The 57671-nt window shown below is 29.9% G+C and carries 56 protein-coding genes (1 of these 56 running past the window's edge); 21 read left to right on the top strand and 35 right to left on the bottom strand.

The genetic code is table 11. The features are described from left to right. From N456_RS07275 to N456_RS07260, 4 genes are all read left to right on the top strand, one after another. A protein-coding gene (locus N456_RS07275; RefSeq protein WP_158447845.1) for a T9SS type B sorting domain-containing protein crosses the window boundary here: on the top strand, positions 1-8910 show its 3' portion. Its footprint begins 2649 nt before the window's first position; 8910 of the gene's 11559 nt are visible here — the last part of the coding sequence; the start codon falls outside the window, past its left edge; it ends in the stop codon at positions 8908-8910. Between the two features lie 63 nt (positions 8911-8973). Then, positions 8974-9888 carry a PorP/SprF family type IX secretion system membrane protein gene (locus N456_RS07270; protein ID WP_062055438.1) on the top strand — a complete coding sequence of 305 codons (915 nt, stop codon included), beginning with the start codon at positions 8974-8976 and terminating at the stop codon, positions 9886-9888. Between the two features lie 15 nt (positions 9889-9903). Next, the gene (locus N456_RS07265) at positions 9904-11853 is read left to right on the top strand and encodes an OmpA family protein (protein WP_062055436.1); all 1950 of its coding nucleotides are present in this window, start codon (positions 9904-9906) and stop codon (positions 11851-11853) included. A gap of 194 nt (positions 11854-12047) precedes the next feature. Next, positions 12048-12716 (top strand): TetR/AcrR family transcriptional regulator, encoded by a 669-nt coding sequence (locus N456_RS07260; RefSeq protein ID WP_062055434.1) that lies wholly within the window; start codon positions 12048-12050, stop codon positions 12714-12716. A 329-nt stretch (positions 12717-13045) separates the two neighbouring features. Here the strand turns inward: N456_RS07260 and N456_RS24045 are convergent, their stop codons facing one another. Beyond that, complete coding sequence (locus N456_RS24045) at positions 13046-13249, bottom strand: hypothetical protein (RefSeq protein ID WP_148639228.1); 204 nt, start codon at positions 13247-13249, stop codon at positions 13046-13048. A 6-nt stretch (positions 13250-13255) separates the two neighbouring features. Then, complete coding sequence (locus tag N456_RS07255) at positions 13256-13438, bottom strand: hypothetical protein (protein ID WP_062055432.1); 183 nt, start codon at positions 13436-13438, stop codon at positions 13256-13258. Positions 13439-13604: 166 nt separating this feature from the next. Between N456_RS07255 and N456_RS07250 the strand changes: the two genes are divergently transcribed. After that, positions 13605-14459 carry a mechanosensitive ion channel family protein gene (locus tag N456_RS07250; protein ID WP_062055430.1) on the top strand — a complete coding sequence of 285 codons (855 nt, stop codon included), beginning with the start codon at positions 13605-13607 and terminating at the stop codon, positions 14457-14459. 463 nt (positions 14460-14922) lie between these two features. On the opposite strand, the gene corA is transcribed toward N456_RS07250, so the two are convergent. The 10 genes from corA to N456_RS07200 all read right to left on the bottom strand — a co-directional run bounded on the left by corA (position 14923) and on the right by N456_RS07200 (position 25533). Continuing rightward, on the bottom strand, positions 14923-16011 hold the full coding sequence (corA, locus tag N456_RS07245) for a magnesium/cobalt transporter CorA (protein WP_062055428.1): 1089 nt from the start codon (positions 16009-16011) through the stop codon (positions 14923-14925). Between the two features lie 1041 nt (positions 16012-17052). Beyond that, positions 17053-17454, bottom strand: coding sequence for a response regulator (locus N456_RS07240; protein WP_062055425.1), 402 nt, complete (start codon positions 17452-17454; stop codon positions 17053-17055). Then, entirely contained in the window at positions 17441-20170 is a 2730-nt protein-coding gene (locus N456_RS07235) for a PAS domain S-box protein (protein WP_062055423.1), read from the bottom strand. Before N456_RS07235 ends, N456_RS07240 begins: the two co-directional genes overlap by 14 nt. A gap of 328 nt (positions 20171-20498) precedes the next feature. Beyond that, on the bottom strand, positions 20499-21023 hold the full coding sequence (locus N456_RS07230; protein WP_062055421.1) for a WG repeat-containing protein: 525 nt from the start codon (positions 21021-21023) through the stop codon (positions 20499-20501). A 153-nt stretch (positions 21024-21176) separates the two neighbouring features. After that, complete coding sequence (locus N456_RS07225; protein WP_082422468.1) at positions 21177-21896, bottom strand: VOC family protein; 720 nt, start codon at positions 21894-21896, stop codon at positions 21177-21179. Between the two features lie 6 nt (positions 21897-21902). Next, positions 21903-22808: a sterol desaturase family protein gene (locus N456_RS07220; protein WP_062055417.1), complete on the bottom strand. Its 906-nt coding sequence runs from the start codon at positions 22806-22808 to the stop codon at positions 21903-21905. Positions 22809-22810: 2 nt separating this feature from the next. Beyond that, positions 22811-23335 (bottom strand): hypothetical protein, encoded by a 525-nt coding sequence (locus N456_RS07215; protein ID WP_148639226.1) that lies wholly within the window; start codon positions 23333-23335, stop codon positions 22811-22813. 64 nt (positions 23336-23399) lie between these two features. Continuing rightward, positions 23400-23957, bottom strand: a complete 558-nt coding sequence (locus tag N456_RS07210; protein ID WP_062055413.1) for a Crp/Fnr family transcriptional regulator — start codon at positions 23955-23957, stop codon at positions 23400-23402. A 311-nt stretch (positions 23958-24268) separates the two neighbouring features. Continuing rightward, on the bottom strand, positions 24269-24610 hold the full coding sequence (locus N456_RS07205) for a class I SAM-dependent methyltransferase (protein ID WP_240315498.1): 342 nt from the start codon (positions 24608-24610) through the stop codon (positions 24269-24271). 17 nt (positions 24611-24627) lie between these two features. Further along, positions 24628-25533 (bottom strand): NAD(P)/FAD-dependent oxidoreductase, encoded by a 906-nt coding sequence (locus N456_RS07200; RefSeq protein WP_062055459.1) that lies wholly within the window; start codon positions 25531-25533, stop codon positions 24628-24630. A gap of 187 nt (positions 25534-25720) precedes the next feature. On the opposite strand from N456_RS07200, the gene N456_RS07195 reads away from it, so the two are divergent. After that, positions 25721-26098 (top strand): Fur family transcriptional regulator, encoded by a 378-nt coding sequence (locus N456_RS07195; RefSeq protein WP_062055410.1) that lies wholly within the window; start codon positions 25721-25723, stop codon positions 26096-26098. 185 nt (positions 26099-26283) lie between these two features. Here N456_RS07195 and N456_RS07190 read toward each other — a convergent pair whose 3' ends face one another. Next, a complete protein-coding gene (locus tag N456_RS07190) occupies positions 26284-26901 on the bottom strand; it encodes a hypothetical protein (protein WP_062055408.1) in 618 nt (205 codons plus the stop codon). 130 nt (positions 26902-27031) lie between these two features. Further along, complete coding sequence (locus tag N456_RS07185) at positions 27032-27952, bottom strand: SLATT domain-containing protein (RefSeq protein ID WP_062055406.1); 921 nt, start codon at positions 27950-27952, stop codon at positions 27032-27034. Between the two features lie 531 nt (positions 27953-28483). On the opposite strand from N456_RS07185, the gene N456_RS24040 reads away from it, so the two are divergent. Then, on the top strand, positions 28484-28678 hold the full coding sequence (locus N456_RS24040) for a hypothetical protein (RefSeq protein WP_148639225.1): 195 nt from the start codon (positions 28484-28486) through the stop codon (positions 28676-28678). Between the two features lie 505 nt (positions 28679-29183). On the opposite strand, the gene N456_RS07180 is transcribed toward N456_RS24040, so the two are convergent. The 5 genes from N456_RS07180 to N456_RS25360 form a co-directional block, all read right to left on the bottom strand. Beyond that, complete coding sequence (locus N456_RS07180) at positions 29184-29378, bottom strand: DUF3124 domain-containing protein (protein ID WP_062055405.1); 195 nt, start codon at positions 29376-29378, stop codon at positions 29184-29186. Then, positions 29371-29520, bottom strand: coding sequence for a DUF3124 domain-containing protein (locus N456_RS25365; protein ID WP_082422467.1), 150 nt, complete (start codon positions 29518-29520; stop codon positions 29371-29373). The genes N456_RS07180 and N456_RS25365 overlap by 8 nt, the downstream gene beginning before the upstream one ends. Before the next feature lie 788 nt (positions 29521-30308). Beyond that, positions 30309-30809 (bottom strand): Dps family protein, encoded by a 501-nt coding sequence (locus N456_RS07175; protein WP_062055403.1) that lies wholly within the window; start codon positions 30807-30809, stop codon positions 30309-30311. A gap of 372 nt (positions 30810-31181) precedes the next feature. Then, positions 31182-31373, bottom strand: coding sequence for a CorA family divalent cation transporter (locus N456_RS23670; protein WP_082422466.1), 192 nt, complete (start codon positions 31371-31373; stop codon positions 31182-31184). After that, on the bottom strand, positions 31337-31426 hold the full coding sequence (locus N456_RS25360) for a hypothetical protein (protein ID WP_420834724.1): 90 nt from the start codon (positions 31424-31426) through the stop codon (positions 31337-31339). The genes N456_RS23670 and N456_RS25360 overlap by 37 nt, the downstream gene beginning before the upstream one ends. Positions 31427-31830: 404 nt before the next feature. On the opposite strand from N456_RS25360, the gene N456_RS07170 reads away from it, so the two are divergent. From N456_RS07170 to N456_RS07160, 3 genes are read left to right on the top strand one after another with little or no spacing between them, the layout of a single operon-like run. Further along, on the top strand, positions 31831-32160 hold the full coding sequence (locus tag N456_RS07170) for a YtxH domain-containing protein (protein WP_062055401.1): 330 nt from the start codon (positions 31831-31833) through the stop codon (positions 32158-32160). Further along, positions 32160-32507 (top strand): hypothetical protein, encoded by a 348-nt coding sequence (locus N456_RS07165; RefSeq protein ID WP_062055399.1) that lies wholly within the window; start codon positions 32160-32162, stop codon positions 32505-32507. The genes N456_RS07170 and N456_RS07165 overlap by 1 nt, the downstream gene beginning before the upstream one ends. A gap of 4 nt (positions 32508-32511) precedes the next feature. Beyond that, complete coding sequence (locus N456_RS07160) at positions 32512-32715, top strand: DUF6327 family protein (RefSeq protein WP_062055397.1); 204 nt, start codon at positions 32512-32514, stop codon at positions 32713-32715. An 8-nt stretch (positions 32716-32723) separates the two neighbouring features. On the opposite strand, the gene N456_RS07155 is transcribed toward N456_RS07160, so the two are convergent. The 4 genes from N456_RS07155 to N456_RS25230 form a co-directional block, all read right to left on the bottom strand. Then, positions 32724-33788, bottom strand: a complete 1065-nt coding sequence (locus N456_RS07155; protein WP_062055395.1) for a helix-turn-helix domain-containing protein — start codon at positions 33786-33788, stop codon at positions 32724-32726. Between the two features lie 181 nt (positions 33789-33969). Further along, on the bottom strand, positions 33970-34437 hold the full coding sequence (locus N456_RS07150; protein WP_062055393.1) for a hypothetical protein: 468 nt from the start codon (positions 34435-34437) through the stop codon (positions 33970-33972). 41 nt (positions 34438-34478) lie between these two features. Then, positions 34479-34985, bottom strand: coding sequence for a Dps family protein (locus N456_RS07145; protein WP_062055391.1), 507 nt, complete (start codon positions 34983-34985; stop codon positions 34479-34481). A 246-nt stretch (positions 34986-35231) separates the two neighbouring features. Beyond that, the gene (locus tag N456_RS25230; protein ID WP_338021349.1) at positions 35232-35450 is read right to left on the bottom strand and encodes a hypothetical protein; all 219 of its coding nucleotides are present in this window, start codon (positions 35448-35450) and stop codon (positions 35232-35234) included. 756 nt (positions 35451-36206) lie between these two features. Here N456_RS25230 and N456_RS07140 point away from each other — a divergent pair. From N456_RS07140 to N456_RS07130, 3 genes are all read left to right on the top strand, one after another. Beyond that, on the top strand, positions 36207-36782 hold the full coding sequence (locus N456_RS07140; protein ID WP_062055389.1) for a hypothetical protein: 576 nt from the start codon (positions 36207-36209) through the stop codon (positions 36780-36782). Between the two features lie 162 nt (positions 36783-36944). Next, positions 36945-37832 (top strand): mechanosensitive ion channel family protein, encoded by an 888-nt coding sequence (locus tag N456_RS07135; RefSeq protein WP_062055386.1) that lies wholly within the window; start codon positions 36945-36947, stop codon positions 37830-37832. A gap of 233 nt (positions 37833-38065) precedes the next feature. After that, positions 38066-39091, top strand: coding sequence for an AI-2E family transporter (locus N456_RS07130; RefSeq protein ID WP_062055384.1), 1026 nt, complete (start codon positions 38066-38068; stop codon positions 39089-39091). 423 nt (positions 39092-39514) lie between these two features. On the opposite strand, the gene N456_RS07125 is transcribed toward N456_RS07130, so the two are convergent. Beyond that, positions 39515-39967 (bottom strand): hypothetical protein, encoded by a 453-nt coding sequence (locus tag N456_RS07125; RefSeq protein ID WP_062055382.1) that lies wholly within the window; start codon positions 39965-39967, stop codon positions 39515-39517. 589 nt (positions 39968-40556) lie between these two features. On the opposite strand from N456_RS07125, the gene N456_RS07120 reads away from it, so the two are divergent. After that, positions 40557-41006 (top strand): ferritin-like domain-containing protein, encoded by a 450-nt coding sequence (locus N456_RS07120; protein ID WP_062055380.1) that lies wholly within the window; start codon positions 40557-40559, stop codon positions 41004-41006. Between the two features lie 341 nt (positions 41007-41347). Here N456_RS07120 and N456_RS07115 read toward each other — a convergent pair whose 3' ends face one another. The 3 genes from N456_RS07115 to N456_RS07110 all read right to left on the bottom strand — a co-directional run bounded on the left by N456_RS07115 (position 41348) and on the right by N456_RS07110 (position 43020). After that, positions 41348-41572, bottom strand: a complete 225-nt coding sequence (locus N456_RS07115; protein WP_062055378.1) for a hypothetical protein — start codon at positions 41570-41572, stop codon at positions 41348-41350. Next, complete coding sequence (locus N456_RS23655; protein WP_338021350.1) at positions 41536-41778, bottom strand: DUF3332 family protein; 243 nt, start codon at positions 41776-41778, stop codon at positions 41536-41538. The genes N456_RS07115 and N456_RS23655 overlap by 37 nt, the downstream gene beginning before the upstream one ends. Positions 41779-42000: 222 nt before the next feature. Then, entirely contained in the window at positions 42001-43020 is a 1020-nt protein-coding gene (locus tag N456_RS07110; protein ID WP_062055376.1) for a helix-turn-helix transcriptional regulator, read from the bottom strand. A 240-nt stretch (positions 43021-43260) separates the two neighbouring features. Between N456_RS07110 and N456_RS07105 the strand changes: the two genes are divergently transcribed. Further along, positions 43261-43959 (top strand): SOS response-associated peptidase, encoded by a 699-nt coding sequence (locus tag N456_RS07105; RefSeq protein WP_062055374.1) that lies wholly within the window; start codon positions 43261-43263, stop codon positions 43957-43959. A 190-nt stretch (positions 43960-44149) separates the two neighbouring features. Here the strand turns inward: N456_RS07105 and N456_RS07100 are convergent, their stop codons facing one another. Continuing rightward, positions 44150-45169 carry a helix-turn-helix domain-containing protein gene (locus N456_RS07100; RefSeq protein WP_062055372.1) on the bottom strand — a complete coding sequence of 340 codons (1020 nt, stop codon included), beginning with the start codon at positions 45167-45169 and terminating at the stop codon, positions 44150-44152. A gap of 170 nt (positions 45170-45339) precedes the next feature. After that, positions 45340-46377, bottom strand: a complete 1038-nt coding sequence (locus N456_RS07095) for a helix-turn-helix domain-containing protein (RefSeq protein WP_062055370.1) — start codon at positions 46375-46377, stop codon at positions 45340-45342. A 211-nt stretch (positions 46378-46588) separates the two neighbouring features. On the opposite strand from N456_RS07095, the gene N456_RS23650 reads away from it, so the two are divergent. The 4 genes from N456_RS23650 to N456_RS07080 all read left to right on the top strand — a co-directional run bounded on the left by N456_RS23650 (position 46589) and on the right by N456_RS07080 (position 49482). Further along, positions 46589-46753: a DUF1328 domain-containing protein gene (locus N456_RS23650; RefSeq protein ID WP_082422464.1), complete on the top strand. Its 165-nt coding sequence runs from the start codon at positions 46589-46591 to the stop codon at positions 46751-46753. 22 nt (positions 46754-46775) lie between these two features. Beyond that, positions 46776-46958 (top strand): hypothetical protein, encoded by a 183-nt coding sequence (locus tag N456_RS07090; protein WP_062055368.1) that lies wholly within the window; start codon positions 46776-46778, stop codon positions 46956-46958. A gap of 364 nt (positions 46959-47322) precedes the next feature. Next, positions 47323-48744: a cardiolipin synthase gene (gene cls, locus N456_RS07085; protein ID WP_062055366.1), complete on the top strand. Its 1422-nt coding sequence runs from the start codon at positions 47323-47325 to the stop codon at positions 48742-48744. Positions 48745-48894: 150 nt separating this feature from the next. Beyond that, positions 48895-49482, top strand: coding sequence for a porin family protein (locus N456_RS07080; RefSeq protein ID WP_062055364.1), 588 nt, complete (start codon positions 48895-48897; stop codon positions 49480-49482). Positions 49483-49864: 382 nt separating this feature from the next. Here N456_RS07080 and N456_RS24305 read toward each other — a convergent pair whose 3' ends face one another. The 3 genes from N456_RS24305 to N456_RS07070 all read right to left on the bottom strand — a co-directional run bounded on the left by N456_RS24305 (position 49865) and on the right by N456_RS07070 (position 52423). After that, on the bottom strand, positions 49865-50041 hold the full coding sequence (locus N456_RS24305; protein ID WP_158447844.1) for a hypothetical protein: 177 nt from the start codon (positions 50039-50041) through the stop codon (positions 49865-49867). Positions 50042-50052: 11 nt separating this feature from the next. Further along, positions 50053-51582: a GH3 family acyl-acid amido synthetase gene (locus N456_RS07075; RefSeq protein ID WP_062055362.1), complete on the bottom strand. Its 1530-nt coding sequence runs from the start codon at positions 51580-51582 to the stop codon at positions 50053-50055. 100 nt (positions 51583-51682) lie between these two features. Continuing rightward, positions 51683-52423, bottom strand: coding sequence for a hypothetical protein (locus N456_RS07070; RefSeq protein WP_338021348.1), 741 nt, complete (start codon positions 52421-52423; stop codon positions 51683-51685). A gap of 287 nt (positions 52424-52710) precedes the next feature. Between N456_RS07070 and N456_RS07065 the strand changes: the two genes are divergently transcribed. Both N456_RS07065 and N456_RS07060 read left to right on the top strand, forming a co-directional pair. Continuing rightward, complete coding sequence (locus N456_RS07065) at positions 52711-53616, top strand: IS982 family transposase (RefSeq protein WP_148639224.1); 906 nt, start codon at positions 52711-52713, stop codon at positions 53614-53616. After that, positions 53610-53951 (top strand): hypothetical protein, encoded by a 342-nt coding sequence (locus N456_RS07060; RefSeq protein WP_062055356.1) that lies wholly within the window; start codon positions 53610-53612, stop codon positions 53949-53951. Before N456_RS07065 ends, N456_RS07060 begins: the two co-directional genes overlap by 7 nt. A 21-nt stretch (positions 53952-53972) precedes the next feature. On the opposite strand, the gene N456_RS07055 is transcribed toward N456_RS07060, so the two are convergent. From N456_RS07055 to N456_RS07045, 3 genes are all read right to left on the bottom strand, one after another. Continuing rightward, positions 53973-55031, bottom strand: a complete 1059-nt coding sequence (locus tag N456_RS07055) for a T9SS type A sorting domain-containing protein (RefSeq protein WP_082422463.1) — start codon at positions 55029-55031, stop codon at positions 53973-53975. 53 nt (positions 55032-55084) lie between these two features. After that, entirely contained in the window at positions 55085-56281 is a 1197-nt protein-coding gene (locus tag N456_RS07050) for an outer membrane protein assembly factor BamB family protein (RefSeq protein WP_062055352.1), read from the bottom strand. A gap of 302 nt (positions 56282-56583) precedes the next feature. Then, positions 56584-56904 (bottom strand): Arm DNA-binding domain-containing protein, encoded by a 321-nt coding sequence (locus N456_RS07045; RefSeq protein WP_062055350.1) that lies wholly within the window; start codon positions 56902-56904, stop codon positions 56584-56586. Positions 56905-57671 lie beyond the last annotated feature (767 nt).

Here is a 57671-nt window from a genome sequence, read left to right as displayed (position 1 = left end):
CAAAATGTTTGTGGACTAACTACAGTAACATTAAATGGGAATACTTTTAATCCAAATATAGAAACAGGATATTGGAGCGTACTTTCTGGAGCGCCAAGTACCCCCGTTTTTGCTAATGTTAATGACCCTAATACTTCAGTAAGTAATCTTGTTACAGGAACCTATGTTTTTAAATGGAGCATTATTGGTAGTCCTATTTGTCCTACTACTTCTGATGATGTACAGATACAAGTTGCAGCTCCAGCAGATGCAGGGCCTGATCAAGAATTTTGCGAAGCTTCTAGTGTATTATTACAAGGTACAAAGGGGTCTACAGGAACATGGACACAAGTATCAACGACTGCTCCAACAAATTCAGTAATTATGCAGTCTCCAGCTCCAAGCCCTACAGGAGGTAGTAATACAGCCAATGCAACAATAACACCAGGGCATACTTATGTTTTTCAGTATGAACCAGATGATGTAACGTTTCCTAGTGGTACACCTGTGAATTGTGATCCAGGAACAGATACAGTGACTATTACTACTGCAACAGCTCCTGCACCTCCAAATGCAGGACCTGATCAGGTTAAATGTACTCAAGATGCTCCTATAAGGCAAGTTACTTTGGCAGGTAATGCCCCAGAACCAGGAGTTAACGGACAATGGTCTGTTGTATTTCCGACAAGTGGAGGTGGTGCAGTATTTGCCGATAGTACAGATCCTACAACAACATTGAGTAACCTAAGTCAAGGATTATACATTTTAGAATGGACTTTTACCAAAGGCGCTTGTATTAAATTAACAGATGTAGTACGTATAGAAGTATTTAGAGAACCAAGTACTGCAGATGCAGGACCTGATCAAAATAATGCTTGCCAGTTAAATGCGCAACTTAATGCAGATCCGCCAAATCGAGGAATAGGAACATGGTCTTTTGCAAATCCATCAGATGACCCCTCAGGAGGGACAATTGTAATTGACAGTCCTAATTCTCCTACAAGTACACTTTCTAATATTCCCAATACTATTAATACACCTTATACATTAACTTGGACTGTAACGAATGGTAATGGTTTTCCTGTAAGCCCTTCTGCTTGTGATCCTTCTATAGATACTGTTCAGGTTACTTTTACAGGAGCTCCTCCTTCTGCCGCAGAAGCAGGACCAGATCAGAACATATGTGCTGATCAAACTACATTGGCAGCAACTGCAATAACAACAGGTGTAGGAACTTGGACTCAGAATTCAGGCCCTAATACAGCTACAATTTTATCCCCTAATCTAGAGGATACTGCCGTTACAGGTCTGATTGCAGGAACTTATGAACTTGATTGGACAGTAACTAGTGGAGGATGTACTTTAACAGACAGAGTAGAAATAGTAGTTACAGAAGAACCTACTAGTGCAAATGCAGGTCCAGATCAAACAATAGCACAATCAACCCCTGTAACATTGGGAGCAACTACTGCAATTGTTGGACAGGGAGTTTGGTCACAAATATCAGGACCAACTACCGTAAATTTTATAGATCCCAATCTAGGAAATACAGATGTTACAGGAACAACACTTGGAACTTACGAATTTGAATGGACAATTTCTAATGGTATTTGTAATACGGTTTCTGATCGAGTTACGATTCAGATTATTGGAATATCCGATTTAGAATTGACAAAAACAGTTACGCCATCTTCAGTAAATGCAGGAGATATTGTCACATTTTCTCTAAATGTGCGTAATAATGAAGATTTGATTAATTCTATTGAAGCAACAGGTGTTTCTGTACAAGATATTATTCCATCAGGATATACTTTAGTACCAGGATCAGTAAGTAATGGAGGGAATTTTGATGTAGGAAATAATTCAATTACTTGGTCAAATTTAACAATACCTAATGTGCCAGATGGGGACTCTACTATCCAAAACCCAGCAAGTAGTCTGATACTTTCTTATCAGGTAACTGTAAATTCAATAGGGAGTTATATAAATAATGCACAGATTATAGCAAGTAACCAAGCAGATCCCGATAGTAATCCTAGTGAAGATGCTACAATAGATGATCTGGCAGATGGTATTGCTGATGATGATGAAACTAATGCAACGATAACAATTCAATCAGCTGACCTTCAGGTAAACAAAAGTGTTTTGCCAACTACCGCAAGTGTAGGAGAAACTGTAGTATTTACAGTAGAATTGATTAACAATGGTTCTGATACCGCAACTAATGTAAGTATTATAGATAAGTTACCAGCGGGATATAGTTATGTCTCTGACAATGGAGGAGGAAATTATAATGAAACCACAGGAATATGGACTTTAAGTTCGATTCCAAGTACAGTGCCAGGGAATACAGTAACATTAAGTATTACAGCTACGGTAAATGCTCCTACAGGAAATACTACAGATTTTGTAAATACAGCACAAGTATTTGCTAGTGATCAAAATGACCCTAATTCTACTCCGAATAATAATAATCCATCCGAAAATGATCAAAGTAGTGCTAATATAACTTTTGAAGAATCGGATCTTCAGTTGACCAAATTAGTAGCACCAGTTTCTGGAAATATAGGAGATGAAGTTACTTTTACAATTCAGGTATTAAATGATAATACAGGTACCAGTACAGGAGATGCTACTGGTGTAAGAATTGAAGATGTACTCCCTAGTGGGTATACATTAGTTCCAGGATCAGTCGACAATGGAGGAAGTTTTGATATTGCAAGTGGAACACTTATTTGGAATAATTTGTCCATTACTAATGGAGATACCTTATCATTAACTTATAGGGCTATTGTAAAGGCAACAGGAAATTATACAAACTCAGTTCAGATTAAAGCCTCTGACCTGACCGATCCCGATAGTAATCCTAATGAAGATAATACGGTAGATGATTTAGGAGATGGGATTGCTGATGATGATGAAGCTACTGCAACTTTTACCATTCAATCTGCAGATTTAGAAATAAGTAAAGGCCTCCGTTTAGGTTCTAGTGCTACTCCTAATGTTGGAGCTACGATTACCTTTGAAGTTGTTTTAACAAATAATGGAGGAGATCCAGCTACAGGTATTGCTATTTCGGATGTTATTCCTTCAGGTTTTACAGTGACTAACAGTAGTATTTCTAATGGCGGAACTTTAATAGGTAATACGATTAGTTGGAGTGGTTTATCTGTTCCATCTACAGGATCTAATACATTGACATTATCGTATGATGTTGTTGTTAACGCTCCTACAGGTGCTGTTGATGAGTATAAGAATATTGTTCAGGTAACGGCTAGTGATCAGTTTGATCCTGATAGTAGTCCAAATAATGATGACGGGGATCAGAGTGAGGATGATGAGAGTAGTTTTATAGTCACTCCTCAGCAATCGGATTTAAGTATTGAGAAGTTAGTAAGTACAAGTACTCCTAACCCAGGAGAAGTAGTTACTTTTACGATCAACCTTAGTAATGCAGGTGCTGTTGCTGCCAGTGGAGTGAGTATAGCAGATGTTGTTCCTGTCGGTTATGGTAATATTACCAACATTAGTACAGGTGGAACTTTATCAAGTAATACTGTTAGTTGGAGTGGTTTATCTGTTCCATTAGGAGTTAATAGTTTAGTGATGAGTTTTGATGCTACGGTACAAACACCTACAGGTGCTGTTGATGAGTATAAGAATATTGTTCAGGTAACGGCTAGTGATCAGTTTGACCCAAATAGTAGTCCGAATAATGATGATGGAGATCAGAGTGAGAATGATGAGGATAGTGTTGTTGTTGTTCCTAAGGTTTCCGATTTGAGTATTGTTAAATCAGTAAGTGATATGACTCCTAATGTAGGAGCTACGGTTACGTTTAGTTTAGCATTGACTAATTCAGGGCCTGATGTTGCTACAGGGGTTTCGGTATCAGATATTTTACCGAATGGTTTTACATTAGTAACGGTTAATAATGGCGGTAGTGTTATGGGTAATACAGCTAGTTGGACAGGGTTAAGTATTCCTTCTAATAATGGAGTAGTTACAGTTACTTATACCGCAGAAGTGAATGCTCCAGGAGTAGGAGTAAGTTATACGAATCAAGCTCAGATTACGGCTAGTGATCAGTTTGATCCTGATAGTGATCCAAGTGTTGATAGTACAGGAGATGATTTAGGAGATGGTATTGCTGATGATGATGAGACTACCTTAACACTTATCCCAGAGCAGGCAGATTTAAGTATCACTAAAGGATTGCAGAGTGGTAGTGCCACACCTAATGTTGGAGATACGTTGGTTTTTGAATTAACGATTAGTAATGCAGGTCCTGATATTGCTACTGGAGTAGCTATAGCAGACGTATTACCAGTAGGATTAACATTGATAAGTGTAAACAATTCAGGAACCACTGGTGGAAACACTGCAACATGGTCAGGCATATCTGTTCCAGCCAATGGAAGTGTGACTGTAACCTATTCAGCAAGTGTTAATGCACCTAGTGGAGTAGCTAATGAATATGTAAATAGTGCCCAGATTACTGCTAGTGATCAATTTGATCCAAACAGTGATCCAAGTGTTGATAATACTGTAGATGATTTAGGAGATGGTATTGCGGATAATGATGAGACTACCTTTAGCATTACCCCCCAGGTTTCCGATCTTTCTTTATCTAAGAGTTTTTCGGATGATAATGGAGGAGTTGTAAATGTTGGTGATGTACTTACATTTACAATAGGATTATCTAATGGAGGTACTGCAATAGGTACTAATGTAGCGTTTGTTGATAAGATCCCAGTAGGATATAGTTTAGTGAATGGTAGTATTAGTAACGGCGGTATTTTTAACCCCGGTAATACTAGTATTTCATGGACTCTTTCTAGTGTTCCTTTAGCGGGAGTTACAGTTAGCTATAAGGTTATGGTTAATGCACCTACAGGTGTAGTTGATGAATATAAAAATACAGTACAAGTGGTTGCTAGTGATCAATTTGATCCTGATAGTAGCCCTAATAATGATGATGGAGATCAAAGCGAGGATGATGAAGCTGCAGTAACGATAGTTCCATCCAGTTCTGATTTAGAAATAAGTAAAGGCCTCCGTTTAGGTTCTAGTGCTACTCCTAATGTTGGAGCTACGATTACCTTTGAAGTTGTTTTAACAAATAATGGGGGGGATCCTGCTACAGGTATTGCTATTTCGGATGTTATTCCTTCAGGTTTTACAGTGACTAGTAGTAGTATTTCTAATGGCGGAACTTTAATAGGTAATACGATTAGTTGGAGTGGTTTATCTGTTCCATCTACAGGATCTAATACATTGACATTATCGTATGATGTTGTTGTTAACGCTCCTACAGGTGCTGTTGATGAGTATAAGAATATTGTTCAGGTAACGGCTAGTGATCAGTTTGATCCTGATAGTAGTCCAAATAATGATGACGGGGATCAGAGTGAGGATGATGAGAGTAGTTTTATAGTCACTCCTCAGCAATCGGATTTAAGTATTGAGAAGTTAGTAAGTACAAGTACTCCTAACCCAGGAGAAGTAGTTACTTTTACGATCAACCTTAGTAATGCAGGTGCTGTTGCTGCCAGTGGAGTGAGTATAGCAGATGTTGTTCCTGTCGGTTATGGTAATATTACCAACATTAGTACAGGCGGAACTTTATCAAGTAATACTGTTAGTTGGAGTGGTTTATCTGTTCCATTAGGAGTTAATAGTTTAGTGATGAGTTTTGATGCTACGGTACAAACACCTACAGGTGCTGTTGATGAGTATAAGAATATTGTTCAGGTAACGGCTAGTGATCAGTTTGATCCAAATAGTAGTCCGAATAATGATGATGGAGATCAGAGTGAGAATGATGAGGATAGTGTTGTTGTTGTTCCTAAGGTTTCCGATTTGAGTATTGTTAAATCAGTAAGTGATATGACTCCTAATGTAGGAGCTACGGTTACGTTTAGTTTAGCATTGACTAATTCAGGGCCTGATGTTGCTACAGGGGTTTCGGTATCAGATATTTTACCGAATGGTTTTACATTAGTAACGGTTAATAATGGCGGTAGTGTTATGGGTAATACAGCTAGTTGGACAGGGTTAAGTGTTCCTTCTAATAATGGAGTAGTTACAGTTACTTATACCGCAGAAGTGAATGCTCCAGGAGTAGGAGTAAGTTATACGAATCAAGCTCAGATTACGGCTAGTGATCAGTTTGATCCTGATAGTGATCCAAGTGTTGATAGTACAGGAGATGATTTAGGAGATGGTATTGCTGATGATGATGAGACTACCTTAACACTTATCCCAGAGCAGGCAGATTTATCATTAACAAAAACTGTTATCGATGGAGATACTACACCCTTAATAGGATCTGAAATAACTTTTGAAGTAAGAGTAATAAATAACGGACCTAATGATGCTACAGGTGTAGTTGTAACAGATATATTACCATCAGGATATGATTTTGTTTTATATAGTTCTTCTGCCGGTGTATATAACGAGAATACAGGAATATGGAATTTAAATACTATTCCTTCTGGAGGTTCACAAACATTATTGATAGATGTATTGGTAAATGCTACAGGAGATTATTTAAATATTGCTCAAGTTACTGCTTCTGATGTTTTTGATGTAGACTCTGCTCCTAATAACGATGATGGTGATCAAAGTGAAGATGATGAAGATAGTGTTTTTGTAACACCAGTGCAGTCAATTTCTGATATTTCATTAACTAAAATAGTAGTGGATGGTGATACAACTCCACTTATTGGATCTGAAATTACATTTCAAATTACAGTTACTAATGATGGACCTCAGGATGCTACAGGTGTAGCAGTAACAGATTTATTGCCATCAGGGTATGATTTTGTGTTATTTAGTTCTACATCAGGATCCTATAGTGAAAATACAGGGGTTTGGACCATTGGTAATATTGCCAATAATACTTCAGAAACATTATTAATAGATGTATTGGTAAATGCTACAGGGGATTATTTAAATATAGCTCAGATTACAGCTTCTGATATTCTGGATTCAGACTCTACGCCTAATAATGATGATGGCGATCAGAGCGAAGATGATGAAGATAGTGTTATGGTAACGCCAGTGCAATCAATTTCTGATATTTCGTTAGCTAAAACTGTCGTAGATGGCGATATAACTCCACTTGTTGGATCTGAAATCACATTTCAAATCACAGTTACTAATGATGGACCTGAAGATGCTACAGGGATAGAAATAACAGATTTACTACCATCAGGATATGATTTTGTACTGTTTAGTTCAACAGCAGGTGTTTATGATGAGAATACAGGGATTTGGAAAGTTGGTAATGTTGCTAGTAATACTTCAGAGACTTTGCTAATTGATGTTTTGGTAAATTCTACAGGAGATTATTTAAATATAGCTCAGGTCACAGCTTCAGATATTTTGGATTCAGACTCTGCACCTAATAATGATGATGGAGATCAAAGCGAAGATGATGAAGATAATGCTGTTGTAACACCTATACAGTTAGTTGCTGATCTGGCATTAAACAAAACAGTTGTAGATCCAGATGATATAAGAGCAGAAGTCGGAGATGAGATTACTTTTCAGATTACTATTGCTAATACGGGACCCGAGGCTGCAACAGGAGTGGAGGTTGTAGATATATTACCTCCTGGATTTGACTATGTTGTATTTAGTGCTACTTCAGGGATTTATAATGATGTTACAGGTGTCTGGACAGTAGGATCTATCCCAAGTGGATTTACACAAACATTATTAATTGATGTTATTGTTAATGCCCCAACAGGAACTCCTAATGAGTTTGTAAATGTAGCACAGATTACGGCTAGTGATCAGTTAGATCCGAATAGTACACCTAATAATGATGACGGAGATCAAAGCGAAAATGACGAAGATAATATCGTGATATTTGTAGAGACTGCTGATCTAAGTATTGATAAATCAGTTAGTGATACAAACGCTAATGTAGGAGATGAAATCACATTTACGATACAAATTACTAATGCAGGACCTAATAATGCTACCGGAGTAGCCGTACAGGATGTGCTTCCTATAGGGTATAGTGCTATTACAAATATTAGTAATGGAGGGATATTAAATGAAAATATTATTGATTGGACAAATCTTACTATCCCTACTACAGGGCTAACGATTACTTATAGTGCAACGGTTAATATGCCTACACTTCAGGAGGGGGAATATCTTAATGTAGTACAAATCACGGCAAGTAATCAGTTTGATCCGAATAGTACCCCTAATAATGATGATGGAGATCAAAGTGAAAACGATGAGGATAGTACTTTTATAACAACTCCTGGAGTCGATATAGGAGTATTAAAAGTAGTTGATGATCAAAACCCAGCAATTGGGGATATGGTTACATTTACGATTACAGTATCAAATAGTGGAAGCCTTGCAGCTACTTCTGTAGAAATATTAGATATATTACCTGCAGGATATCGTTTTGAGTCTTTCGAATCTTCTTCAGGAACGTATAATGAGGTCAATGGAATTTGGCTAATACCTATTGTAAATAATGGAGAGTCACACACGTTACGTGTATTGGTAGAAGTATTGGATGTAGATGATTATCTAAATACTGCTTCTCTGGGATCTTTGGATCAAATCGATTCAAATCCAACAAATGATGAGAGTACTGCAACTGTAGAAACTAAATGTCTTACCATTTTTAATGAATTTTCACCAAACGATGATGGTACTAATGATGTTTTTTATATTGATTGCATCACTCGATATCCAAATAATAAACTAATTGTATATAATCGTTGGGGAAATATTGTATTTGAAAGAAAAGGGTATGATAATACTTGGAATGGTACTTCTGAAGGAAGAGCTACTATTTATGTTCAGGATAAACTACCAGTTGGGACATATTATTATATACTAGATCTTGGAGAAGGTTCTAAACCTAAAGCAGGTTGGTTATATATTAATAGATAATATTATAAAAAAACAAAAGAAGCAGATATCAAATTTCTAAATAGAATAAAAAAATAGCCTTAAATGGACATATATTATAAAAGCGTAATCAAATGTATATTAATTTGTATGCCATTAATAACATTTGGTCAACAAGACCCCCAATTTACACAGTACATGTACAACACAATGAGTGTAAACTCTGCATATGCAGGATCAAGAGGGCATTTAGCAATTACCGGCATACATCGTTCGCAATGGGTAGGTATTGATGGAGCTCCTGTAACACAAACGTTAAGTATTGATTCTCCTTTAGGAAAGAATGTAGGACTAGGCTTTTCTGTTATTAATGATGAATTAGGTCCTTCTGAAGAGCTATATATGGATCTTAATTTTTCATATACAATTAAAGCTTCAGAAACCCAACGACTTTCTTTTGGAGTGAAGGGAGGAGGACGATTTTTTAACCTTGATTTTACTAAAGGTCAATCTCAAAACCCAGATGCTGTTTTTCAGAATATAAGTAATCGTTTTTTACCTACTGTCGGAGCAGGAGTGTATTTACATAGCGAAAAAAGTTATCTGGGAGTTTCTATTCCTAATTTTTTTACGGATGAGCATTATGATGATATACAACAGTCTACAGCTTCAGAAAGATTACATTTCTTTTTTATTGGAGGATTAGTGGTTGATTTAGGAGAGCATTTGAAGTTTAAACCTGCATTTCTTTTAAAACATGTAGTAGGAGCACCTTTGTCTGTTGATCTTTCTGCTAATTTTATGATACATGAGCGATTACGGCTTGGAGCGTCATATCGTTGGGATGATTCTGTTAGCGGTTTAGTAGGTCTTCAGGTTACTCCCGGATTATTAATAGGATATGCCTATGATTATACGACTACAGAATTACAAAAATTTACATCAGGTAGCCATGAGATAATGATTCGTTTTGAGCTAAAATCGGAAGCAAAAAAATTAAAATCCCCTAGATTCTTTTAAAAAAGCATACTGAAAATGAAAAACATACTAACACTTACCCTGATCTTATTCACTACATTTTTATATGCACAAAAGAGACATAAGATAGCAGATAAACTCTTTGAAAAAATGTGGTATGTGCAAGCCGCTAAAGCATATGAAGAAGTTATTGCTAAGGGAGATTATTCGATGAATGTATTGCAAAAAATTGGTGATGCATATTATTATAATACTGATATGGAAAATGCCTGTAAGTGGTATGAAAATTTGGTAGCTGAATATCCTGAAGAAATTGAAGCAGAATATATTTTTAAATATGCGAATACATTAGCAGGAATAGGAAATTATAAAAAAGCTAAAAAATGGATGCAACAGTTTACCAAAAAAGCTCATAAAGAAGATTCTCGGATAGAAAAATTTGATCAGAAAAACACACCAATAGAAACGATACTGAATCTAGAACCACAATTTGAAATTAAAAATTTATTAATTAATACTGCTTATTCAGATTTTGGACCTATGTACTTTGGAGATCAATTGGTATACGCTTCAGTACAAGACTCTTCTGCCTTTCATACCCGAAAATATCGTTGGAATGAGCAACCATACTTAGATCTATTTATAGGTGATATTAATGCATTAGAAACAGATGTAAGAAAAGTGAAAGAATTTTCAAGAAATATCAATACTAGATATCATGAAGCTACTGTAGCTTTTTCTCCTGATGAAAAAAAAATATATTTTACTCGTAATAATTATGATGGTTCTTTAGGGAAAGATGATGACGGTGTAAGCCATTTAAAATTATATAGTGCAATTCTAACTGAGGATAGTTATGAAAACCAAGAGTGGGTAGATATTAGAGAACTACCTTTTAACAGTGATCATTATTCTGTAGGACATCCTTCAGTTAGTAAAGATGGAAAAAAACTATATTTTACTTCTGATATGCCAGGGACTATAGGAGATACAGATATTTTTGTAGTAGATATTTTGGATGATAATAAGTATTCAGAACCTAAGAATCTAGGTCCAAAAATTAATACAATTGGAAGGGAAATGTTTCCATATATTACAGAACATGCGCTATATTTTTCCTCAGATAGCCATTTAGGGCTAGGAGGATTGGATGTATTTGAAAACCTTATAAAAGACGACAACTTTACAACCTCTATCAATTTTGGAGCGCCATTAAATAGTTCAAAAGATGATTTTGGATATATTGTTAGAGAAGAAACTAAAAAAGGATATTTTTGTTCTAATCGAGAATCTGGAAAAGGAGATGATGATATTTATTCTTTTGAACGATTTGAGCTACCTTGTGATCAATACATCAATGGATCTGTAATTGATCAAAGAAGGAAAACTCCAGTAGAAGATGTTACAGTTAAATTATTGGATGAAAATGAGAATATAATAGAAGAAACCAAAACAAAGATTAATGGAAGTTTTGCTTTTGAAGCTGAATATCCTTGTGAAACAACATATAAGATTGAAGTTTCAAAAAAAGATTATAAAAATAATAATGAAATAATTACTACTACAGACGTTAATGGAGAAATAAATACGAGTACACTCACGATCCAAAAAGAACTTAATAAATTAATTATATCCGAAAACGGAGTCCTGAAGATAAATATTGATATTATTTATTTTGATCTAGGAAAATGGTATATTAGAAATGATGCTGCTATAGAATTGAATAAAGTAGTTTTTTTAATGAATGAATACCCAGAGATGATTATAAAAATTGAATCTCATACAGACTCTAGAGGAAGTGATCGTTATAACCTGAAGCTTTCTGATAGAAGGGCTAATGCAACCAAAAAATATATTATTTCTCAGGGCATAGCAAAAGAACGTATAGAGAGTTCTATTGGTTATGGAGAAACGCAATTAATCAATAGTTGTAGAAATGGAGTAAAATGTTCAGATAGAGAGCATGATATGAATCGTAGATCAGAATTTATTATTGTAAAGATGTAGAATTTTGGTTATATAGAAAAAGACACTCCATTTTTAAATATTAATGGTTATATGGTTGGAGATGAGTATAATTCTTTTACTCATCAGTATAGCTAATTGTTCTATGAGATGAAAACCAAAAATAGAGGACAAGACTAAAAATAGTGAGACAACCTTTATTTAATAGTAATACTTTTATATATTTGTTTCTATAAATGGAACATTTACATATACATATCACAATCAATCCCGAATTGTATACAAAAAATCCTGAGTCCTCTGACTTAGGAAAGAAGATAGTACATATGAGTATTGAGATGATTAATGATTTAGGGTTTGAGTCTTTTACGTTTAGGAAATTAGGAGTGGCTATTGGCTCTAATGAAAGTTCGATTTATCGTTATTTCGAAAGTAAACATGCGTTGTTAGTTTATTTAATTAATTGGTATTGGAGTTGGATTGAATACAAATTAGTTTTTGCTACTACTAATGTTACTTCTGCGAATGATAAATTAAAAACGGCTATTAATTTACTTACTCAAGAGGTAAAAGAAGATAATTCCTTTACATTTATTAATGAAGTATTGCTTAATAAAATTATTATATCAGAATCTGCCAAAGCCTATTATACAAAAGATGTAGATGAAGAAAATAAAAGAGGGTTTTATAAAACATATAAAAGAGTTGTACAAAGAGTAAGCGATATTGTTTTGGAAATAAATCCAAAATTTGAATTTCCACATATGCTTATATCGACAGTAATTGAAGGAGCACATCATCAGCGATATTTTTCAAAACACCTTCCTGCACTAACAGATTTTGAAAAAGGTAAAAATAATATTGTTAGATTCTATACTGATTTAGTACAAAAAACTATCGCATAATCAAATAAGAATTCGTATAATTTTTTTGGATAAGTTTGAAGGTTTTATAATTAAATAGATATTCATTCTATTTCAATTTTATGATTTATTAAGTTAGAAATCATACTTGGATCTATTCTTGATAGATTTTTTAATAAACCATAAAGTTTAGACTAATTTCTATATCCTAGATGAATTAGATAATAAATGTCTTCACTTCTGTATATTTAATTTTATTATTGTCTGTATTTAATATTCAGAAGTTTCTTTTAAGTATCTGATAGATATTTTTTGTACGCTTTTCTGTAGATATGATATACATAATTTTAAACATATATACTTATAATGATTTATAATAGAAGTGCTCCTGATACAGTTAAAAATATTAATCTTAAGAAAAGCAAGCCGCCAATAATAGCTAGCTTGCTAAAAAAAGAAAAAATTCTTGTTAATTGTTGGAAAATTTTGAGTTTGTAGTATTCTTTAGAAACTTTTATATAAGTTTCTCCAGAATCAAACGCTTTACTAGACGCTTCATTTATTGCATTGATCACACCCCATTATGATTTCTGTAATTTTTTATTTTTAATCTTTAGTTCGCTTAACTTGTTTTCGAGAGAAGTTATTACATCATCTGCTTTATAACTCGCATCAGAAATTAAGGATTCAATCTTAGTATCTAGTGTCTCTTTTTGAGTAGATAAAGTATTCTTAGAATAAAAAAAACACCATTGCAGAGCCATACTAAGCTTTTTGAAAAATTGATTACTGTATTGGATTTACAAAAATATGGGGGTGTAGATAAGAATTGAACTGATCTGTTTTCTAATTCTATTAAAAAAAATATCAACTTAGTCAATCATATTACAATTAATAACGTATAATTACTTAAAAATTAAATAATATAAAATGGAAAAATTAGGGTTAACAAAAGATAACTGGAAACAATTCATAGAATGGGTTTGGGACTTTGTCCCAGGATTGATTTCTGCCATTGTCATTCTTTTTGTAGGAATATGGGTAATTAATATTATAAGTCGAGTGCTTCGAAAATTCTTTCAAAAAAAGGATTATGATGAAACGTTAGAAAATTTTCTATATGAAATTATCAACATCGGGCTTAAGATATTATTACTAATTTTGGTAATCACTCAATTAGGTGTTCAGACTTCTTCTTTAGTTGCTGTGCTAGGTGCTGCAGGCTTGGCTGTCGGGTTAGCTTTACAAGGATCTTTGGCAAACTTTGCAGGAGGTGTTTTAATACTGTTTTTTAAACCTTTTAAGATAGGAGATTTTATAGAAGCACAAGGGGTCTCCGGAACGGTAAAAGAGATTTCAATTTTTACTACCAAGCTTACTACTTTTGGTAATCAATTAGCTATTATTCCTAATGGTAAACTATCTAATGATAACATTGTTAACTACTCATCAGAGGGGATAAGACGTGATAAGATAGATATAGGAATATCGTATACTAGTAATATTAAAGAAGCAAAACAGATATTATTAGATATTATCAATACTCAAGAGCAAGTTATAAAGGAACCTGCTCCTGAAGTGATGGTGACAGATCTAGGGGATAGTGCTATAACTATACAGTTGCGTTATTGGGCTTCTAATGATGATTTTTGGGCTGTGCATTTCTACACTATAGAAGAGGCTAAAAAACAATTAGAAGCTAATAATATTTCTTTACCATTTCCTCAAAGAGAAGTGCATTTGTACTCAAAAGAAGTTTCTCGAGAAATGCCTAAAAAGAATTGATTTTATTAATGGCTTTTTAATCAATTTGATCTTAATAATAAGATTATCAATGTTGGATAAGACTTTGTATTTTTAGTTTTCATTTTTAATAATTAATATAATAAAAGCTATTTTGTTATTTTTTATATAATTAAATATTACCTATTTGATTCTTTTAAAATTTATTAAAGTTAAGTAGTGTACTATATAGTTTGATAAAAGTTGATTCAGAGTCGTTATGATTTCAGGAGTTTCTAGATAAGTAAAGCCTAATTTTTTATAAGCTTTTTGAGTTTTGATAATTTCTTCCATTTTATTTTAGATAATTTTCAGCAAAGAATTAACTCCTTTAAAAACAAGTGATTATATTGCAAATGCCTAACAATTTTGTAGTGTAAAGATGATGTCTCAAATACAATTTTAAAAAGAATATATTGATATTGATAAGGGGTTATTGTGTTGTTTATTAGTTAGTTATATAGGTTTATAACCATTTCTTTTTTCTGAAAAAGATTAATAGTCCAATAAAAATCAAAATCATAATACTCCATAGAACATGATATCCGTATTTGTATTTGAGTTCAGGCATATATTCAAAGTTCATTCCATATATTCCTGCAATAAAAGTTAGGGGAATAAATATGGTTGCGATTATTGTAAGTACTTTCATAATACCATTCATTTTATTACTAATCGTAGTCATATACATATCCATGAGTCCCCATATCATTTCTCGATAAACATCGATATTCTCTTGGATGTGAATGATATGATCATATAAGTCTCTATAGTAGTCTTTATTTTTCTCTAGGATAAGATCTGTTTCAGATTTAACAATTCTACCAATGACCTCTCTAAGTGGTAATATACTTCTTCTAATGCGTAAGATTTCGCGTTTAAGAGATTGTATTTCTTGTGTGATATTATCACCATCTTTCTCGTTAAAAAGTTCTTCTTCTATTTGTTCTACTTTATCACCGAGATCATCAATCACTACAAAATAATTATCAAAAATAGCATCTAGTAAAGAGTATGCCAGATAGCCAGCTCCAGAATTACGGATTCGACTTTTTGAGTTACTAATTCGTATTCTTACGGGATCAAAAATATCCTCATCAGATTCTTGAAAAGTAATTACATAATCCTTACCTAATACTACAGAAATATGCTCTACAATAAACTCTTGATTATTATTGAAGTACATCATCTTAAGAACCAGAAAAATATAGTTTTCATATTCATCTATTTTAGGTCTTTGATCGGTATTTACAATATCCTCCAATAATAAAGGGTGTAAGCCATAAAATTCACCTATTCTTATAATCTCTTTAGTGTGGTTTAATCCATTTATGTTAATCCAAGTAATATGATCATTTCCTTTAAATGTAAAAGCGTCTTCAATATTATTTGTTTCAGAAACATTGTGATTGTCTTTAGTATAATCCTGAATCTCTATTTTAGTTTCAATATTTTCTTTTTCACCTATATATACTACAGTTCCCGGAGCTTTTCCTAAACTTTGGGAAGACTTTGATCTTTTACTTTTTTTATGAATAGATTTGTTTTTCTTCATTATGCAATCATTGTAATGTAAATGTATTAAAAAGATAATTCATATAATTTTTGAAAAATAATACTTAATTACACTTTAAAAATGTAATTTCATTTTAAACTAATAGTAATTATAATTCGCTATGAATATATCTATTTTTTTTTGTGTTTTATTATTTTTTTAGTAGGATGCGTTAAGCAAAATCCTAATAAAAAATTAAAGCAAAGGATACTCAAAGAAAATACCATTGAGGACAATAATAATTTTAAACCAATTTTTCAAGGAGTAATGGTTGGAGTATTCGGGTAACAAGACTTTGCTTTTACTACTGAGGATATGAGTGGGATTATAAAAATGGGGGTGTATGACGCAAAACCAACATATTCGAACTTTTTAGAACTCTATGAACAAATTCTATTGGTTGCTTTTCAAATTAATTACAAAGCATAAAACTTCATAAATACACCAACATTGATAAAAACAATAAATTAAGAAAAAGATAAAACAGATTTGACTTCCAAGGAAAGATTCGTACTGAATGATAAGTTCGATCCTATGAATTGTATACCTTTAGAGTAATCAATATAGATAACTATGAACCTTATCTTTTTTTTTAATCTAAACCAAAATCTATCTGTAATTTCGCTAAAATTCTTGATACACTTCCTACATCGAGAGCGTTGAATATAATACTACTATTACAATGAAGGAAAGTAATTGCATTTTATCTTTACCCTTAACTAAAACAATATTTTTTATAAATAATTCTTGTAACTATGAAATAATCTGTCGTTGAATACAAGAATCTAAAATCATATGCTTTTTGGAACTTAGTTCCAACTTTTTAAAAAACTAAACCTTAGACAAAAAGCCCGCCTTTGTATTTAGTTATGGTATAATCTATGTTTATTTCAAAAAAGAAAAAGTAAGTTTAGCTCCTACGGTTCCATGAATCCTGAAACTTTGTCTAAGTTTACCCAATAAAGACACAATATATAATTAAAGATAAACTTCTTTTCATTTCTAAATTGAGAGTTAAATTGAATTAGAATTGTTTTTCATCTACACATTCTCTATATCTTCTAATACGCTCATCAATTTATCCATAGTAATTGGTTTTACAATATAATTACTAACCATTGCGTAAGATTTTGCTCTTAATACATCTTTTGGATCTACTGAAGAAGATACAATATAAATTATAACTTTTTTAGGAACAGGTACTTTGACAAATCTTTCTAGAAATTGCCAACCGTCTAAGATAGGCATATTAAGATCTAAAAGTATAATATCTGGTAATTTCTCGTTTGCAGAAATCAATGAAGACAATGCATCTAATGCTTCTTTACCATTACGGTAAATTAAAAAATTATTACACGCACCAGCAAGGCTCATCACTTTTTTTACCCCAAAAATAAATATGGGATCATCATCAATAATACAGGCTATATCAATTTTTTTCATGTTTCAAATAAATTTTAAATGTTGTGCCTTGATTGACCTTACTCTCAACGTCAATTTTACCTCCAAGGGCCTCAACTTGATTTTTAGTTATAAATAATCCTATTCCTCGTGCATCTTCATTTTGATGAAAAGTTTTATACATTCCAAAAAGTTTTGCATGATGTGCGTTTAGATCTATTCCTAAACCATTATCTTTTACAGTTAATACTACGAAATCCCCATCTATATAAGTATTAAGAATTACATAACTATCTCTTTCAAGAGATCTGTATTTTATACTATTAGTAATAAAATTGAGTAGAATACTATCCATGTAAGCACAAACACCAAGAACGTTAACACTTTTATCAACTCTATTAATAATAGTAACTTCAGCTTTTCGGGCACTCAATGTGATACCACTCATCACTTTAGTTATTGCTAGATTGAGATTTAATCGTACTAAATTCTGATCTACAGAAGTATTCATTAAAACCACTTCATTAAGGTGAGATATAGTTTCTGTTAAATTACGAGATGCCATTCTAAATAACTTAATGATCTCATCATTTTCTATACTTGGGTTTTCCTGAATGTAAAAATCTAGCAGCATATTAAAGTTACCTGAATGTGATTTTAAATTATGAGATACGATGTGCGCAAAATTCTTAAGTCTTTCATTTTGATCATTTGCTACTTGTAATAAAGATTTTATTTCTTTTTCTACTTTTTTAATTTCACTTATATCTGTTGCAACACCCAAATACCCTGTTATTTTATCAGCATTTTTTATGGCTGTTGTAGTTAATTGTACTGGGAATTGCGTTCCATCTTTTCTAACATGTGTCCATTCTTTAGTGATATGTTTTTCTTTTTTTAAAGAAATTTTGAAGATATTAAAACCGTCAACTTTTCTCTCTAATTTACTTGATAATTCCTCACCATACTTTAGCATTTCTTCTTTAAGATGTATGATTTTTATAGTTTCCTTTCCAACAACTTCTGCCCGTTTATACCCTAATAAATTCTCTGCTCCCTTATTAAATTTAGTAATAACACCATTTAAATCTGTTTGTACAATACTAACTCTTGTACTAGCCTCAAAAATCCCTTCTAATTGTGATAAGGCTTTCTCTAATTTTTCACGTGCATGAATTCTAGGAGTAATATCTGTTACTTGTGAGATAAAATATAACGGAGATTCATTTTCATCTCTAATTATTGAGGCAGATAGTATTACATTTACTATTCCCTTATTTTTATGAAGGTATCTTTTTTCCATATGATAAAAAGATCTTTTTCCATCCAGTAACTCCTGAACAAGATCTAAATCTGCTTCGAGATCATCAGGATGTGTAATGTCCTGAAAATTCAGTCTCATTAGCTCTTCCGAAGTATATCCTAAAATGTTACACAACGTCTCATTAACTTTACTCCATTTACCATCAAGACCAGTTATTGCCATTCCTATTGCGGCATTTTCAAAATTACCCCTGAATGTTTTTTCACTTACTTTTAGTTTGATTTCAGCTTCTTTTGTTCTAGTAATATCAGCAGTAAGCATAATAATTCCACCAATTTTATTATCATCTTTATACCAGGGATGTAATTCCCAAGATATCCATTGGACTGATCCATCTTCTCTTTCAAATCGATCTTCATCACATCTTAAAATCTTTCCACTCAAACAATCTTGGTGATCTTGTTTCCATTCACTCCCAATTTCTGGAAAAATTTCATAGTGTGATTTTCCAATAATATTTTCATCCTTTAACTTATAGTCAGCTATCCACTTTTTAGAGTAAGCTATATAGCATATATTAGTATCAAACATAGCTATGGTACTAGGAGCTTGTTCTATAAAAAGCCTGTACTTTTCCTGATCTTTCTTTTGTTTTGTTATTTCTTGATGTGCCCCTATCATCCATTCTGGCTCACCTTTTACCGTCCAACTTACTACTTTACCTCTAGCTAGTATCCATACCCAATCACCATTTTTATGTTTCATACGAGCTTCTAACTCATAAATAGGTGTCTTGCCTTCAAAATGATCTTGTAGTGCTTGTTCTGATTTTTTAAAATCATCTGGGTGAACATTATTGGTCCAAGTTTTAATAGATGTTGGGTGTAATTCTAAAAGTGAATACCCTATTATTTTAGCCCATCTTTCATTATAAATAACTTCGCCCGATTGGACATTCCACTCCCAAGTACCAATATTAGTTCCGTCAATGATATGTTGGTAATGTTCTACTTGTTTTTGTAAGTTTAACTCTGTTTTTTTTAGTTTAGTAATGTCGGTATGAGCACCAAGCATTCTTACTGGTTTTCCCTTTTCATCTCTTATAACAATACTTTTACAATGAATCCAAACCGTATTGCCCATTTTATGTTGGTATCTAACGACCTGATCATATGGGTGCATAGGATTTTTACAATGCTTATTAAAATCGTTAATAGCTTGAGCAAGATCTTCTTTATTAATAATATCTAGGCAGACAGAAGATTGATGTGGTATATCTTTTGGGTTATACCCAAAAGTATTCCAAAATTTAGGATTCATCCATCCATTTTCAGGATTATCCAAATCCCAAAACCATATACCATCTAGTGCTGATTCTTGTATAAAATCAAAAATCGATTCATCTTTTCTAATAAGTGCGTAAAGTTCTTTTTTTAGATATTCCCCCTCAGTTTTAGCTTCCAATAAAGAAGATTCAGAAATATTCTTATACATATATTGAAATTCATGTTAGAGGGTAATTTTTTATTAACATAAATTTATAAATTTTTAATTTAATATAAGCATGTATAAACATCAATATTTTTATGCTTTAGACATAATATATGGCGTATTACCCCAGCCTTTTTTAATTATGATAAATCCTAAAATCCCAATTAATACAGAAAAAAAAGTAAAAAAACAGAAAAAGAATAATTGTAAGAACTATACTTTTTTGCTGTAATCAAGTATGGCCTTTTTATTTTTGAAATAATTTTTGAACTAAATATTTTGTTTTTTCACAGGAACAAACCTCTAAATAATCATATTCAATAGGTATAACTTATTCCCCCTTTAGATTAATTACTCTATACTTGTTTTTTGATTTAACAATGAACAAATCTATTTTATCTTCGAAATGGATTTCATCATACTTGAAAGGAAAAATTAAGTCAAAGGTAGAGTTATCTATTAATGTTTCTTTATTGTTTTTTTCTAACCTTGAGTAATATGGAAAAAATATAAATTTTTCAAAAGAAAATCCTTCCAATAATTTTTTATTGTTAGTATCGTAGAGGTGTTTAAATTGATTGATGCCTACAATCAGATAATTACTATTTGCAAAATCAACCGATTCAAATTTTAAGGGAGCTATTATTTCGTTTTTTATATTTACAACTCCCCATTTGTTATTATTACTAACAAAAAGCATATAATTAAGTTTAGAATTTGGGTAGTAATTTTTAGGGTTAATTTCGTTATATTGAGGATAGAATATTATGTTTCCTAGTTTATCTAAAACACCTAATTTATTTCCTTCCTTATATACATAATGTTTTTTATTAGTCCAAAACGTTTTATTAATCAATATTCTTTTTTTAATTATTTTATCGTTAATTAAATAAGATTTTTTATTGCTTAAACTTAGTTCAGAAATCCCTTTTTTTACAATAAATTTGGAGTTTAGTTCCTGAGATAAGAAAATATCATCGTAAGAGATCGTTGTTAGCTACTGACTCTTTTAAACTGCTTTAATATAAAAAAATGCTTCGTTAGAATTATCTGCAAACATCATACGATCTTTTTCTTCAGAGATTAGGCTTCCTCCGTTTTCCAGTATGAGTTTTTTTGAAGTTGTTACATCTTCCACCCCAAAAGTGCATACCCAGTATTCATATTTGCCTTTGTATTTATTTTGAATTTCTATTATATCGGCTACATAATCACCTTCGGTATTAATTACTTGATATGATTCATTCTTACTTTGTATGATTTTCCATTGAAAAATTCCTTGATAAAATGAAATAACTTTTTGTATATCAGAAACATGAAGTTCATTCCAGATGAGTGTGTTTTTTGAATTTTTTGTGCAGGTATTTTTTAGTTGGTCACTTTCATAAATCGTGAAACCTGCGCCCTGAGGGTCTCTTATTAAAGCAACTTTACCAAAACTTCTCATTTTATATTGCATTTCAATTATACCTCCAAGTTGTCTGGCTTTTTCAACTGTAGTTTCTACATTATCCACTAGAATATACGTCATCCAAAAATGGGGCATCCGCATTTGTTTGAATTTCTCGGGAGTTTCGTACAAGCCTGTAACTTCTTTATTTTCTAGAAATGCGGAATAGTAATCATCACTCTTATAGTAGTTCCATCCAAAAACATTTTTATAAAACGACATGGTTTTTTGAGGAGAATAAGTTGATATATCTGCAAAAAATGGATTATTCAATGACATTTTCTTTTATTTACCAGTTAGATTACTTGTATTGTTTGTTGGTATCCAATCAGGCGGTTTTATAAAGACCAATAGCTTATTTTTAAATCCATTTACTTTTTTTAGTTTTCCAATGAGACGCGAAATACCATGAAAAAATACTTTTATAGGATTATTACTCTTCAAGGGTTCTGAAATTCCGTAACGCACTTTTTCTACTTCAGGTTCAAACGTACCGAGCATTCTGTCCCAAATTATCAAAATCCCTGCATAGTTTTTGTCCCAGTATTGTCGATTAGAACCATGATGTACACGATGGTGCGATGGTGTGTTAAAAATATATTCGACAGGTTTTGTTAGTTTTCCTATGATTTCTGTATGTAATAAGGTTTGAAAAACTTGAACAAAAACTTCGGACAGCAAGACTAAAATAGGGTCGAAACCCAACATGACTATTGGTAAAGAAAATAGAATAGGCATAATAGCATCTAAAGGACCAAACCTGTATGCCACAGACATATTAAAATGAGGTGAACTATGGTGTACCGTATGTGTTGCCCAACCAATAGCAATTCTATGCATCATTCTATGTTCCCAGTAATAGGCAAAATCCGCAAGTAAGATACAGGCAATAACTGTTATCCAATTTAGTTCCAAATGGGGTAAACTAAAGTTATTATATATCCAGAAGTAGACTTTGGTTATGGTCAGAAGACCTAAAACAATTTCTATTAAGAAGAACCCTCCAAAGGTTATGATATTGGCTATGCTATCTAAGATTAAGTCCTTGTTAAGTCTTTTTAAATACGCGTATCTAATTAATTCCAACACAAAAAATGGAATAATTAAATAGATTAAACTTAATTCGTTAAAGATGTAAAACCAATAATTCACATCTACCCAATCAAGTTTTTTTGGTAAGAATTCTATCATGGTTATTGTCTTTTCCAAGTTTCTACATCACTATAACCATAATGGTTGTAGCTAAGTTTGAAAGTATTTTCATCTACCATATCAATTTGACATTCTATTTGATATTCTTGTTGCTCATATTGAACAGTATAAACACCCTCACCTTTGTAGCCGTCAAAACTTTTAATCGTCAGTACTTTAGAGTTTTCTGCCTGCTCAGTATACCCATTTTCATCTTCATATTGATATGAATAAGCATTAAACCGTTTACCTTCTTTCTTGATGTTATAAACTACGGTTCCTTTAAAATCCTCACTGTAATAGCTAATTCTCCAACTTCCTTCTAAGTAATCAGTTTCAGGATTATAGTTTGCTCTTTTCTCTAAATTTTTATTTTTAGAATCCTTCTGGTTTTCATACGAATCTATAGATTCTTCATAGCCATATTTTAAGTCGTCTTTTGGAGTCATATAACTTATCAAGTGTGCAACACCCGAAATAAAAATTATTATGGCTAAGCTCCTGAATACTATAGTTGCGTTTTTCATTTCTTAAATATTTTGTACAAAAATGAGGTAGTTTTAACTGATATTTTTTGACCTATATCAAAATTTACTTTCTAATTCTACTTAGTGTTTCTTGTGAAATTCCAAGAAAAGAAGCAATATAGCCCAGTTTCACCCTTAATTCTATATCAGGAAAATATGTTAGTAGTAAATCATACTTCTCTTTTGCTGTTAAAAACGACCAACCTTTGGAGAACTTGTCAATAAACGTAAGCATCTCTTCGGCAAGTAATCTAGCAAAATTTCCAAAAGCTGGGAAATCTGCTATTAATCTTTGATAATTTTTGTAGCTAATTCGATATAATATACAATCTTCTAAACATTCGATTTCTTCAAAACTCTGATTTTGTGCATAGAAGCTATACCATGAGGTTATAAAATAATTCTCTGCATAGAACCATGAAGATATTTGTTTACCATCGTGGTAATAATAAGTGTGCAATACTCCTTTTTTTGTGAAATATAAATAGTTGGCTCTATTGCCTTGGACTAATATTTTTTCCCCTTTTCGAACTAATATTTCTTCGAAATTAATTGCAATGTGTTGTTGTAACTCTGGAGTCAAAAAACATCTATTGCTTATTTCTTGGAGTAAACTTTGCATGTTGATTCAATTCTCTTTTTTTGGAGTTTGTAGCTAACGGTCTCGTATATGAGCCGTAGCGGATTTATGCACTAACTTTTCAGATTAGTATTAACTTTAAATATACAAAAAAGCCATAGACAGATTATCAATTCAGCTATGGCTTATATACATTGGTTGTTTTTCGTTCATTTCTGTGATTTCAAAAAGTCCGTATTTTTCAAACTCATCTTTAACAGATTCTCGGTCGTAATAGAATATTTTCGCCCCCTTTATGAATTTCGTAACAGTCTTTACTTATCAATTCGCCTTGTCCAAATTGAGGTGCGTTTTTATTTATAGCTGTAAAAAACCATAAATCCGTTTTCGGTTAGTTGATTGTAACAGTCTTGGATTAGTTTTTTTCTTTCTTTGCTGTCCAATAAATGAATAAGAGCGTAACAAAATATTCCGTCATATTTTTTGCCATCAAAAGGCATTTTCATTACAGAGCCGTGAAAAATGGTCATTTCATTTCCATAATGTTTTTTAGCGAGTTCAATGGCTGTTTTTGAAATTTCAATTCCGTTTACTTTTATTCCATTTTGGATAAATGTTTGGGCATTTCGTCCATATCCAATTCCGGGAATTAAAATGTTTTTTACCAAACTTTCTACAAAAAATGATTTTGTCAATTCAGCCTTCTACCATATCAAAAATTTTCTTGCGTCAATTCGTGATTTACCATTGCACCTGTTATGGTTCCACTGCTAACTGCCATTGAAACCGAACGCATCATTGTACTGTTGTCTCCACAAGCAAAAATGTCTTCTTCTGTGGTTTTTTGCATAAAACTCACTTCAATATGTCCGTTTTCAGTGAGTTTACAACCCAACTCTTTTGGTATATTTGAATTTTGCTCAAATGGAATAGAAGCGTAAGCACATTCAAAGATTTCTGTACTGCCATCTTTGAATACGATTTTTTCCAATTGTCCATTTTGATGTTTTATTTCAGAAATTTCTTTTTCAATGATTTGAATATTGTGTTGTTTTAACTTTGCAAGTTGGTTTTCATCAAAGTCTTTTTTATCCGAGGTGATTATTGTGATTTCTTTGGTTAAATTATTCACTAAAGAAGAGAGATGAAACGCTCTTTCTCCATTGGCAATTATGGCAGTTTTCTTGTTTCTTATTTCGTATCCGTGACAATATGTACAATGAACAACTGAAATTCCCCAACATTCTGAAAAACCTTTTATATCTGGCATTAAGTCTTTAATTCCTGTTGCTAAAATCAATTTCTTTGCCGTAAAAATATCTCCTTTTGAAGTAGTTATTTCAAATCCTTTATTGCTCCTTTTTCCGCTAACTGCAAGTCCGTCATAGAATCTGACACTGTCGTATTTTGTAACTTGACTTTTTGCAATTTCAGAAATTTCCTTTGGCGTACTTCCGTCTTGAGTTAGAAAATTATGCGAATGTGGTGTTTGCTGATTGCACGGTTTTCCTGCGTCAATTACCAAAGTCTCGCGAAGTGAACGACCTAATGTCATTGCTGTTGAAAGTCCGGCATAACTTCCGCCTATTATAATTACTTCAAATTCTTTTTTATCCATTTTGTTATTGTATTGAGTAAAGAGAGTTAATGGTCTAGATGGTGTAAGTGCTAAACCTGATGCTTCAAATAGTTTTATTATTTCTCTGCGTGTCATTGATTCACACATTAAATGCGAAATTGTCGCAATAGTGATTTTTGACAAATATACAATCTTTTGTATTATTGCAACTAATTCGCAATAACACATGAATCGAAGAAATACACCTACAAAAGAAGCAGTGTTGAACTTACTGTTAAATTCGAGAAAGGCTTTAAGTCAAGATGCTATTGAAATGCAGTTGGATATTAAAATCAATAGGGCTACGATTTATAGAGTATTGAACAGGTTTTGTGAGGATGAGATAGTCCACAAAATTGTTGCAGAAGACGGGAAACAGTATTTTGCCATTTGTAAAAAATGTGAGAATCCACAAGAAGTTATTCAACATCATTTTCATTTTCAGTGTTTGTCGTGTGATACGATTGAATGCTTGGAAGTTCCTGTTGAGTATTCAGTTCCTAATGGCTATGAAGTTCAAAATGTAAATTGTGTTCTGACTGGGATTTGTAAAGACTGTTTGTAGGTTTGTTCCAATGGCTTAGAACGTTTAATATATGTGTCGTAGCAGAGCAAAATGTTACCCTGTTTTCGACAAAAACAACGCATTGATTGCTAATTTTACTTTTTGCAAGTATTGCGCCTTACCAAAAATACAATAACCTTTCGATTCATCGCCTAGCTGTTATGACATCATACTTGGTGTTGTCATTAGTTTTTTATTTCCAATGACAATAGTTTTTCAGTTATCTCAATCGGATAGTAAGTATTTATTAGTTGTATAAATAAATTCAAATTTCCTCTTTGACTTAAATCGTAAAAATCCGAGACCTTTTTGTTCTCATCTATGATTTTTTTCATGGTAAATTTTGTTGAAATTCCAGAAATTGAACTTAAAGTTCGAGTTTCCAAATTTCTCAATTCACTATAATTCATAAATCTAGAATCAAGCTGTTCAAATTTATCTGAGCGGTACCATTTTGTTAAATTATTCCAATTAGTCTCACTTATTAGTATACCTTGAAATTCTTTCGTTTTAGGAATCTTATTAATCAGTAAATCGGTTCTTTGTCCTATATATTTTGAAGCATATTTACCTCTTGTTCCGGGAAAACTAACACTCCTTATTGGACCTAATGAGATTCCAGACTCTATTATCTCCTTTAAATCGTATTTGGACTTTTCCTCTTTATCAATTAAGTTAAAAACATAGATTAATCTTCCATCAAATTCTGAAATATCCGTAAAGTCATAGATTTCGGCAAATCCGAATCCTAAATTATGGTCAAGTTTAAATCTGAATATTTTTCCCGAATTTTCTTTAATCATTTATTTACCTTCAAATTAATGACAACGTCTCGGCTATGAGTAGTTTCTTAAAGTACTAAGATAGCAAAAAGGCATAAATCTGAGGAAAATTCTAAGAATTTTCTGATTGGCACTTACCATACTCAAGCAATTACTTATAGTCATTGTTAGTATTAGTATTTATTTGTATCAATTCTGTATGTACTTCTTTTTCTCCCTTTAGTGTAATATATCGGCTATCTTTTCTTATAAATTTACCATTTTCATTTATGTCAAATACTAATCTATAAGTTCCAATAAATATATTTGAAATGTCCCATTTAGGATACTTTAAGTCTAATTGGTTATCATATATTTTCTTTTCGTCTAAATAAAGCTCCATTTTCACTTCTTGAACAGGTTTTATGTCAGTTAATTTTATTTCAAGATTAACCTTATTAGACTTTAAAGAATTGTTTTTTGATTCATCTATAAAGTCTGATATTTTCTTTTCTGAGCTTTTTAATCGATCACTTGCTTGTTTATTAAATTCATCCAGTTGTCCTGTGAATAAATCTTTCCAATTATCCGTTTCCGTTTTGATTAGTTCTTTTAATTCATTGTCAAATTCATTTAGCAATTGAATAATTCCGTCAATATTAGAGTCAATTTGGGGCAAGTTGATAATCCATTTTGCGTAATATTTAGAACTGATGATTTCTATTTGATTTAAAGTAATAGTATACCTAATCCAACTTTTAGAATGAATGAACAATCTGTCGGCTAATAATAATAATGTAGAGAGTATTAGGGAAATATACCCAAGAGCATAAAAAGTACTATTATCTATTTTATAATTGTCGCCAGTCTCTATACCCGTAAGTAAAGGAAGAATTAAACTCAAACCAAAAAATATTAAGGCTGGTAACAAATGTTTCCAAGAATTTTGGCGAGCTTTTTTTCGTTTCGACAAGTACCAATTTAAATATTTTCTCTTGTATGAGAGTATATATTCAATATATGCCTTTACTTGCTCATTAGTGATTCCACTTTCGAACCAGTCTTTTTCGATTATCTCTATATCTTTATTCATATTAATGCTAACAATTGTATAAAGGATATATATCCTTTATTTCCTGAATATAAAAGTAATGATAATCAACAAAAAAGCGAGACAATATTGTCTCGCTTCGGTAAAAATTGTTCAATTTGTGACCCCGAACCCTCAGAGTTCAAACTTTTTAATACAAGATTTAGAAGAAATTTCAGAGTTTATAACAGAACATCAAACTTTACTGATAGCATGTTAAAATTATTAACAATATCAGTTAGTACAATCATCAATTTATTTTGTTTTACATTTTTAGAAGAAATTTTCATGAAAAGGAAAAATATATACTAGAGGAAGTCATTTTTGTCACATGATTTACAGTATTATTAGAGTTGTATATTAATTATTAGCAATCTTATATTTATATTGACCTTTTTGAAATATCATTTTTGTAATGTAAAAAAAATTACTATTAATTCATCAATTTTTGGGCTTATGAACTACAAGTATCGTATCAAAGAAAAATTACCAGTAGCAAAATACAAAGTTATTAAACTGTAAATTATCAATGCTTTGCAGAAAACAGGAAGAACCTTTAATAGATATTGTAATCTAATGGTTCAGGATCATTCTGATATTCCTACACAAGATTTAGATATCATTGCTTCTTATTTAGAGTGTAGTGCAGACGAATTAAAAAACTATAAAGTTCAGAGGTCTGCGATCTTGCACAAAATTGTACGGAAATCTTCTAAAAAACTTTTTTAGAAGCTTAGAAAGTATAGTTTATATATTCGACAATTTTACTTCGTTATATTTCTATAAACAAGCCTTTAACCCCTAAACTTAGGAAATATTAAGCACTAATTTATCGTATATCATCATAACCAAAGAAAATAATCATCTCTTATTGGTCAAGGTTTTGCCTATTTCTAATGCTCTTTTCTCTTAATTTTGAGAATTAGACGCAATTATCCCTAGACTGCGATACAAATTGTAACACATAGCTTCCATAAGATTTTGAGTATGCATTTTTTAATATCTCTGTATCTTGTTATACCTCCGCAGAACTACCTTTTTATACCTCCAAAAGTACGCTCTACTTTAAACCTTGTTTTCCCTATCAGTTTATTGAATTTCTTTTCCCAATGGGTGTATCTTCTATTCTGAATATACCAAAACTCGCACTTCCCTTATTATCGAAATTAACTTTGTTGTATGTTTGAACAGTATTCATTTTAATCTCGACTAACACCAAATTTATTTAAGTAGATCAGGTATTTGAAAAATCGAGATCATCAGGTTTTATATCTAATTTATTGATTTGTTTTTTTAATTCTTTTGACGAGTCCCATTTTTCTTTTTTGTTAGAAATAACAACACCTTCAGTAGTAAAAGCAAAGCCTTGTTGCCCGAATATTCCAACCATTACTCCTTGAAAAATTGGCTTAAAATTTTCGTTATCCACAAATAATCAAAAAGTTAGCTCTACTACCTCCTAATGTATTTTTTTCTTCAATTACATACTCAATAGACTCTAATAGTTTTAAGTATATTGGTCGCTTTATATAACTCCTGACAAAATTTTCTTTAGTATTGTACTCCAACATAACGATTTTAGGTCTTACTACTACAAAACTAGCTAAAGTGTTATATAATTTTTGTAATCATATGGGCAGTTAATAATTACTGCTTTTAACCCCTACTTGTTTTTTCTTATTAATATTTAGATTCTTTTTGAAGCTTTATCTTCCTGAGAGTAGGTTAAGTTAGGTGTGTTTACTATTTTATCTTTCGATGTGTTAAATAGATAATATTTTCTAACGTTATTATTGAGTGATTATTTTTTAGAATTATCCCATTACTAATTTTTTAGGTTTAGAAATTTTGTGAATTCTATTTTTAACGTTTCGAAGAAATGCTTTACTTCCAAATTTTTTTTTTCGCAATCCAGGACTTTGTATTGTATTTTTAGTTTTCATTTTTATTATTTTTAATAATTAATATTATAAAAGCTATTTTGTTATTTTTTTATATAATTAAATATTACCTATGTATTGCATATCTACTAGCACTAGGTAATTCTTTTAAAAATTTAAAAAAAGAACTAGAGTATATTTTAAAGTATTTTGTGTGTAATTCCATCATTTTGATATTAATAATTTATAAATATTCTGTACGTGATTCATCTTAATTACTATAAAATTTTGATCCAGAATCAAAAAAATGATACTGCTGTACTCAAATTTTATTGATAAAATTCTATCTATGAATCTAGCTATTTGATTCTTTTAAAATTTATTAAAGTTAATTCTTTAATAAAAAAAGGCTTAAAACCACAGTTAAAATAAGAGGAATCCTAAAAAGGATATAATTGGTAGAAAGCTAAAATGATTGGCTATGATGGCTTAGACCAAGTAGTAAACATCCAATGCCTTTTTTCTAAACGTCTCATTAACTGTGTTACTATTTCTTCTGTTGCAGAGTCGCCTGCTTCCAAAGCAGTATTTATAGCATCGAGTAATGTGTTGTGTATTATATGAAAATCTTTTAGAACTTCTTTTACCATTGCTATTGGTGTTAGCTCTCTTTCTACTTCTTCAATTTGGGATAATTCTAGATGCTCTTTTAACGTGTGTTTAGGTTTTAGCCCAAAAATACGTATACGCTCTGCAATGATATCTGTTTGGGATTTTACTTCATTATATTCAATCTCAAACTGTTCATGTAGTTCAAAAAAATCTCCCCCCTCAACATTCCAATGAAAACTTCTTAGCTTATGGTAGTGTACTATATAGTTTGATAAAAGTTGATTCAGAGTCGTTACGATTTCAGCAGTTTCTAGATAAGTAAAACCTAATTTTTTATAAGCTTTTTGAGTTTTGATAATTTCTTCCATTTTATTTTTATTTAAAAGTTAGTATTATTTATTTTTGATCTTAAGAAAAAAAATGTTTTATTTTTAGATAGTTTTTAATAAAGAATTAACTCATTTAAAAACAAGTAATTATATTGAAAACACCTAACAATTTTGTAGTGTAAAGATGATGCGATTAAGGATATCTTCATCATGATTACTATGTTTAGTTTTTTATATCTAAATTTTAGTTTCCTAATCAGGAATGTTTTAAAATAATTAGTGATCTAATTAACATATTGTAAAGGAAACAAAACTTTATGAGTTACATTAACGCATTTGATCTCTATTATGCCTCAAATACAATTTTAAAAAGAATACATTGATATTGATAAGGAGTTATTATGTTGTTTATTAGTTAATTATATAGATTTGTAACCATTTCTTTTTTCTGAAAAAGATTAATAGTCCAATCAAAATCATAATACTCTGTAGAACATGATATCCGTATTTGTATTTGAGTTCAGGTATATATTCAAAGTCCATTCCATATATTCCTGCAATAAAAGTTAGGAAGATAAATATGGATTCTTTTTTTGAAAGAATTTTCGAAGCATTCGACTTATAATATTAATTACCCATACTCCTACAAAAAGAATGACAATGGCAGAAATCAGATCAGTTCAATTCTTATCTACATCCTCATATTTTTGTAGATCCACCAATACAGTGATCAATTTTTCAAAAAGCTTAGTATGGCTCTGCAATGATGGTTTCTTTTATTCTAAGAATACTTTATTAGAGTTAAGATAAAGATGTGTGTCTTTAACAATTCCCTTCGTAAAAAGGAGGATTGTTGTTATTATATTGGTCGTGATTTATAAATTTTGATAGCTCATCAAAAATATACCAGAGATGATAATAGTATAAATGCTTTTAATATAATTGTCAATTCGTTTACTAGAAATCATTTCCGTTAACATCCATATTGTTTGAGTTAAAGTTTACTGTTATTTTTTAAGAATTTTGTAGTAAATAATTTACAAATTCAAAAACAATAACAATGAATAATAATAACAACACTTTTCTAGGAATTATAGCAGGAACTGCAATTGGGGCTACTTTAGGTATTTTATTTGCTCCAGATAAGGGTGCAAATACAAGAAGAAAAATAGCCAAAGAAACACAAGCAACAAAAAATCATTTAGAACGAGAAGCTTCTAGCTTACAACATCAAATAACGAATACTTTATCTACTCAAAAAGAGACACTAGATACTAAGATTGAATCCTTAATTTCTGATGCGAGTTATAAAGCAGATGATGTAATAACTTCTCTCGAAAAGAAATTAAGTGAACTAAAGATTAAAAATAAAAAATTACAGAAATCATAATGGGTGTGATCAATGCAATAAATGAAACGTCCAGTAAAGCGTTTGATTCTGGAGAAACTTATATAAAAGTTTCTAAAGAATACTACAAACTCAAAATTTTCCAACAATTAACAAGATTTTTTTCTTTTTTTAGCAAGCTAGCTATTATTGGGGGCTTGCTTTTCTTAGGATTAATATTTTTAACTGTATCAGGAGCAATTTGGCTAGGACAGCTTATTGGCAACACTGCACTAGCTTGTTTACTATTGGCCTTAACTATTTTTCTATTTACTGGAATAGTTTATTTAATTCGTAAAAAAATTGACAAAAGTATTATCAATAAAATGTCTCAAGAATTTTTTAATTGATATTATGGGAAAAACATATACCTCCTTTAAGGAAATAGAAAAAGATCTTCATAAGCTCAGCCTGCAACGACAAATATGCCTAGAAGAAATGAAGCTACTAAAATCTGAGTTTAAAAAAGAGCTTCAACCATATCAATGGGTTTCTATAACTCTAAGTGCTATTAAGAAATATGGAATATTCTATATGATTAAAAAACTATTCAAATAGTAATAATATTATGATACGCCTACAGCTTCCACCACCGGTAATTCGGTTCTGCTTTTGAAATCATTAGGGCTAATACCATATTTTTCTTTAAAAATTTTCGAGAAATAACTTCTACTACTAAACCCTATTGAGTATACAATTTCTGAGATATTCATATCAGTAGTCCTTATCATGTCTCTAGATGCTTCAAGTCTCACATGGCGAATATACTCTGTAACTGTTCTAGTATATAATAGCTTAAATCCTTCCTGAAGCTTTGCCTGTGGCAATCCTATTTCTTCTGATAGCTGTGCTAAAGAATAATCTTTAGCAACATCCTTAATAATTTTTTTAGCTAAACTTCTAACTAGTTTTAGTTCTTTTTTCAAAAGTGTAGTAGGTAGTACTTCTTCTTTGATCGCACGATCATGTTGTTGAATATGAATTGATAATATTTGATAAATCATACCCTCTATTTTCAATATACGAATCATTCCTTTTTGCTTTACTTTACGCAAAGCTCCTATTTGATCCGCTAATTTTAAATTAAACGTACCAAAATAAGCAAAGGCGTTTTCGTGATCTTCATCCATAAAGACCCTGTATAATTTTTCATTAAGTTGCGATACATTATTGAGCCTCTTCTTCAAATACTTTTTTCTTGCAATTTGTATCACGTTAATTTCTAATTTCTCTTCCTTTGGAAAATACCCATAGTTATAACCTCCATCACGACTTGTAATAATCACAGACTGAAACTGTTCTAAAGTATGTATCTCTTTTTGATACCCAAATCGATGCCCACAGAAACCTGTAAGGCAATAAGCAAAATGAATAGGATTATATTCTGAAGCATCCATAATCAAAACAAACTCTTTATGGAATATAATATCGTATTCCAATAAATTTACTCCCCAGTCAAATGTAATAAACCGAATGGAACCATGTGCATTAAGATTATTAACTGTAAGTGTATATTCTCCCCATCGTTCTTCTATCTTTCCGCCAATAATCTCTTGGATCTGTCTAACAGTTCCTTCCGTATCTTTAGCAGTAATATTAATCTCTATAGCATTTGTTGGCTTAACGTACATTATATAAGTAATTTATAACTTTGATTAATTATGTTTTAATTTGGACTTAAAAAAATGAAAATAGAATATTTTCTATCTATTAGATCTTTTAAAAATTATGTTAAGATACATAAAAAATAAATTCAAAAAACTCCCTTTAAAGCGAGTTTTTTGAATTTATTTTTTTTTAAAATTGAATCTTTTAAATCGAATCAAATTCATCTATAAAAAAGAAATCTTTATCTTCATTGTTTACAAAATATACACCTTCTCCAAAAATATATTCTACATTTTTCTTATCAACTATTACTTTAAACCCTCTTTCTGTGGGCTTCAATTCAAAACTATCATTAGCATCTTTGGTATATCGTAGCACAATATATTTATCATAATCGCTATACATATCATTATCTACATAAATCAATTTTGTCACTTGTTGAGGAGAAATTTTTCTACTCTGGTTTAGTTTTCCTTTGTCAGCTTTTTCTAAAATCACTTTTGACTTAGCTGTTTTATATATAGTAATCCTGTAAGGTATCTTTTTACCGTTATTTTTGAACTCGTATGTTTTGGTAACTTTTGTTTTTATAATTTCTTTGTTACTCTGAGCAACTGTACTTGTTAGTGTAAATATAATTAGTAGTGTAACTATTAATTTTAATGTTTTCATTTTTAAAGTATTTTTAAATGGTTATTATTTTTTTTCTTTAATTATGCTTCTTTTATCATACTGGTATCTAAATGATCCGAAGTATTCTTTGACCAAGCATTTAACATCCAACTTGATTTTTCTAACTCTCTAATATAAGCTCCAATCAGATCAATTGTTCCTTCATCTTCAGCCTCATCCGCATGCTTTAATATTAAACGCATTTGGGTTAACAACTTCTTATGATCTCCTAGAAGCTCTTCTACCATTTCGGTATCTTCCATTAATGGTGTAATTTCCTCTACTGTAGCCATTTTGATATATTCTTTAAACTGGCTCACAGGATGATGTTGTAATGTTAAAACACGCTCTGCTATTTCATCTATTTTTACTTTTGCATCATTATACAATTCTTCAAATTTCACATGAAGATCAAAAAAATTTTTCCCTAAGATATTCCAATGAAAACCTCTCAGTTTTTGATAATATAAATTGTAGTCAGCTAACAAAATGTTTAGCTCTAATACTACAGGTAAAAGCTTTTTCTCATTCATATTCAAATAATTCATTTGTACTTTTTTTAAGATTAATAATTTACTGATATCACAAATAGGAAATCACTATCCTTTTTTGTTTAACACAAAGATACTTTGAGTAAAACAGCATCTTTTGCTCATATACTATTTATCTTAACTCTATTGTAAAAGAAATAAATATCATTAAAAAAACTAAATTTTTAAAAACTCTACGTAATGAAAAACATCATATCTATAGAAGAAAAGATACAGTATTTTAAAATTTTAATAAAAGAATCACTAGTCAACCAAAGGCTTTAAATTAATATGACTATAGTTACCTTTCCTATTTGTATTTATATTTCGTCTCGAGCTCTTGAAGCTCCTACCAATCAAAATTACGTTCAATAGTCCTATCTTTATATATTGAGAAAGTAACTCTTCAGAAAATACAATATACTCTTCTATTAAGATTTTGTTCTTTAATAGTCTACGTACAATAATAATATCTTCTCCCATAAGTTTTATATTTTACCTAATTGGTACTGCACTAATCTCTTTCCTCATAATCCAAAACTATTTTGATACCAAGAATTTTGGGAATTGTATTACTATCTTTAGTGTATTTATTCTGTTTCTGTAAAATAGAATAGCATCTCCTTTGATTTCTTAAACTTTAAAGCTTAATTTATTAGCATAAATCACTTTATCAAGTAGTGATGGTACAATTTCAGAACTTAACTCGATATTGGTTGAACTCATAATTTTCGTAAAACCACTAATGTCTGGAGTAGATATTAAACTAGTAGTAAATAATATTATGATTAACTAATAGGAGATATTTTATTAATACTTGATTTTTATTGTATTTATGACATAAGCTATTCTACCTGGTTTATTTATGTAGTATGTGTGTTTAAAAGACAATAAATCTACAATGTATTTAGGGTATAAAAATCAGATTAAAAAAACTTACAACACCATATTTTTAGAATCTGCTAATAAAAATTCAATTTTAGAAATTAATCTTTAATCTAAGTTTACAATCGCTATTTAGTATACTTACAAGACTAATCTTCCATAACTATCAAAACAGTTAATTAAAATTGTATATGCGCACAATTTATCAAAATATCAGTCTTAGTTTTGAAATGTAAAACATAAGGGTTGCTACTAGAGCCTGAAAAAACATAAGAAATATATCATTAGAGCAAATGTAATATTTTAAAATTTGGTGAGTAACCCTTAATAATCTTAAATCAAAAACTTTTTATTATGAAAAATTTTATAGGATTAATAATAATTATCCTGTTAGTTAGTAGTTGTGATATACAACAAAAAAAAGAAGCAAAACTACCTGATGTAGATGTAGACGTTAATACAAAAGCTGGTCAGATACCAACCTTTGATATCGATTGGGCTGATGTAAATGTTGGTACTAAAACCAGAAAAGTTACTATTCCTAAAGTAGTTATCGTGATGGAAGAAGAAGAAGTAGAAGTACCTTTTATTGATGTTGATATGCCAAATTCTGGAGAGAAAGAAGAATTGACACTAAATGTAGAGGCAGAGGTTACAGGAAAAGAACACTCTATTGAGATAAAAGAGATTATTGCGTCTAACGATAAACTATATGTTATTTCTGAATTAAAAGAATTAGATCAAGACCTAAGTGATAAAAAATTAAGAGTATCAGATCGTGTAATTCTTAATGCACCTGACCTTAACGTAAAGCATATTATTATAGGTGAAAAACCAGATCGTGTATTCAACGATCAATATAAGTATGTAAAAAACATCAATTCTTTTAAATCAAAATTGAAAAATTCTAAAGTAATTTTCACTAAATAGTATATCTAATTCCAGATAGATATGGTTAGTTTTCGAGATGACCTCTTAGGAATATTTAAGAGGTCGTTTCATTTTAACACTTATATTATTATAGACATCCATATTCATTATACTTTTTACAAATAAGCAGATTTCCGTAACCTACAATTAAAAATCAAAAAAATGAATGATAAACTAATTAATGCTTGGAATAAAATGTACGAAAAGCTAGAGTTTTGGCTAAACTCTATCGTAGTGAATTTACCTAACATCTTAATTGCTATTTTTGTATTCATAATAGCTCTTATTGCTTCAAAATACATTAGTAAATTAGCTCGAAAAATACTTAACAAAAGTCGTTTACAACGATCAATGAAAAACTTAATATCCAAAATAATTTCTATAGCGGTAGTGATTTTTGGGTTATTTATGATTTTGGGAATTCTAAATCTTGATAAAGCTCTAAACACCATTCTTGCTGGTGCAGGAGTCGCAGGTCTTGCTGTAGGTCTGGCATTACAAGGCGCATTAGCCAATACTTATTCTGGTATTATTTTATCCTATATTAAGCACTTAAAATTTGGAGATTGGATAGAAACTAATGATTATGAGGGTGAAGTTATTGATATTGATCTACGTGCAGTAACCATTAAACAAGTAGATAACAACTTAGTATACATACCTAATAAACTAGTGGTAGAAAACCCTATAAAGAATTACTCTACCACGGCTCAATCACGTGTGATATTAGAATGTGGTGTAGGATATGAATCAGATTTAAGATTTGTAGAAAAACTCACAAAAGAAACCATAGCTTCCAATTTTGAAGCAGTAGAGAACAAAAAAGATGTGTTGTTTTTATGGCGAGAATTTGGGGATAGTTCTATCAATTACGAACTTCGATTTTGGATTAATTCTACTTCTGCTTTAGAAGTAGCCAAAGCTAAGAGTGAAACAATGATGTTAATGAAAGAAGCTTATGATAAAAATAATATCAATATCCCTTTCCCAATACGAACACTAGATTTGCCAAAAGAATTTGATATGATGAAGGAAGAAAAACAACACTAATTTAGATGATTAAGTTAACCAATTATATTAGAAGAGTATTATTACTATCCTGATCACTGACGGGGAGAGTTTACTAAGAAGCCTTAGTGTTCATATAAGTGTTATATTAATGCTATATAATGTTGCTTTAACTAGCCTTATAAAAATTAATTGGATAACTATCATATTATCTATTATTTCATAAAGAAGATAAAGAAACGACATCTAGTAATAAAGTCTTAATTTAAAAGAAAATGAAAAATATTACCCCGAATATTATACGGCAGATCTTTATACTACTACTTATCTTATTAATCGGCGGACTCATCTTTAGAGAGATTCTACCGTACCTTTCGGGAATATTGGGAGCCATAACTATTTATGTTATTTTACGCAGATGGATGGTAAGATTGACACAAAAAGGATGGCATCCAGATCTTGCTGCAATTACCTTAATGACAAGCTCTTTCGTAGGTATATTAATGCCTGTGATAACAGTCTTATTTATGTTAGGTAATAAAATTGGTGATGTTACTGAAAATTCTACAAAAGTTATTCTTGCAATAAAAGGACGTTTAGATACTTGGGAAAATCAATTGGGTTATGATATCAGTTCTCAAATAGATCCAGATGCTATTTCTTCATGGTTAGCAGAAAGTTTACAAAGTTTTGCGGGAGGTACGTTTAATGTATTTATTTCTATAGGGATTATGTATTTCTTACTATATTATATGCTCACAAATCGAAAAAAAATGAGAGAATCTCTTTTTGACTATATCCCCATCAATCAGGATAATTTAAAAATTATAGGTAATGAAAGTCAAAAAATGGTGAGATCTAATGCCGTTGGCATACCATTAGTTGCTATTATACAAGGAGTTGTCGCTCTACTAGGTTTTTTAATATTTGGTATAGAAGATCCATTTTTTTGGTTTGTAATTGTTACCATTGGATCTATGATTCCTTTTATTGGTACTCTTATAGCAATACTACCTGTTTTTATAATTACACATTCTATTGGACACACGTTTCAGGCATGGGGAATTTTAATCTATGGTATTATTGTTGTTGGCTCCTTCGATAATTTAGTCCGATTATATGTCTTAAAAAGATTAGATAATGTACATCCCATTATCACCCTTATAGGTGTTATAGTTGGCGTCCCTTTATTTGGCTTTATAGGACTCATTTTTGGTCCATTACTTATCAGTCTATTTCTTATTGTTATACAGATTTATAAGTCCGAATATGGTAAACCAAAGGTACGAGAAAGTATGTAGAGATATTATTTGTTTACAATTAAAAAATTGATCAAAGTACTAATATAATGTTCCGCAACTTACAGAGAATTAGCTTTTGATTACCTAAAAAAAGGTTATATAAATGAGCTTAAAATTTTATAAAAGTAAATATTCTTACTGCAGAAGTGTCTGAATATTTGACAGAAGCTAAGGACAATAGGATAATTCACAGAAAACACATAATTTAGCTAAAAAGTGCAAAACGTAACTTCTGTTATGTACAAAAAAATGTAAAAGCACTATAGCAAAGATTTTATTGGATGTATGAAAATTTGTAAAAAAGACATTGAATTTTGCGAAGATTTCATAGCTAGACTATACCAAATAAGTATCGTTATATATAAAGCAAAATAAAATTACCTAGAATTATTATTGTTTGACTTGTATAACTTTAATTTAGTATTACTTATTATTTTCTATATTTAATTCTTCTATAATTTGACCACACTCTATTCCTTGAAATAGTAAAAATGTCATCAATCGGACAGCTACTTCTAAAATATCTACAGGTATCGTATTATCTCTAAGCATTATAACGCATTTATCAATAATATTTTGATCAAAATCTAAGCAGTGACAGACTATGGAAATGTATTTAGATTTTTCTAAAGGCTTTTTTACCTCGAATCCTTTTTGATCTTCTTTACTTTTATCGATACAAGAGGTTTCTTGTTTTATATTATTAAAAATAAATGCTTCAACTAATTCATTAACATATTTTTTTCTCTCTAGACTCTGATAATTCAAAAATCTTGATAATGCTATAATCTGAACTTCTTCAGCTGCTTCATAATATTTTTTTTCAGCCTCGAAAACCATTATTAACAATTCTTGGATTTTGTTATTTTTTCTCATTTTTTTAATGTGTCGATTATTCATTAACTATAAAAGCCTCCCTTACCAATAAAATTAATCCGCTATTAATCAAAAACATATTCGACAATCTATGCTTTTTAAGAGACTGATAAAAGTGATAATAAGATGATAGTTAAATACAAATCTTTAAATTGTATTTCGCTTTCATTTTAAGCACACCATAACTGTATTGGTAATTCTTTATCTACATTATCATTCTTATTTGATAACAATATCAATATTACATCCTATTTTCTTTAGCGCAATCAGGGTTTTTATTAACTCAAAAATGCTGATGACAATTATATTAGTTAAGAAAAACTAAATTTTAAATGAGTTAATTTTCCACTTATTTGAGCAAATAATAGCTTGAAAATAAAATTACCTTTATTCTGAATTTATATATCAAAAACATGACACTTGAATTTCTATTTATAATTATAAGCGGATTTGTATCTGGAGTTATAGTAGTCGTTATAAGAGGAATAATACAAGAATAAAGAAAAGAATAAATACTATTTACTACATAATAAGATGTTAATCGGTAAGCATCTCTAAACAATTACTGTTCACTAAAAAAGTTATACTTATGAAAACGTATTCTGAAAAAGTTGGAAACAAACTGAATGATTTACTAGAAAAAACTTATGATGCTGAAAAAGGTTTTAAAAAAGCAGCTGAAAATGTAGAGCATGTAGGATTAAAGAACTATTTTAATCAGAAATCTCAAGAGCGCTATAATTTTGGACACGAATTAAAAACTGAAATTAAAGCTTTTGGTCAAGAAGTTGATAAAGGAGGAAGCATAACTGGTTCTGTTCACCGTACTTGGATGGATGTAAAAGCACTTTTTTCATTAGATAATGAAGAATCTATGCTAGAAGAATCTATCCGAGGAGAAGAAGCTGCTGTAGAAGAATATAATGAAGTATTATCTGAAACTAGTTTACCAAATACTACTCAAACAATACTTAAACAACAAAAAAACAAAATTATGAATGGATTATCTTCTATAAAAAGACTAGAAGATTTAAATTAAAATTAGTATCGTTTTTTAAAGAAAAGATTGTTGCAAAAAGTCTAGAAAAGTAGTAAAAAAACTTTTTTTAAAGACTCTATCTTACTAAGTGGATAACTCAATAAGATAGAGTCTTTATTATTTTCCTATACTGGATGCTTTCTGAGCATCTTCAAAATTCACAGAATCATCAGTCACTCCTTTAAAAGTTCTAATCCATACATTTTCAAAAATCTTAACTATTGTGACCCCATGTATTGCTTTCTACATTGTTTAAATCCTCTTCTAAAGGTACTTTAGTTGCTAACGTATCTTTTTTATGGGTTCTTCATTATAAACTTAAAAAAACCAACAAAACCTTCCTAAAATGTGTCTAAAAAACTATCTTCTCTACTTATAAGTTTTGTATTAGTTAGCATAGGTTTTATATAACCTTTTAAAAATCCATCTGCAATAGTAATTTCGCTATAAATAGCATACTCTCCTTTTTTAAAATCTATGCCAGCGTAATGGTTTGTATAATCATTAAGAGATGTGACCTTAGCATCTTCTAAAGAAAAAGATAGATCCGGTTTGAACCACTCCAAAATTCGATTATATTAAAAACTATTACATCTCCAAAAAAGAATAGCCCATAAAAAGGTATAATATTTAACCCCAAAAAAACAAGATTATTTACAAACTTATTATCTGTTAAATCATTATTCCAATCTTTTAAACCGTTAAAAGCACTAAAGGACCCTAAACAACTTAAGAACAAAATAGAAGTTGATAGCGCAATACATATTGTCATTTTTTTCATAAACTTAATAACTTGATAGGGATAGATTAACTTATATGAGTATTTGGATACCTCATTCACTTAATCATTTATTTTTTTGAAAAAAGTATATTTAATATAATTCTTTTGGTGTCTTCTGATTAAGAAAAAACTTTTTTAACAACTAAATTCAAAAGTATTCTACTTAACCTAATTTCTAAAAAATTAAGAATGAGATAGAAATACTATATATCCTTATAATTTTGCGGTATAATCTTTTGATTTATATTCTTTGGGACTATAATGATACTTCTTCTTAAAGATTTTACAGAAATAACTTCTACTAGTTAATCCTATAGAATATACAATCTCAGAAATTGTTAGTTCGGTTGTTCTAATAAGATTTTCTGCTTTTTCTAAACGTACATTTCTCACAAAATCAGAAACAGTTCTTTCAAACATAAATTTAAAACCCTCTTGCAATTTAGCTGGTGATAAACCGGATTCAAGACATAACGTTTTAATACTATGCTGTATTTCTGGGTGTTTTTTTATAAAATCACTTACTTCTGAAATCATTTTCAATTCATTCTTTAACAAACCACTATTATTTGAATTATTATCTATTTCCAAACAAAACTTCTCTATTTGCTTTGCTAAAATGAGATAATATCTACCTTTTTGAGATAATAACTCTGAGATTTCATTCGTGTATTCTATATCTATAAGCAATTTGAGTTGTTCAGCTATTTTTAAACTGTAATTTCCAGAATGAAAATACATTGGTTTATCATTAATATATTGTAATAATTTTTTACCAAATTGACTAGATTCTTTACTTAGTTTATTAAAATACTCCTCTTTATCAACAAAAATAATATTCAATACTAATCGCTTTCCACCAGAAATTAGGATTTGATTTTGTAATCTATTATTGCTATGAACGACGGCAGTTTGAAATTGTTCTATCTGGTGAGTTTCATCAATATCTACAAATTGATATGAACAATCACCTTCTAAACAATATAAAAATTGTAATGACTCGGTAACTAAAAAATTCATTGGAAACTCTATATCATCAACCGTCAAAATAGTAAGGTCAAAAATTCTTAATCCTTTTTGTAAACTTGTATAACGAACTTCCCCATAACCAAATTCGTTTTTAATTTTAAGTATATGTATGTCCTGCTCTTTTATAATTTCTCCTTTTAATAATTTTTTAAGAGTATAAAACTCAAAAGGAACGGAATCAAAACTCGCTACTAAATTCTCCATACATCTTTTTTTTTAACATTAAATTTTGATTTTCAGTCAATTATACAGAAAGCTTTTCACAAAAATAACAGGTATTGATCCGCTTGTTTAACGTTTTTGGGTTTTTCTATATCTCATTTGTATAAAGAATAAACAATCATTAATTTTAACAATTATAACTTTCAAATGCGCTACTATTTAAATGATACGAGACAATTTCATTTTATTTTATTTTTTTACTTGCACAAGTAATTTATAATAATGTATAAGAAGATTTCAAATATTGCAGAAAGAGAATTCATCGAAAAGGAGTTAGGTATAAAGTATAAATTCCCAAAACTATACACCCCTAATTCTGTTATTAATGGTGCTAAAGAGGCTACATTATCTGTAATCACTATAGATAATCCAAATCATATATCATATGCGATTTGGGGTCTTTTACCAGATAATTATGAAGATGAGTGGTCTGATTTTCAAAAAGCATTGGATACTCTTAATGTTTCTAAAGATAATTTAAATTCTAATGGAATATTTCAGGAACCTTATCACAAAAGGCGTTGTGTTATAATTGTTACTGGTTTTTTTATATATCATTTATATAATGGTTCTTTATACCCCTATTATGTATACCTAGATACTAAAAAACCTTTTTATATAGCAGGAGTTTATAATACTCTTGATGATGGTTTTATTACCTGTTCAATGCTTATGACTGAAGCTACTGGTATTGTCAGTAGAATTCAAAACCTAAATACCATGATGCCTGTATTTATTCCTGAGTCTTCATCTGATACTTGGTTAGATCCAAAAGCTGATATGGATGAAATAAATCATATTCTAAATCTTCCTAGTATATTAAAACTAAATGCTCATCCTATTGCCAAGGATTTTTTTAAGAATGATATATTGTATGATTCTATGCTTGAACCAGTATATTATAATAATATACCTTTATAATAATTATACTATTACCTAATAGTAACTCTTTTACTTCTTCTTTTGATGAGTTTTATTTAAACCTAAGATTAACTATTACTTTTCTGTCTACATTTATATAATTTTGATTAAGATTAGGAAGGGGGGGGTATTTTTAAATTAAAAAAAACAGCTTTGTATACAATCCAAAAAAATAATATATTAATGTTAATTACTTTGCCTTGATTTTTTTTCTGTAATCATTAGGTAGAATTCCATATCGTTCAAAAAAAATCTTTGAGAAGTAACTTCTGCTTTTAAATCCTATTTTGTATACTATTTCAGAAATAGAATCATTGGAATTTTTTATATAATCTCTAGAGATTTCTAACTTTAGTTGCCTTGTATATTCGTTCACAGATTTAGAATACAAAACTCTAAAACCAAGTTGTAATTTCTTAGAATTCATACCAATCTTTATTGCCAGAGATTGAACTGATAATGGTTCTGAAATATTATCAATAATGTACCCTGATAGATTATGAATCTTTTTGATATCCTCTTTAGTAAGTGATTCTGGTAATACTAAATTGTTTTCATAATTATTGTGCTCTAAGATTTGCATTGCCATAATCAGATTGAGTTGTCCCTCAATCGAAAGTGTACGTACAATACCATTTTCATAATTTTCATGTAATTGCTTAATCTGATCTGCTATTTTCAGGTTATAATTACCATAATGTTTATATGGTGATCTTGCCTTTTCTTCGTTAAAAGCAGAAAATAAACTCTTACTTAAATATGATAAATTATTATTTTTTTTCTTAACATATTCGATGGGTAATACATAAATGAAATTAACTTTAATAGTAACTGATTTAGAAAAAGTATATCTTTCTTTAGAAAATTTCTTAGTAGATATAATAATGTTTTGAAAACGTTCAAAAGTATATGGTTTCTCCTCTGTATCATTAGTGTAGTCTAGACTACCTTCAGATATAAAAATGAATCCTATAGGGTTTGCCTTTTCAATATTAAATACAATTTTAGTGTCTTGTATAAATCTAACATCATAATCTACTAAAGAAACCCCCCAATCAAAAGCGATACTACGTACTATTCCTTTGCCAATCTGATTATCAAACTCCAGAACATGTTCTCCCCATTGATTAGTTAATTTTCCTTTGAGATGGATATTTAATTGTTCTAAAATTTTTGCACAATCTATACTATTTATTTCAATTTTTTGCATTCCGTAACTAAAATCTATGCTGTACTTTTTGTTTTGTACAAAGAAATTAGACTTAGAATAAATAGATTAACAATTTTGAAACAGATACTAACAATTTTGACCAGTTTACTACCATAGAAAATGCTATTTTTTGCAGATAAAAGAATTTTATTACCTCTAAATCTTTTATATCACGCTGATTTAGAATCTTCTTTTTTATTTCGTACTTGATTTAAGTATTGTTTTGGGTTTACACCAAAACGTTTCTTAAATAATTTAGCAAAATAACTTCTAGAATTAATTCCTACTTTATAAGTGATTTCGGTAATATTAAGGTTAGAAGACTCTAGTAAGTCCTTAGCTGTATCTATTCTAAAGTTTTTAATATACTCGTTCACTGATGTTTTATAGAGTTGTTTAAAACCATTCTGTAATGTATTTTGATTCAGACCCACACGCTTTGCTAACTTTACAATATTGCCTATACTATCAATTTCTTCTTTAATTATAGACACAGCTTCTTCTATACTCTCTATAGTAGCTTGTCGTAAAATTAACCTTTTGTCTGGCTCATTAAGATCATCTAAATATTGTTGCAATTGATGTGTTAATATTTCATATACCTTCCCTTCGAGATATACTTGACGCATAAAACCCGTAAGTTCACATTCTGTAAATTCAGAAATAAATTTAGAAATCTCGAGACTATAATAATTTTTATAATAAAATTGATTAATCCCGTTTACATCTCTAAATAATTCAATAAGATCTTCATTCATATTAGTTAAAAAAGATTCTATTTTTTCTTCAAATAATTTTCTATTGATCTCAATACTAAAAATACAAATAGGTGTACCTTCAGGAATCTTAAAAAAATGATTGTTCTTTGGTGTACTGGCAACCATTACATTCTCTAACCGACGTATTTCATTAAAATCTTCATTACTCTTAAACTTATGATAGAAACCAGACTCTCTATTAAATATAATTTTTAAAGGATGAATAATTCCTTTTTCTAATTCAAAATGAAAATCTTTTTTTAATAAGTAATCCGCCTCAATAACGCCTATTCCAAAATCAAACTGAAAAGACCTTATATATCCAGAGCCAAATTCTTCGGATAACCGCACACAATATTCATGAGGCGACTCCTCATAGTCAATACCTAAACTATTTGCAATGTCAATGACTACATTTTTAATATTATCATCTTTTACTTTTATTTTCATCTGATTCAATTACTGACAAGTAGTGAATAAAGATACCTTTTTAATTTATTATTGTCTAAGAAAAAACACAAACAAAGTAATGGAGTTAACAATCCTATTGATACAGTTAAGGCTTCATGTAGTATTTATAGAAATTTGTATCATTAGGGTTTGATAATCAAATCACTCTTATAAAATAGAGGAAGTAATAATTAAAACACAATCAATTACTATGTTACGTTACACTATTATTTTTATAATTTTAGCTATAGTTGCAGGAATATTTGGGTTTGGTGGTATTGCAGCTGGAGCTGCAAGCATTGCTAAAATTTTATTCTTCATCTTTATAGTACTATTTATTTTATCTCTCATATTTGGTAAGAGATTTAAAGCATAATTAATCTTAAAAATACAATAACATGAAAAAAGTAATTACGTCTTTTGCAGCACTTTGTCTTGTAATTGCAACTACAATAAGTTGTAGAGAAAAGAAAACCACTGGAGAAAAAATAGAAGATGCAGTAGAAGAAGTAGGAGATGCTGTAGAAGAAGGAGCAGAAGAAGTAAAAGATGCTGTAGAAGATGCAACGGATGATAATTAATCTCTTCACAAGACAAATAAAAAAAACGGATAGATAAAATACATTATACTATCCGTTTTTTAACTACTTATCAACATCCTTAATTTCTAAGACCCGTTTCTTAAAATAGCATACTCTCTACTCTTCAAAAAATAGTTATGTATAAATGAGGTGATATACAAAAGTAGTTCTTAAATTATGACAATATTAAACCACATCAAGTATAAACTTATACACTAAATAAAAATAAAAGAGTAGTAATTTATTACTACTCTTTTATTTTTATTAGTATCATATGATCTATTTTTGATATATTTCTGGATGTAAATATTAATTTTTTTAAATTGGAAGTAAATAATTAAACCCACCTTAAAGTATACCTAATATGGCAATTATTATTAGCCTCTATGCCATTCTGACTATTCTATCTATATTACATATTATCCTTTATGGTTCACGACCCACAAAATCATTAAGCTGGCTTATTATTATTTTAATTCTGCCTTTTATCGGTATCTTATTATATATTGTTTTTGGGATTAATCGTAGAAGATTCAAATTTTTTAAATTAAAACAAACAGTACGAAGGCGTTTATATGATGATACTTTTAGAGATCGAATTGTTAAACAGCCAAAGGTCGAATTTAAAAAAAAGAAAAATACTAAATTATCCAAGTTATTATTTAACAGTTCTAATTTTCCTACACAACCAGCAAATCAAGTTACAGTATTACAAACCGGAAAAGAGGTTTTTAACGCTATATTTAAAACCTTAGAAAAAGCTAAAAAATTCATTCATATACAATATTATATTTTTGAAGAAGGTGAGTTAGTTGATAAATTATATGATCTATTAAAAGAGAAAATAAAAAGTGGTGTAGAAGTAAGAATTCTATATGATGCTATAGGTAGTTATTCATTGCGCAAAAAAGCTATTAAGAAATTTAAAGATATAGGAGCAAAAGTGTATCCTATAATGCCTCTACATTTTGGTAGTTTTTTATTTACTCTAAACTATCGTAATCATAGAAAAATTATAATTATAGATGGTAAATATAGCTTTACTGGAGGTGTTAATATCTCTGATAAATATATTAGTCCTAAATCAGATTTGGGTATTTGGGATGATACACACTTGTATCTTAAAGGTCCTGCTGTAGATAGCTTACATAGAGTTTTTATCAAAGATTATTATTTCGCCAGTAATCAAGAGTCATTATTGACTGATTATTACTTACCAAAACTCAAGAAAGAAGGAGAAGTATCTGTTCAGATTGTAGCAGGTGGACCCGACTCTGATCATCCATCAATTATGCAACAATATATTACAATGATTAATATAGCCGAAGAGTATATATATATATCTAATCCATATTTTATTCCTAATAGTGCTATGCTTGAAGCTCTTAGGATAGCTGCTTTAAGCGAAGTTCAAATCAAATTGTTAGTGCCAAAAAAATCAGATTCTTGGCTGGCAAAACATAGTATGTTATCTTTTTTTGAAGAATTATTATTTCTAGGTATAGAAATATATCAGCAAAAAGATGATTTTCTTCATAGTAAAATCATTGTAGTGGATGGTGAAGTAGCTTCTGTAGGTTCAGGTAATTTTGATCATAGAAGTTTTGAGCATAATTTTGAAACCAATGCTTTAATTTATGATACTAAAATTGCAGAAAGTATTTGTAAAGATTTTATAGCAGATTGTAACGATAGTATTTTATTAAACTATGAAACCTATAAAAAACGACCTCTAAAACGAAAACTATCCGAAGGTATTGCCCGATTTTTTAGCCCTTTGTTGTAATAGTCATCAAAATTACGCTTAATTCCTTAAAATTTGTTAAAACTCATTTTTCTATCTAATGAGTCAAAGACACTGTTAAATGGATTAACCCATGCTAAACATTAAAAGTAATTTTGATTAGATAAAAATTATAATTAAAACTCAAAAGAAATGAAAAAAACAATCCTATTTTTTAGTATTATTTTATGTAGTATTACTGCTGTAGCTCAAGATTCTGATATGCAAGTTAGATTAGGAGTACGTGGAGGAGTTAATTTTGCTACTATAACAGGAGATGATTTTAAAAGCCCTAAATCACGAACTAGTTTTTATGCTGGTTTAGTTGCCGAAAGCTTTATTTCGGATAGATTTTCTTTACAAGGAGAAGCTTTTTATTCTGGTCAGGGGTTTGATATAGAAAAAACACTACTTACACCAAAGGCAGAATTTCAAATTGATTATATCCAAGTTCCTATTTTAGCTAAAGTTTACTTAATAGAAGGATTAAATATACATGCAGGACCTCAGTTTGGTTTCAAAATCAATGAAGAAATAGATACTGATCCAACAGGAAATGGTGGAGATTTTAATACTGATCAGATTAAAGATTTTGATTTTCAATTAGCTGCGGGTATAGAATTGAAATTAACCAAAGACTTTTTTATACAGGCTAGGTACACACACGGACTTTCTGAAGTGGTCGAAAATACTGATGCTCATAATTCTACTTTCTCTACTGGTATTGGATTTATGTTTTAAATAAAATGACCATAATAATAAGTAAAAAAGACTGTCTAAAAAGACAGTCTTTTTTATGTGAATCAAATTAATTTTATTAATCGATGGATTTCAGGACAGTTATCATTGATTTTTGGATGATTATCACAATCTTCAAGATACCACTGTGAATCTAATATGATCAACTGAATATTATTTGTAATCTCTAGCACACAACCTTTTTGAAGGTCGAAAAACTTATTTATCTTTCAACTATCTTTTCTCTTCTCGCTCCAATCTATTAAGCCCTTCGTTATACCAATCATTTTATAAATAGTATAGTAACTATTAGAACACTATAAATCAATACATTATTTTATTTGGAACTTTTGACAGATTTTCATAAATTTTAAATACTTTATTTTTAGGTATTGACTATTGCAGCTGTCTTATCTTCTATTAAGTAAAACATTTTTTTGATTTCTTTTTCTTGGGGAATAATAGAAATATCAAAAGGTTCTCTGTATTTAGGTTCATAAAGTGAACAACCAGAAATCAAAAAGGTTAGTATAGTGAATATAATATACTTGTAGTTCGTCACCCGTATTAGTTTTAGCTAGGAATATTCTCTGATACAAAATCTTCCCACTCGGCAAATTTTTCTTCAGACATCACACGTTCCATTTTTACTTGCCCTCCTTTTTTCTTTTGTGCCCCACTCCATTCTGAAAAAATTGATAGTGGGACTGTAGTGACTTTTACTCCTTTTAATGCTTTATTTCGGGCAACTTTATAATTTTTGTTAGCTTTTTTTAAGACTCTATCTAATGCTTCTGCTAATTCAGTGTTTTTTACTGAAGTTTCTGTACCCAAATACCAATGGTGATAAAATTCCTCTTCTATTCTAGTCGCCGAAAGTGTAAATTCGGGTATTTCAATATCATATTTATCTTCAATTTCGCGTAAAGCTATATTCATCTTATTAACTGATAATTGTGACCCCACTACATTAAGAAAAAACTTAGTACGACCAGTAATTCTAATTTCAGCTCTTGCTACATCGATAAATTCAATAGTATCTCCGATGATATATCGCCACGCACCAGAAACAGTACTAATTAGTAGTACATAATCCTGATCAGTTTTTACTTCTGCTAATGTTATTGAAGGAGCATCTTGTTTTAAAGAACCATCTTGATTGATGTACTCTGGTTGAAAAGGTACAAATTCGAAATAAATTCCATTATCAGTAATCAACTTCATTGCATCAGTTTCTGAACGTTCTTGATAAGCTATAAATCCTTCTGAAGCTAAGTAGGTATCAATTACAATAATTGGGTGATCCAGTAGGTTGTTAAAGCTTTTTTTGTAAGGTTCAAAAGCTACACCTCCAGAAGTATACACTTTTAAGTTTGGCCAAATATCGTGTATGGATTTTACATTATGATAATCAATAACTTTCTGAAGCATTAACTCCATCCAAGATGGTATACCACTTAATGCTCCGATATCCCAATCTTTTGCTTTTTCTGCAATTTGCTGTACACGTTTATCCCAATCATCAATTTTTGCAATGTCTCGACCAGGTTTATAATAACCTTCAAACCAAAAGGGGATATTACTGGCACTAATACCGCTAATTTCTCCTTCTAGATGTCCATTTTTTTCTTGTAAGTCTGTAGAGCTTCCTAGCATCATAATTTCTTTTTCAAAAAACTCTGCGGGTAAATCAAAGTTTGAAAGTGCTTCAACTTGTTTAATTCCAGCATTACGAATTGCTTCAATCATATCATTCGTTACTGGAATTCGCTTACTTTTCTTTCCGGTGGTACCAGAACTCAATGCAAAATAATCTGGTTTCCCTGGCCACGTAATGTTTTCTTCACCGCTGATTATTCTACTCCACCATTTTTCATATAATTGATGATAGTCAAAATAAGGGATCTTATTAGAATATGCTTTCTTCACATCCTCTGATTCTAAAATAGTATTAAACTCATATTTTTTACCAAAAGCAGTATCAGAAGCTGTTTCTAATAAGGATTCTAATATTTTTTGTTGTGCTTCTATATGATTAAGTTTAGGAGTTAATGCACTTTTTAAATCGATTGCTCCTTTTATTAATGAACCTATAATTGCCATATCTATTTTGTTTTTTTTCTAAAATTTCTGGATTTCATACCTGCTTTACCAAATCAATTTCTGTAAATGTTGTAATGAAAACAACTACATAGAATCTCTATTAATTAGCTTCTTGTTCTTTTATTAATAAGAGAATTTCATCAGGAGATAGATATAATCGTCTTATTCTAGCCTTATATTTTTCGGACAGTGAACTATGATTAAGAATAAATTTTTTTGTTGCTAAAATGTAATGTTTCATCGAATGTTTTATAGCATATGTATCTGCCACACGTTCTGCTTCTCTGATATAATTTGAAGAAATCAAATATTTTAAACCAAAAAAAATCAGATTTAAATTATTTCTTCTATGATAATCCATAATATGACCTAACTCATGACCTAGCCAGCCTATCATTACATTCTTAGGAATATCTTTAATATGTAATTGTAAACCATCAATCTTAAAAGTTTCACTTATCAAAATCAAATAAGTTCTTTTATTTTTTGACATAAAAAGCGAGGAGAATTTTGGTTGTGCTTTCATAAAAGATTTCTTTAAAGACGGCTTAAACTTGAATTCTATAGCCACTCCATCTAATTCGGGATAATGTAACAATGCTGTTCTTACCTCACTAATAATAAGTGAAGGGATGATTTTGTTTTTTAAACATATAGAGTCTGATATAGCCATAATACGATTTGTAGCCATTATAAAGAGGCTTATACTTAGAGTAGTTTTTAAAAATTGTGAGTACTGCATTTTACTATAAGCAAGATAGATTAGAACTTTTAAAGATATTAATGCATATGATAAAAAGGATAACTCTTTTGATAGACACGATTGTTTTGGGTTATTCATAAGAATTGAGTATAAAATGGACTTGTTGATGAAATTGGAATTGCAAGAAAAAATCGCACAAAATTTTAAAACCATTTTTTTTACTTTTAAAAATTTGGCAAGATGGATATATACTTACAAAACAAAATTGATTGATGGTTGTACGAACTAATATTTTTGACTCTTATTTATAAATGAATAATTTCAACCTGAGTTCGACGTAAGAAGACAGATTTTATAGTATAGAAAAAGCAGAATATTTAGTAAATTAAAGTACTGAATTCCAATTAACTAAAATTATTCTGCGTATGATTTCTAAAGATAAAATTACTGAAATATTTTGTTCTATTGATGATTTTTACGCTGTTTATGAGCCTGCTATGCGAAAAAGACAAGTTACCACAGGTAAAAAGACCAGAAATCGAAAATTTAGGATGTCTACAAGCGAGATAGTAACTATTACGGTATTGTTTCATTTAAGTGGGATACGAACTTTTAAACATTTCTATATTTTATATGTACAACAACAATTACAAAGTGAATTTCCTAATACTGTTTCTTATAATCGTTTTGTAGAATTAATGCAATCTAATCTAATGCCTTTGACTCTGTTTTTGAAGACTTGTTGTTTGGGAGAGTGTACAGGTATTTCTTTTATAGATTCGACTCCAATTAGAGCTTGCAAGAATAAGAGAATTAGCAATAATAAAGTCTTTAAAGATATTGCTACTATAGGAAAATCAACAATGGGATGGTTCTATGGTTTCAAGGTTCATATCATTATTAACGATAAAGGTGAACTCCTTGATTTCATTATTATTCAGGCTAATGTAGATGATAAGACGCCTTTGAAAAGAGACAACTTTCTAAAGAAAATATTTGGAAGTTTATATGCCGATAAAGGCTATATATCTAAGGAATTAACTTCGATATTATTCGATCAAGGATTGTATTTAGTGACTAGTATTAAAAATAATATGAAAAATGTATTAATGACAATGAGAGATAAGATACTACTAAGGAAAAGATCCGTAATTGAAACTATAAATGATCAATTAAAAAACATTGCCCAAGCAGAACATTCCAGGCATAGAAGCTTTGGTAATTTTATTACCAATCTTGTCGCTAGCCTTATTGCTTATTGTTTTCAAGAAAAGAAACTAGCTATTAAATTTAAAACTGAAAACACATCACAATTAGCACTGTTTTGCTAAAATCCTTAGATCGAGTTCAGGTTAATAAATGGGAATTAACTGAGGAAGAGTTAAAATCTGATTTTCCAACGATAAATGATCAAGATTTTAATACTGGAATCAACTTTGAAGAATTGCAAAAAATAACAACATTACTAAATAAAAAAGAACTCACTACAGAAACATTGCCTATAGCCATGAAAATTGAAAACACCGAATCATTAGAGATATTAAACGAGCAAATTCCTCAATTACAACAGCATGTATCTGATTTATTGAATATTCATTTAGCTACTCATAATCATCCGAAAATAAATGAAGATTGTCGTGATTTTGATATTAGGGATTTTGTGTAGTGTTTTATAGGGGTTAGAGTATTACATTTTTTTAATGAATTTACTTTTCCCTATAATCTTACCTGCTTTACTCCTGTTAATTATTAAATAAATCCCTGCCGAAAAAGCACTTACATCTATTTCAATTTTTGAAATATTTGTCTTTAAATTCTTTACTATTTTTCCTTGAATTGAATATATCGTAGTATAAGTTTCTTCGATTGCCAGTATTTCAATAAACAATTTTTCTTTTACAGGATTTGGATATACTTTTATTGTTTCTTCTTTGACCTCATTGATAATCTCTGAAAATGGAATAGCTTCTAAGTATTTAACAACTATTGGTTTTTTATGAGCATCATCCATGACTATTTGTACAACTGGATATTTTGTGTTTTTGTCGTCAGTCCACCATTTATAAGATATTGTTGATTTTGTTTCTGGTTTTACAAGTAACCCCCATTTATCTGCTCGTTTTTGGTAGATATAATTTGTTACATTTAAAGTATACTTTAAGCGAAGAGATAAAAATGTTCCTTTAGGTAAAATAACATCTCCCCATGCATCTATATCATAGATATGATTTGAAACTGTTTTCACTTTTATAGAGTCTTGTCCTTGTTTATTTTTCACTAGAACTCTTTCATTGATCGTTTCATTTGAGGATTTATCTAAATATTTAAGAGGAAAACTCATATCAATTCCTCCATAATTCCCTGTACGCTTTTCTTTATTTACAAATAGACCATAACCTAAATTAGTTATTTTTTCTGTAGAAACTCTCATAAATGACCATGTTTCGTATCCATTATTTGAGTACAAGACAATATTGGAATCTGGATAATCTGCGTAAAACGGAGTTTCTTTTGGGGCGAGAAATTTAATCGTTTGTTTATTAACAGCAATAGCATCTAAATTAGAGAAATCCCAAACTTTATTCTCCCCTGGCTCTCCTATATCTATAGGATTTTGAGGTAGTCTATTATAATATTCAACGATGGTATCTCCAACAGAAAAAAAATGATGTTGTTTTAATGTTACCTGAGCATATGAATTTATTGTTGCAAACAATAACGAAACTAAAAAAAAGTTAATGCTCATTTTTTATTTAAGTTTTTAATTTAACACTTATATCTTTTTGATAATAGTTTAAATTATTTAATAAATAATATTTGTGAATTAAACCTTCTTTTTTCCTTCCCTCTATATGGTACAACAATTTCTTCTTTCTTTTTTTCAAAATCATATTTAATCAACCCTTCTTTTGCATAGTAGTATAAGGATTCATTATATATCTCAATATTAGATGCTGGTTGATACTTTGTCTTAATTTTGTCTAATTCAGCATTTTTTATAGTGATTGAAAATATCATTTTTTCATTTGTATACCCATATATAGTTCCATTAGATTTTTCTAGTTTTTTTATATCACCCTCAATAGTTTTTTCCCAAATTAAACTTCCATCCTTTGCGTTTAAACAATATACACCTGAACTATCACCATTAGTTTCTGTTGCAAAGTATACTTTATCATCATCTATAAATATTTTTTCTCCAACATTATAATACTCATCTTTAAATATAAATTCCCATTTTTGTTCAAATGTATCTGGCAAAAAACTAACAATTTTATCTCCTCTAGTTAAAGGAATAATTATTAATTCCCCATCTGTTACTGCTTTACCAATATTTGACTCAAAATTCTTTTGAATTAAAGGTTTACCCGTTTCAATTTCAAAAGAATTAACCAAAGGGTCATTATTAATGAAAACCTTATCATTTAAAGCTAAATATGGTCTATAACTATGTGGAGATACTAATTCATAATTCCATTCTAGTTTACCATTTAAAGAGTTTATGGCATAAAGATTTCTATTGGTTCGAGATGTAAGAAATAATTTATCCTTAGCTATTGCTAAAGATTGAGAAGTAAAATGATTTTTTTCGCCATCTATTCCCACTTTGTCAGCCCAGAATACAGAACCATTTCTTACATTTAGGGCATAAACATATCCTGTCATATAAGCTGTGAAGATTGCCCCATTCTTATAAAAAAAATGATTCCCACCATTATTAAGCCGTAAAGTGTCTGAAGGTTTAAAAGCCCATTGTTTATTTAAACTTAAATCATAGCATTCTAATAATCCATCATATCTATTTATGATTATTAAATCTTTAGCTGTTTTGTCATAGGTTACTTTTTTGTTTAATTTATTTTGTAACCAATCTTTTTTTGTAAGAATAGTATTATTTGAATTTGATTCATTTGGCTCGGTAGATTCTATTACATCTTGTCCTTGAGAATAATTATGGTAAAAAGTAATTAAGATAATTAGTATTATTTTTTTCATTGATATATTTAAATTATTAGCAGTCTATTTGTGTTAGATTGATTTTATAATAATACACTAACTTCTGTTACAAAAATTAAACTCTAATTAATTGTATGTGATTATTTTAACAGGTATCTATTTATCATTATGAACATACAAATCTAATAAGTTTTAAAATTCTTATAACGATTCATCTATAGATTTATTTTTTCTTACAATTAAGTAAACAGGAAAACTATGGAGTTACTACCTTTAATTCGGACAGATATTTAAGACCGTTTATGTTTAACTAAATATCTTAGAACAATGAAGAAACGATTTTACAGTACAGAATTAAAATCAGAAACTTTATTGTTAGTAGTTTCATTCTCTAGTATAAAGTTGATAGCACGATCAATACTAATAAAGCTTTTAAATTTAGATGTTATAGCTTTTTTTCTTAAATCGAGTATCTTTGGGTACAGATCATCAAAATCATAATGAGAAGGTAGAGGAAGTTCTGTTTTGATGTTCCATTCTTGTATTAATGAATGTCCAATTGTTTTTCTTGTTGTAGCTCCTTTATGTGTAACAATTATTTTGATGGGATACATTCCGTCAGTTTCTCCATCAGATGTATATAGTTTAATAGTGCCTTTCATTTTCGTACAGTTTTCGTACAATTGTTGTCGTAAATGTACGTTTTTTTGTCATAAATAATGCTTTTTTTGGAGAGGAAGAAAAAGTGTTAAAATCAAAAACCCCCTGTAAATACAGGGGGTTTAGCTTGTGACCCCGAACCCTCAGAGTTCAAACTTTTCAATACAAGATTTGGAAGAAATTTCAGAGTTTATAACAGAACATCAAACTTTACTGATAGCATGTTGAAATTATTAACTTATTTGAAATCTATAACGGAATTTGATTTAAAGTATGGCTATTTAATTTATTGGTATTACGATTACAAAAAAGATATACCTTACATACATAAAGTTTGTACCAAAAAGATAGTTTTAGATGCTGATAATGAAGATCTTTTTCAAAAGCCTTTTACCAGTATAAAAAAATTATTAGCGCTAAACAAGAACCTTTTGCAATTGATAAAATTAAACCTGAAAAATGCGGAGGGTGTGTTGTCAATAAATATTGTGGACATAAGAATAAAAAACACCAAGAGATTTCATTTCCTTATGATACAAAGTATTTAAAACTATACCCGTCAGAATATTAAATACTTCTATGTTTTATATTATTAACATTTGCTTTATGACATGTATTTTCTTTTTCAGAAAATTTTAGTAGGTCGCGTTCTTCTAGATCGTTTTATTACATAAAATCGATTAGATATCTATTCTATGTAATAAATTATAGCAGAATAAGTTTGCATAGTTAGTTTTTAAAATAAGTTTCTTTATTGAAAAACTCAAAA

This window comes from Aquimarina longa SW024 (genome assembly GCF_001401755.1).
Classification (GTDB): domain Bacteria; phylum Bacteroidota; class Bacteroidia; order Flavobacteriales; family Flavobacteriaceae; genus Aquimarina; species Aquimarina longa.
Note: the sequence above shows the minus strand (reverse complement) of the source record. Positions and strands in the feature narration are given on the sequence as shown.

Coding starts and splice junctions, on each gene's coding strand:
- N456_RS07270 (WP_062055438.1), top strand. CDS start 8,974: ATGGACATATATTATAAAAGCGTAATCAAATGTATATTAATTTGTATG.
- N456_RS07265 (WP_062055436.1), top strand. CDS start 9,904: ATGAAAAACATACTAACACTTACCCTGATCTTATTCACTACATTTTTA.
- N456_RS07260 (WP_062055434.1), top strand. CDS start 12,048: ATGGAACATTTACATATACATATCACAATCAATCCCGAATTGTATACA.
- N456_RS07255 (WP_062055432.1), bottom strand. CDS start 13,438: ATGGCTCTGCAATGGTGTTTTTTTTATTCTAAGAATACTTTATCTACT.
- N456_RS07250 (WP_062055430.1), top strand. CDS start 13,605: ATGGAAAAATTAGGGTTAACAAAAGATAACTGGAAACAATTCATAGAA.
- corA (WP_062055428.1), bottom strand. CDS start 16,011: ATGAAGAAAAACAAATCTATTCATAAAAAAAGTAAAAGATCAAAGTCT.
- N456_RS07240 (WP_062055425.1), bottom strand. CDS start 17,454: ATGAAAAAAATTGATATAGCCTGTATTATTGATGATGATCCCATATTT.
- N456_RS07235 (WP_062055423.1), bottom strand. CDS start 20,170: ATGTATAAGAATATTTCTGAATCTTCTTTATTGGAAGCTAAAACTGAG.
- N456_RS07225 (WP_082422468.1), bottom strand. CDS start 21,896: ATGTCATTGAATAATCCATTTTTTGCAGATATATCAACTTATTCTCCT.
- N456_RS07220 (WP_062055417.1), bottom strand. CDS start 22,808: ATGATAGAATTCTTACCAAAAAAACTTGATTGGGTAGATGTGAATTAT.
- N456_RS07215 (WP_148639226.1), bottom strand. CDS start 23,335: ATGAAAAACGCAACTATAGTATTCAGGAGCTTAGCCATAATAATTTTT.
- N456_RS07210 (WP_062055413.1), bottom strand. CDS start 23,957: ATGCAAAGTTTACTCCAAGAAATAAGCAATAGATGTTTTTTGACTCCA.
- N456_RS07200 (WP_062055459.1), bottom strand. CDS start 25,533: ATGGATAAAAAAGAATTTGAAGTAATTATAATAGGCGGAAGTTATGCC.
- N456_RS07195 (WP_062055410.1), top strand. CDS start 25,721: ATGAATCGAAGAAATACACCTACAAAAGAAGCAGTGTTGAACTTACTG.
- N456_RS07190 (WP_062055408.1), bottom strand. CDS start 26,901: ATGATTAAAGAAAATTCGGGAAAAATATTCAGATTTAAACTTGACCAT.
- N456_RS07185 (WP_062055406.1), bottom strand. CDS start 27,952: ATGAATAAAGATATAGAGATAATCGAAAAAGACTGGTTCGAAAGTGGA.
- N456_RS25365 (WP_082422467.1), bottom strand. CDS start 29,520: ATGTTGGAGTACAATACTAAAGAAAATTTTGTCAGGAGTTATATAAAG.
- N456_RS07175 (WP_062055403.1), bottom strand. CDS start 30,809: ATGGAAGAAATTATCAAAACTCAAAAAGCTTATAAAAAATTAGGTTTT.
- N456_RS07170 (WP_062055401.1), top strand. CDS start 31,831: ATGAATAATAATAACAACACTTTTCTAGGAATTATAGCAGGAACTGCA.
- N456_RS07165 (WP_062055399.1), top strand. CDS start 32,160: ATGGGTGTGATCAATGCAATAAATGAAACGTCCAGTAAAGCGTTTGAT.
- N456_RS07160 (WP_062055397.1), top strand. CDS start 32,512: ATGGGAAAAACATATACCTCCTTTAAGGAAATAGAAAAAGATCTTCAT.
- N456_RS07155 (WP_062055395.1), bottom strand. CDS start 33,788: ATGTACGTTAAGCCAACAAATGCTATAGAGATTAATATTACTGCTAAA.
- N456_RS07150 (WP_062055393.1), bottom strand. CDS start 34,437: ATGAAAACATTAAAATTAATAGTTACACTACTAATTATATTTACACTA.
- N456_RS07145 (WP_062055391.1), bottom strand. CDS start 34,985: ATGAATTATTTGAATATGAATGAGAAAAAGCTTTTACCTGTAGTATTA.
- N456_RS25230 (WP_338021349.1), bottom strand. CDS start 35,450: ATGGGAGAAGATATTATTATTGTACGTAGACTATTAAAGAACAAAATC.
- N456_RS07140 (WP_062055389.1), top strand. CDS start 36,207: ATGAAAAATTTTATAGGATTAATAATAATTATCCTGTTAGTTAGTAGT.
- N456_RS07135 (WP_062055386.1), top strand. CDS start 36,945: ATGAATGATAAACTAATTAATGCTTGGAATAAAATGTACGAAAAGCTA.
- N456_RS07130 (WP_062055384.1), top strand. CDS start 38,066: ATGAAAAATATTACCCCGAATATTATACGGCAGATCTTTATACTACTA.
- N456_RS07125 (WP_062055382.1), bottom strand. CDS start 39,967: ATGAGAAAAAATAACAAAATCCAAGAATTGTTAATAATGGTTTTCGAG.
- N456_RS07120 (WP_062055380.1), top strand. CDS start 40,557: ATGAAAACGTATTCTGAAAAAGTTGGAAACAAACTGAATGATTTACTA.
- N456_RS23655 (WP_338021350.1), bottom strand. CDS start 41,778: ATGACAATATGTATTGCGCTATCAACTTCTATTTTGTTCTTAAGTTGT.
- N456_RS07110 (WP_062055376.1), bottom strand. CDS start 43,020: ATGGAGAATTTAGTAGCGAGTTTTGATTCCGTTCCTTTTGAGTTTTAT.
- N456_RS07105 (WP_062055374.1), top strand. CDS start 43,261: ATGTATAAGAAGATTTCAAATATTGCAGAAAGAGAATTCATCGAAAAG.
- N456_RS07100 (WP_062055372.1), bottom strand. CDS start 45,169: ATGCAAAAAATTGAAATAAATAGTATAGATTGTGCAAAAATTTTAGAA.
- N456_RS07095 (WP_062055370.1), bottom strand. CDS start 46,377: ATGAAAATAAAAGTAAAAGATGATAATATTAAAAATGTAGTCATTGAC.
- N456_RS23650 (WP_082422464.1), top strand. CDS start 46,589: ATGTTACGTTACACTATTATTTTTATAATTTTAGCTATAGTTGCAGGA.
- N456_RS07090 (WP_062055368.1), top strand. CDS start 46,776: ATGAAAAAAGTAATTACGTCTTTTGCAGCACTTTGTCTTGTAATTGCA.
- cls (WP_062055366.1), top strand. CDS start 47,323: ATGGCAATTATTATTAGCCTCTATGCCATTCTGACTATTCTATCTATA.
- N456_RS07080 (WP_062055364.1), top strand. CDS start 48,895: ATGAAAAAAACAATCCTATTTTTTAGTATTATTTTATGTAGTATTACT.
- N456_RS07075 (WP_062055362.1), bottom strand. CDS start 51,582: ATGGCAATTATAGGTTCATTAATAAAAGGAGCAATCGATTTAAAAAGT.
- N456_RS07070 (WP_338021348.1), bottom strand. CDS start 52,423: ATGAATAACCCAAAACAATCGTGTCTATCAAAAGAGTTATCCTTTTTA.
- N456_RS07065 (WP_148639224.1), top strand. CDS start 52,711: ATGATTTCTAAAGATAAAATTACTGAAATATTTTGTTCTATTGATGAT.
- N456_RS07055 (WP_082422463.1), bottom strand. CDS start 55,031: ATGAGCATTAACTTTTTTTTAGTTTCGTTATTGTTTGCAACAATAAAT.
- N456_RS07050 (WP_062055352.1), bottom strand. CDS start 56,281: ATGAAAAAAATAATACTAATTATCTTAATTACTTTTTACCATAATTAT.
- N456_RS07045 (WP_062055350.1), bottom strand. CDS start 56,904: ATGAAAGGCACTATTAAACTATATACATCTGATGGAGAAACTGACGGA.